Source organism: Mycobacterium montefiorense, assembly GCF_025823255.1.
Lineage (GTDB): Bacteria > Actinomycetota > Actinomycetes > Mycobacteriales > Mycobacteriaceae > Mycobacterium > Mycobacterium montefiorense.
In genome coordinates this window covers 227,523-282,925 of the sequence record NZ_JACKVL010000017.1, presented here as the reverse complement: position 1 = coordinate 282,925, position 55,403 = coordinate 227,523, and the positions used below count along the sequence as shown (strand labels likewise).

Genomic DNA, 55,403 nt, shown 5'->3' with positions numbered 1-55,403 from the left:
TGCTCGACGAGGCGTTGCCGGATCTGTTCGAAAACCGCGCGGCCATCGAGCAGGCCAAGGGCGTGATGATGGCCGTCTACCGGGTCAGCGCCGACCAGGCGTTCCGGGTGTTGCAGTGGCGTTCACAAGAGACCAACATCAAGCTGCGCACGCTGGCCAAGCAACTGATCCACGAGGTCAGCACCCTGCCACCGATGTCAGCGGCCGTCCAGAGCCAGGTCGACCACCTGTTGCTGACGATTCACGAGCGAATTCACGTCGACAACGGCCGTTAGCGGCGCTAGACATCTTCCATCGCTTCGCCGATCTCTTCAAGAAGCCGGTTGTGGTGATTGCTGGCCAGCACGTGTCCGGCCGCGATGACCAGGGCGACCGGCCAGTCGATGAGTTCCAGGGCGGCCAGGGCGGCTAGACCGCCGTAGTAAGCGAGCTGTTCGGGCCGCGGAATCTCGGTCTGGCCGACCAGGGGCAGATTTACCACGAAGGTTTCGCCTTCGCGAACTTTCTCCACCGCATCGCGCTGAGACGTTGCCCGGCGAGCTTTCTTTTCCGCCATCATTTGCCTTTCAGTAACGAAGCGTTTCCCAATTCGCCGAGTGACTTGGTCACCGTCAGACCTATGTCGACGACCGACTCCCTGGCCGATCCGATATTTTCGTCTGTTGCTTCGGTGCTCAGAGTGCCGCTGCTTGAACTCTATGCGCTTCTGTGGCGCGTCGGAATCGTGGAGATTGTCGAGCCCGATCGCAGGTATCCACGGTTTTCGTCCCGGGTAGCTCCGCGGCCGAAAGCAAGGCTCTGTCTCGACCCGTCCGCACACGGTTCAGGAAGGCCGCGCCGGCGGCCGCAGCGCGCGTCGGCGTGAGTCAGACCGCCGTCAGTTGGTGCTGCGCAACTCGGCGGTGCCCGCCCGACGTCCTGCCGTCTTCTTGGCGGGCGACTTGGCAGCGGATTTTCGCGGTGCGGCCTTTTGTGACGTCGGCTCGGTGGGCACCGGTTTGAGGCTGGCCTTCGCCGGCGCCGGTGGCTTCTGATTCAGCCGGCGCAACACCAACGCACCGCCACCGACGGCCAACAGTACCGGCCACTCGACCAGCCCGGCAAAGCCAAGCGCACCGATGGCCAGTGCGGCGGCCGGTGTCGAATGACTACCTGAGTTGATGCCGCGCTTGATGCCCTCGGCGGCTCCGGTTACGCCACCGACGATTCCGTTGACTGCGGCACCTCCGACGGCGCCGGCGGCAGCGGTAGCCGCATCTGCCGCGCGATTAACTGTTTTCCCTAGGTTGCGGACTGCCCCTCCGACGACACCCATGATGACTCCCGGTTCCTCGGTTGCTCTCGACGCAAACCGCGTAGCAACATGTATACCCGCCGAACGGGGAGTTAACAGCCGCAACGAATACTGTTCACGCACCTAACAGGGGAAAATGCTGCCACGTCGCAAACGCCCAGACAACGCAAAGGCGTCAGGAATTTCCGCGGATCACTCGGCAAACAGGTCGACCAAAACCGGCGCATGATCGCTGGGCGCCTTGCCTTTGCGTTCGTCTCGCACGATTTGCGCGGCGGCTACCCGGCCGGCCAGCGCCGGTGAGCCGAGGATGAAGTCGATGCGCATGCCTTGCTTTTTCGGAAACCGGAGCTGGGTGTAATCCCAATACGTGTAGACCCCGGGGCCTGGGGTGAAAGGCCTTACTACGTCGCTGAATTGCGCGTCGACGATGGCGTTGAACGCTTGGCGTTCCGGCTCGGACACATGCGTGGCGCCTTCGAAGAATTCGGTGCTCCACACGTCTTCGTCGGTCGGGGCGACGTTCCAGTCGCCGACCATCGCGATCTGTGCACTGGGGTCGTCGCGCAGCCAGCCTGCCGCCGTATCACGCAGGGCGGCAAGCCAATCCAGCTTGTAGGTGTAGTGCGGATCGGCCAGGGCGCGGCCGTTGGGCACGTACAGACTCCACACCCGGACGCCGCCGCAGGTGGCGCCCAGCGCGCGGGCTTCCGCCGTGGCGGCCACCTCCGGCTTGCTGCTCCAGGTGGGCTGGCCGTCGAATCCGATCTGCACGTTGTCCAGGCCCACGCGTGAGGCGATCGCCACGCCGTTCCACTGATTGAAGCCCACGTGCGCGACCTCGTAGCCGAGTTCGGCGAACGGCAGCGCGGGGAACTGGCCGTCGGAGCACTTGGTCTCTTGCATGGCCAGCACGTCGACCTCGGCGCGACCGAGCCAATCGACGACGCGGTCCAAGCGAGTGCGAATCGAGTTGACGTTCCAGGTCGCGAGTCGCATGCCCGGCGATCGCAAGCGCGGCGAAGCCGGGTGAAGCGGGTCGCCGCCATCAACAGTGCCGTCGGGCATGGCTAGAAGGTATCCCAGGCGTCCGGTCGGGCTTGCAAGTAGCGACGGCTGTGGTGCAGCCGGAAGCCCAGGCCTTCGGCAAGCCCGGCGTCATCATGCTCGGGCACCGCGATATAGCCGCGGGTGGCGCCGTGCTGTGCGCCCCAGGCCAGCAGCGCTTCGCACTGCCGGCTGTCGCAGACGCACGGAGCCGAAAGTCCCACCCACCGAATGCCGTCGGGCGCATCTGTCACCGCCGCACCCGCGGGTGGATTCGATCCGGCGATGGACGGGTCGGGCTGATGGGCGGCGAACTCACGCACGTCGCGCACCAGCACGCGCTCGGTGTGTTCGCTCGTCCAGCCTGGCGGCAGCGCCAACAAGCGGTCTGGGATGGCCAGCCACGGGTTCAGTCCACGACGGCCGTACCAGGCGACGATCGCCGGGACGGAGCTGATCTGAGCAGAAATATCCAGTGGCACAGCAGAATTGGCGGCATGGCCGGCTTCGGGCCCGGCCCGCAGCAGCCAGCCGTCGAGCCAGGCTTGTTCCGAGCCGGCCCCGGCCGCCGCGGCGGCGTGCTCGAGTGCACGGATTGCCGAGGTGCGCACCGGCGTGTCGGTCAGCACCCGCAACGCCACCACGTCGGCGGCCGCGAACTCGACGACTGCGCCGGTCTTTGTCCGCACCCGGACCATCGGATCGACCGCCAACAGGTGGCCAACCGCATCCGTCAGCGGCGGCACCGAACCGGGCCGGCGCCGGTAGCGAACCGTAACCCGGGTTCCGAGCTCGGGCCACGAGACCATCAGTGACCGAACGGATCCGGTCCTTCGCCCGGCGTCCAGGACAGCCCGGGTACGCCCCAGCCGTGGGATTTGACGGTACGTTTCGCGGCGCGGGCGTGCCGGCCGATCAGGCGGTCCACGTAGAGGAATCCATCGAGGTGCCCGGTCTCGTGTTGCAACATCCGGGCGAACAGCCCGGTGCCCTCGATGGTGACCGGTTTGCCATCGGCGTCCAGACCCGTGACCCGTGCCCAGGTCGCGCGCCCGGTGGGGAATGACTCGCCGGGAACCGACAGACAACCCTCGTCGTCGTCGCCCGGGTCGGGCATGGTCTCGGGTATCTCGGAGGTTTCCAGGATGGGGTTGATGATCACACCGCGGCGGCGTTCGGTCATTCCGCGATCGTCGGCACAGTCGTAGACGAACAGCCGCAGGCTGTGTCCGATCTGATTGGCGGCCAACCCGACGCCGTGGGCGGCGTCCATGGTGTCGTACATGTCGGAGATCAACCCGGCGAGGTCCGCCGGTAGCGAACCGTCGGCGTCGACGGGCACCGGTTGTGTCGAGGTGTGCAACACCGGATCGCCCACGATACGAATGGGTACGACTGCCATGGTCGGCTAGCTTAAGCCCGGCGACGATGCCCGGCGGGCGGGGTCGCCTAGTAAGCAATCAAGGCAATCGGCCGACTCGCGGGTCTGGATGAACGCTTGAGGGTTCGCGGCGTGATTCAATATTCGCCGAAACATGCCCCGATATAAGTCATGTCAGTAGAGCTACAGGGAATTCGGCGGAAGGGTCCAGGGGAAGCGATATGGACAGCGCCATGGCGCGGGCAAATCGATCGGGGGACGATGCTGAAATCGCCGATGGGCTGACCCGACGCGAACATGACATCCTGGCCTTCGAACGTCAGTGGTGGAAGTTCGCCGGTGTCAAGGAAGACGCGATCAAAGAGCTGTTCTCGATGTCGGCGACGCGTTACTACCAAGTGCTCAACGCTCTCGTGGATCGGCCGGAGGCCCTGGCCGCCGATCCGATGCTGGTGAAGCGGTTGCGACGGCTGCGTGCCAGCCGTCAGAAGGCGCGCGCAGCGCGCCGCCTCGGCTTCGAGGTGACCTGACTAGCTACAGTAGGGCTCGATGAAAGAGCGCGTTCCCGACTCCACGGGGCTCCCACTGCGGGCCATGGTGATGGTGTTGCTGTTCCTTGGCGTCATCTTCTTGCTGCTCGGGTGGCAGGCCCTGAGTTCCTCCGGGAAGTCCGACGACGATTCGGCCTCGGCGGCCTCGAGCGCGACCAGTTCCAGCGCTCCCGCATCGACCTCGACGAGCCCGAAGCCCGCGGCGACCGACGCAGATATCCATGTGTTCAACATCTCCGGCAAGGACGGCGTTGCCGGACGCGCCGCGGACCAACTGAAGGCCGGCGGCTTCAAGGTCGTCGACGTCGGGAACCTCTCGCTACCCGATGTGACGGTCACAACGGTCTACTTCACCGACGCCGACGGTGAGCACGCCACCGCGGACGCGGTGGGCAAGAACTTGAACGCGCCCGTCGAACCGCGTATCCCCGCGCTCAGCGGCGAACCGCCCGGCGTCATCGTCTTGGTTGCGGGCTGACTCCGCGTCGTGAGCCGGGTTAGGCTCTCGCTATGCCTACGCTCGCCGGTCACCGCAAGGTCGTTGTCACCATGTCCGCACTGTCCGCGGCCACCAGCGTCGCGTTGCTGAGTGCGTGCTCCTCGCCCCAGCACGCGTCGTCGGTCCCGGGCACCACGCCGGCCATCTGGACGGGATCTCCGGCGCCCTCGGGCACCGCGGGGGCCGAAGGCGAGGGCGCCGGACACCCGATCGTCACCACCCACCTCAGAGCGCCCGACGGAACCCAGGTCGCTACCGCCAAGTTCGACTTCAGCAATGGCTACGCCACCATCACGATCGCGACAACCGGTGCTGGCGAAATCGCGCCCGGCTTTCACGGGGTGCACATTCACAAAGTGGGCAAGTGCGAAGCCAATTCGGTTGGCCCCACCGGCGGTGCGCCCGGCGACTTCCTCTCGGCCGGTGGGCACTTCCAGGCGCCGGGCCACTCGACCGAGCCGGCCAGCGGGGACCTCACCTCGCTGCAGGTTCGTCGGGACGGTGTTGGCACGTTGGTGACATCCACGGATGCCTTCACCATGGAGGATCTGTTGACGGGTGAGAAGACCGCGATCATCATCCACGCGGGCGCGGACAACTTCGCCAACATCCCGCCGGAGCGCTACAGCCAGACCAACGGGACGCCAGGTCCGGATGCGACCACGATGAGCACTGGTGACTCCGGCAAGCGAGTTGCGTGCGGTGTCATTGGTGCCGGCTAAAAGGCCCCTCGCCCACATCGATTTCGCCCGGTCGCCGCGGCCGACACTCGGCGTCGAATGGGAGTTCGCACTCGTCGACGCACAAACCCGCGACCTGAGTAACGAGGCTACCTCAGTCATCGCCGAAATCGGCGAAAATCCGCGTGTGCACAAGGAATTGCTGCGCAACACCGTTGAGGTGGTCAGCGGCATCTGCGAGTGCACCGGGCAGGCGATCGAGGATCTCCGCGAAACCTTGGGCCCCGCACGCCAGATCGTTCGGGACCGCGGCATGGAGCTGTTCTGCGCCGGCGCCCACCCGTTCGCGCAGTGGAGCACCCAGAAGCTGACCGACGCTCCCCGCTATGCCGAGCTGATCAAGCGCACCCAGTGGTGGGGCCGGCAGATGCTGATCTGGGGCGTGCACGTGCACGTCGGGATCTCCTCGGCGCACAAGGTGATGCCGATCATGACGTCGCTGCTTCGGTACTACCCGCACCTGCTGGCGCTGTCGGCATCCTCCCCGTGGTGGACCGGCGTGGACACCGGATACGCCAGCAACCGGGCCATGATGTTCCAGCAGTTGCCGACCGCCGGGCTGCCGTTCCAGTTTCAGACTTGGCCGGAATTCGAAGGGTTCGTCTACGACCAGAAGAAGACCGGCATCATCGACCATGTCGACGAAGTCCGTTGGGATATCAGGCCTTCGCCGCGTCTGGGCACCATCGAGGTGCGAGTCTGCGACGGGGTCTCCAACCTGCGTGAGCTGAGCGCGCTGGTCGCGTTGACGCACTGCCTGGTGGTCGACCTGGATCGCAGGCTGGAAGCCGACGAGTCGTTGCCGACGATGCCGCCGTGGCACAACCAGGAGAACAAGTGGCGCGCGGCACGCTACGGGCTGGACGCGGTGATCATCCTGGACGCCGACAGCAACGAGCGCCTGGTCACCGATGATCTCGCCGATCTCCTTAACCGGTTGGAGCCGGTCGCCAAATTGCTGAACTGTTCCGACGAACTCACTGCGGTGGAGGAGATCTCGCGCCACGGCGGTTCCTACCAGCGGCAGCGGCGAGTGGCCGAAGAGCACGACGGCGATCTGCGCGCGGTCGTCGATGCATTGGTGGGCGAGCTGGAGATCTGATGGAGCTGGCGATGTTTCCGCTGGAGACGGCGTTTTTGCCGAACCAGGATCTGCCGCTGCGTATCTTCGAGCCTCGCTACGTCGCGCTGGTGCGGCACTGCGTCGACACCGGGGAACCGTTCGGCGTGGTGCTGATCTCACGCGGCCGCGAGGTCGGTGGCGGTGATACGCGATGCGATGTCGGTGTGCTGTCCCGAATCACCGAATGCGTCGACGAGGGCGCGGACCGGTACTCCATTGGCTGCCGGACCGGCGAGCGAATTCGGGTGTCCGAGTGGCTGCCCGACGATCCCTACCCGCGGGCTGTCGCGCGACCGTGGCCGGACGAGGCGGGTGACGAGGTAACGCAGGCGCAGCTGCTCGACGTCGAAGACCGGATCATGGCCTTGTTCGAGCGGATCGCCCAAGCGCGCGACGCCGTGCTGCCGGACCGGGAGGCGCTGCTGGGTTCGGGAGAAGCCGACCCGGGACAGCACCTGTTCACGTTGGCCAGCCGTATCCCGATCGGTGCGGCCGACCGCTACGCCGTCCTATCGGCACCGTCGGCGGCCGGCCGGCTCATGGCACTGAGCGAGGCGGTCGACGCGATCACCGAGGTGGTGGAGTTCGGTTTGTCGGAGTAGCGGTGTGCTTTCCTATAGGGAAACTGATTGCGCGACTGGATGGTTGAGTGAAAGTACATTTGCAGGTCAACGGCTCGCCGACCGGGGCGTCGGCGAGCGCGGCCGAGATCGCCGAGACGGGCGCCGACGGCGTGTTCACCTTCGAGGGTCAGCACGACGTGTTCTTCCCACTGATCATCGCCGCCAACGAGACCAGCCTGGACTTGATGACCAACGTCGCGATCGCCGCGCCACGCAGTCCATTGCACATGGCGCATGCCGCCTACGATTTGCAGGTCTTGGGCGGCGGCAGGTTCCGGCTCGGCTTGGGCTCGCAGATCAAAGTCCACATCGAAAAGCGCTACGGCAGCAAGTGGGATCGCCCGGCAGCGCGGATGGCCGAAACGATCGCGGCGATCAAGGCGATATTCGCGGCGTGGGAAGGTCAGTCCCGCTTGGACTTTCGCGGTGAGTTCTTCACCCACACCCTGATGGCGCCCAACTTCAACCCGGGCCCCAACCCGTTCGGACCGCCTCCGGTGTTGATGGGGGCACTCGGCCCGATCATGACGCGCACCGCGGCCGAAGTTGCCGACGGCCTGCTGGTGATGCCTTTCAACAGCACCCGTCACTTCGCCGAACGCACAATTCCCGCGATCAGCGAGGGCCTGCGCCGTTCGGAGCGGTCCGTTGACGAGTTTGAGGTGATCGCCCAGGCCATGGTCGCGGTCGGCAGCAACGATGCGGACCTGGCCACCGCCGTCAACGGTGTCGCCTCGCTGATCGCCTTCTACGGCTCGACACCGGCCTACCTGCCGGTGCTCGAGGTCGAGGGCTGGGCGGATGTCCAGCCGGAACTCAATGTGCTGTCCAAGCAGGGTCGCTTCGCCGAGATGCGCGCGCTGATCACCGATGACATGGTGGCCCGGATCGGGGTCGTCGGAACCCCCGAGCAGTGTGCCGAGCAGCTGGTCGTACGGTTCGGCGAGCACGTCGACGAAGTGTGTTGCTACTTCCCCGGTTACACGCCACCGGGCGCTGACATCGCGGAGCTGATCGGCGCCCTACACCGGAGCCCCGCACGACGATGAGCGGCGATGTGGTGGTTGACATCGATGCGGGCGTGGCGGTGCTCACGCTGAATCGGCCCGACCACCTCAACGCTTACACCGCCGAGATGGGTGCGCTGCTGAGCCGGGCGTACCGGGAGTGCGATGAGGACGACGACGTCCGGGCGATCGTCGTCACGGGCGCGGGCCGCGCCTTTTGCGCCGGCGTCGATTTCTCCGGTGGCACAACACCATTCGAGAGTCCGCAGGACGATGGCACGTTCTCGGCGTCACCGATCGACCCGGCAGCCTTCGAATTGCGCAAACCCGTGATCGCCGCCGTCAACGGACATGCCATCGGGATCGGCCTGACCATAGCGCTGCAGGCCGACATCCGCATCGTCGCCGACGACGCCAAATACGGTGTGGTGCAAGTACGACGGGGCGTGATACCTGATTGCATGTCGCACTGGACGCTGGCGCACCTGACCAACCTGGGCGTGGCCGCCGAGGTGTTGCTGACCGGGCGCACGTTCAGCGGGCTCGAGGCAGTCGAGTTCGGCATCGCGAATCGGGCGCTGCCCGCCGCTCAGGTGTTCGCTCACGCGCTGGAGATGGCGCGCGATATCGCGGTCAACGTGGCGCCGATGTCGGCGGCCTTGTCTAAGCGGTTGTTGTGGGACACCGCGATCCACAACTACACGCCGCGACAGGTCGCCTCCCTGGAAACACAGTTGCACCACCGCGTGATGGGCACGGCCGACGCGAGTGAAGGTGTCGCGGCGTTCTTCGAGCGACGGCCCCCGCGGTTCGCCTCCAAGGTGTCCCGCGACTGGAAAGCCCTGCCGGAGCCGTGAGTATCCGGGCGGCCCGGCTCAGTTGGCACACAGCTTCTCGGAGAGTGTCCACAACTGCGCGGCCCGCTGTTCGTCGCGCGCGTACGGGGCGACGTTCTCGCTGATGCCGCAGTCTTCCAGGTACAGCGCGCCTTGGTCGGCCAGTTCCGGGCTTACCGCGGCCCACACCTGGGTGGCCGCGCCCTGCTCGGGAGTGGAGAAGTCGAGGCGGCCGTCGGTCAATTCGCCGCGCAGCGCGCTGTTGTCCACGACGAGCTTGCGGAGGTCGGAGAAGTCCTCGCGGGACATGTGCCGCGCCAGCGAGGTGGCGACGGTGCCGGGATGGACGGCATACGCGCGAATTCCCAAGTCGCGCAGCCGCCGATCGGCCTCGATCGCGTGCAGGATGTTCGCCGTCTTGGACGCGCCGTATGCGAGGAACTTGTTGTAGTCGCGGTGCTCCCAATTGGGATCGTCGAAATCCACGTCGCCCATCACGTGGCCCCCGGAAGACAGGATCACCAGCCGGGCGCCCTGCGCGGCGGCCAGCTGCGGGACAAGCAGACGGGTGAGCTAGAAGTGACCGAAATGATTTGTCCCGATCTGCAATTCGAAGCCATCACGGGTCCGGCCGAACGACGTGAACATCACGCCGGCGTTGTTCATCAACACATGCACCGCCGGCGTGATATCGCGGATAGCCGCCGCCGCCGCGCGAACGCTGGGCAGTGCGGTCAGGTCGAGCTCGACGGTCGAGATCTGCGCACCCGGTACTTCGGTCCGCACCCGCTCGGTGGCCTCGGTGAGTGCATCCCGATTGCGAGCGGCCAGAATCACGTGGGCGCCCGCGGCGGCCAGCGCCCGCGCCGACTCAAGGCCGAGACCGGACGACGCACCGGTGATCACACAAGCCTTGCCGGACAGGTCGACTCCCTCGACAGCCTGCAGGGCGGTCCGGCGTTCGCTCACCGTGTCAGCGTAAACAACACCCGAGCCGTCGAGTGCGGGGGCTATGGGCGAATTCGGGGCAATTCTGCTATCTAGGCGCCAGACTCGGGGCGGCCTCGGCTGGTAGCGCCCGGGTGGCGCGCTGCATCAACCGCGGTGCCACCATCCGATGCAGCGGCCCGACCGCGGCCCAGACCGTCCGGGCGGCGACCTTGCGGTGATAGTGCACGCGAGTGGTGAGTGTGGCACGCCGACCATCCTCACGTCGCAGCGTCAGCTCGCCGCGCATCAGCGGGCCGTTCGTCGTCAGCACGATCGCATCCGGATCCGAATGCACGATTTGCCAGCCGATTACGTAATCGGGCGAGGACGGCGGACCGAGCCGAAATCTCAATACGTGCCCGTGAATCCACAACACGATGCCGGCACTTGGTTCATCTTTCAGCGCAGCGCGAAACATCTGTTCGGCACTGCGGGTGTCGCCATGTGGGATCGGGACTTCGAAGACATCCGTGTAGTCAGACGCGGTCTCGCCGGTTTCGGACTGCTCGGCCAGCACCGCCGCCGCAATGCGTTTCAGTGTCCATCGCACCGCGACCCGGTGTCCGCCAGTGCCGATGACCAGCGCGCGATAGATCTTTCCGTGCACACCGGGGAAGGCGGCCCAGGTCGCCGAGCGCACCCGGGTGCGCTCGGCCGCTTCGGCATCCAACTCGAACACCCAGCGGTAGACCGCGAACGGGTGGCGGCCTTTGCACGTGAACCGCTCGGGCTCGCGGGCTTCCTCGAGCACGAAACCGGTTGGCACGGTGGTCGGGTCGTGCGGGTCGCGACACATGACTCGTTGTAGCGCCGACCACGTTTCTGCGCGATTCGCGTCGATCGTTATGGCATGCTCATCGATATAGGGTAATCGTTCCATATAGAAGGAATGTACTAGATCATGGCCCCTCCGCGGAAGCATGAAACCGATGTGATCCTCGACGCTGCCCGGGCGCTGGTGCTCGAGGGTGGGCCGCGTGCGGCCAGTGTGGCGGCGATCGCGAAATTCAGCGGCGCACCGGCCGGCACGTTGTATCACCGCTTCGGCAGTCGCGACGGGATCCTGACGGCGGCGTGGCTGCGTGCGCTGGAACGCTTCCAGGCCCGCGCGATGGCGGCCTCAGAGACCAACACGGCCGCTACCCCGACCGAAACCGGGGTCGCGATGGCCGTCGCCGCGATCAGCTTCGCACGTGAACTCCCGGCCGATGCCCGGCTGTTATTGACCATTCGCCCTGCCGACTTGCTCGATGAGGAGCCCGACGCACAATTTCAGCAGACGGTGGCCGCCATGAACGCGCCGCTGACCGAGCGGGTCGGCGCCCTGGCCCGAAAACTGTACGGGCGCAAAGATGCCCGATCCGTCGACGCCGTCGCACGCGCGGTCGCCGACCTGCCCTATGCCGTGGTTCGGCGGCATGTCCACGACGACGCGATGCCGACCTGGCTGGAAGCCGACGTCGCGGCGTCGGTGCGGGCGCTGCTAGAGAGCTTTGGCGAACGCCCGTAGCGAATCGACCTGGTGGGGGTCCAGCGAGGGCCGCACGTTTTTGCGGGCCGCCGCCAAGTCGGCGGCGGTCACGTCGGCGGCGTCGATGGATCGCCGCATCGCGGTGAGCGCCGCCTCGCGCAGCAGGGCCACGCAGTCGGCCGCGCTATAGCCATCGAGTTCGGCGGCGATATCGTCGAGATCGACATCGGCGCTCAGCGGAATGGACTTGGCTGCGGTCCGCAGGATTTCGCGGCGGGCAGCGGCGTCGGGCGGTTCGACGAACACCAGTCGCTCCAGGCGGCCGGGCCGCAGCAGCGCGGGGTCGATCAGATCGGGGCGATTGGTGGCACCCAGCACCACGACATCGCGCAGCGGGTCGATGCCGTCGAGCTCGGTCAGCAGCGAAGCCACCACCCGGTCGGTCACACCGGAGTCGAAGCTCTGCCCGCGGCGGGGCGCCAGCGCGTCCACCTCGTCGAGGAACACCAGCGACGGCGCCGAATCCCGTGCGCGCCGGAATAACTCGCGGACCGCCTTCTCCGAGGCGCCCACCCATTTGTCCATCAGCTCGGAGCCTTTGACGGCGTGCACACTCAGCTGCCCGGTGCTGGCCAGTGCGCGGACCACAAAGGTCTTGCCGCAGCCGGGTGGCCCGTACAGCAGCACTCCGCGCGGCGGATCGACTCCGAGGCGCGCGAAGGTGTCGGGATGCTGCAGCGGCCACAGCACCGCTTCGGTCAGGGCCTGCTTGGCTTCGGTCATGTCGCCGACGTCGTCGAGCGTCACATTCCCGACGGTCAGCTCCTCGCTGGCCGAGCGGGACAGCGGCCGAATGACGCTCAGCGCGCCGACCAGATCGTCCTGGTTCAGCTTGGGTGGCTGGCCGTCGGCGCTGGCTCGAGACGCCGCCCGAAGCGCCGCCTCGCGCACCAGCGCAGCCAGGTCGGCGGCGACGAAACCTGGTGTACGACAGGCGATTTCATCAAGTTCCAGCTCGCCGGCGGGTACCGATTTCAGCAATGTCTCCAGCAGCGCTTTGCGGGTCGCGCCGTCGGGCAGCGGCAAGCCGAGTTCCCGGTCGCACAGCTCGGGGGAGCGCAGTCGGGGATCGAGCTGGTCGGGTCGCGCGGACGTGACGACCAACGCCACTGCGTCGGTGGCCACCGCGGTGCGCAGCTCGGCGAGCACAAGGGTGGCCACCGGTTCGGCGGTCTCCGGCAGCAGTGCGTCGGCATCGGTGATCAGCAGTACGCCGCCGCCGTCGCGGACCGCAGTCACCGCGGCGGCGGCCATGGTTTTGAGCCGGTCCTCGGCCGCCAGTGCGCCCACTTCCGGGCCGTCGAGCGCGACCAGCCTGCGGCCCGCGCACACCGCGCGCACCATCGTCGTCTTGCCGACACCGGCCGGACCCGACACCAGCACACCCAGATTCGTGGTGGCGCCAAGGGTTTTCAGCAGGTGCGGTTCATCGAGGGCCAGCTTGAGCCATTCGCTGAGCTTGCCGGCCTGAACCTGCGATCCTTTGAGATCGTCGACTCCGATGGCGGGATCGGCGATGGCGACCGATTCCGGCCGAGGTGCCAGACCGCCGATCGGCACGCCGTCGCCCCAGCTGACCAACGAGTTCGGCTGCACACTCACCGGGCCGTCGGGATCGACTCCGGTGACGGTGAGCAGCTCCGAGGTCCAGCTGATGCCGACTGCCGACGCCAGTGCCCGGCTGGCAACCGACGTCGACGTGCCGGGGCCCAGGTCGCGGGGCAGCAGTGACACCGCGTCCCCCACGGTCATCACCTTGCCGAGCAGGGCCTGGCGCAGGTGGGCAGATGTAATCGATTGGGTGGCAAGCGAAGAGCCGTTCAGCGTCACCGATCGTGCGCCGTACACCGTGACGGCGCTGACGATCACCGCGGTGCCCTCGCGCAGCCCGGCGTTGGACAGCGTCACGTCGTCGAGCAGCACCGTACCCACCGGGATCGCCCGATCGGCCAGCCCGGCCACCGCGGCGGTGGTTCGCAATCCGGTCAGCGATACCGCGTCCCACTCCCGGATGCCAAGCGCGGCAACAGCATTGGGGTGCATCCTGATGACGCCGCGGCGCGAGTCGACGGCTGAGTTGTTCAGCCGGGCGGTCAGCGTCAGCTGGCCCGAGCCCGCGCGGGTCATGGCAATCGTTCACCGGGCTTACGCAGCCCCAGTCGTGCCATCGATCGCCCGCCCGGTCTTCCCAGCCGGACTATCGGCCGCCGGCTGGGCTGTGCGCGGCGGCTGGCGCGCCGCACGGCACGCCGTTGCTCGGGTTTTTCGTCCCACACTTCCGGGTGCGCGGCCAGCCAGCGCTGGTGGCGCAGTGCGAATGGGACATGGCACAGGTAGGCGATGATGATCACCCAGATTAGAACGTAGGGCGCCAGCACCGCCGCCGCCGCGCAGATCGCCAGGATGGCCAGCAGCGGGGCCGCCCAGTTCGGTGGCACCGCTGCCGCATGCATCTTGCGCATCGGGAGTTTGCTGATCATCAGCATCGACGTCCCGGTGATCCAGATGCACAGAAACACCGGCGACGACCACCAGCCGGCACCGAACTGCAATTTGAGTCCGATCAGGCCGATCATCGAGATCGCGCCCGCCGGGGCGGGCATCCCGACGAAGAATTCGTGCGCGTAGGCCGGCTGGGTCCCGTCGTCCTGCAGCGCGTTGAACCGGGCCAGTCGCAGCACCACGCACACCGCGTACAGCAGCACCACGATCCAGCCGGCCGGCGAGGCCGACAGCAGCGTCACGTAGAGCACGATCGCGGGCGTCACCCCGAAGTTCACCGCGTCGGCCAGCGAGTCGATCTCCTCACCGAGCCGCGATTGCGCGTCCAGGATGCGGGCTACCCGGCCGTCCAGCCCGTCGAGAATCGCAGCGGCGGCGATCAGCGCCATAGCGGCCTTCGGCTGGTGCTCGAGGGCGAACTTGATGGAAGTCAGCCCCGCGCAGATGGACAGCACCGTCATCGCACTGGGCAGGATCTGCAGATTGACTGCCCGGCCCCGGATCTTGTTGGTCATGGCAGGTCGGCCAATACGGTTTCGCCGCCCACCGCGCGCTGCCCGACGGCGACGATCGGCGCGGTGCCCGGTGGCAGGTAGGTGTCCAGCCGTGAGCCGAACCGGATCAGGCCGTAGGTGTCACCGATGGCCAGCTTGTCTCCGACGTGCGCGTCGCACACGATGCGGCGCGCGATGAGTCCGGCGATCTGCACGGCGACTACCTCGGCGCCACTGTCGGTCCGGATCCGCACGCTGGTGCGCTCGTTGTCGTCGCTCGCCGACGGCAGGTCGGCCGACCCGAACCGGCCGGGCCGGTGCTGCACGGCGATCACTTCGCCGCCGACCGGGGCGCGCTGCACGTGGGCGTCCAGGATCGACAGGAAGATGCTGACCCGTGGTAGCGGCGCGTCGCCCATGCTGAGTTCGGCGGGCGGGACGGCGGAATCGACCAGGCAGATCAGGCCGTCGGCCGGGGCGACGACGACACCGGGTTTGGTGGGCGGCACTCGCGGCGGGTGCCGGAAGAACGCCGCGCAGGCAGCGGCGGTTAGCAGGCCGGCCCGCCGGGGCCACCGGTGGTTGTGTCCGAGGACTGCCAGCGCCAAGCCGGCCGAGATGAACGGCAGTCCCGCGGGATGCACCGGCGGAACGGTCTCGCGCACCAATTCGAGCATGTGCCGTGGGTTGACCGTCGGGCCCTGGTAGGACGGGCCTTCCTCAGTGGAAGGGCGGGGGCGTCGTGCCACCCCCGTCATCTTACGGAGCGTGGACGGCCTTCGGGTTCGCCCGGGCCACAGCGGTAAGGATTTAACTATCACGACGCAGGAGGTCCACCGATTTCGACGCAGGCGCAAACTCACAACATCTCGGTACGACAGCTGCGTCACGCAAAAATCACCGTCACCGTCGTCTTCACGGCGCATGCGGTGATGGCCGCGTCCTGGGTCGCCTATATCCCCCAAGTCAAAGCCCAGCTCGGTCTGTCCAACGCGGATCTGGGCACGGCGCTGTTCGGTGCGCCGCTGGGTTCCGTGGCGGCCATGATCTTTTGCCACTGGGCACTACCCCGGTGGGGCAGCCGCCGGTTGGTTCCCGTCACCCTCGTCGGTTATGCCGTCGCCACCACAACTATTGGGGTGGCCTCCTGCGAGCTGTCGCTGTTCCTGACACTGGCCGTGTGGGGCGTGTTTCAGGGTGCATTGGACGTCGCGATGAACACCCAGGCCGCCACCGTCGAGCGGCTCGCGCGGGCGCCGATCATGGCTCGCTTCCACGGCATGTGGAGTGTGGGCGCATTGCTCGGAGCAAGCACCGGTGCGGCCGCTGTGACCGCCGGAGTCGGCCTGAGCCCGCTGTTGACGGTCGTGGGGATCGTCGTCCTCGTTGTCGCGGGACCGTTCACCCGGTACCTGGTAGCCGAGCAGGCGGACGCCGGCGATTCGAGAGCGCGCTCGAGGAGGCGCTCGGGGTTGACGGCCACGGTGGGCGTGCTTGCCGCAGTGTCCTTCGCGTCCTTTCTGGCCGAGGGCGCAGCGTCGGACTGGTCGGCCACCTACTCACGCAACGTCGTCGGTGCCAGCCCCGGCGCGGCCGCGCTGAGCTACGCCGCGTACACCTTGCTGATGGTGGTCACCCGGTTGGGGGCCACCCGGCTGCAGGCACGCTTTTCCGCCCGTCGGCTACTGCCCGTGTTAGCCCTGTTCGCGGCGATCACGATGAGTGTGACGCTGGTGGTGGCCAACCCCGTCGTCAGCGTGATCGGCTTCGCCTGCCTGGGTGCCGGCGTGGCGCTGCTGGTTCCCACCGCGTTCAGCGCCGCCTACTCTGCGGGCAACGCAGGGTCGGCGATTGCGATCGTGGCTGCCGGCGGCTGGCTGGGCTATCTGTTGGGGCCGCCGTTGATCGGCCATCTCGCCGACCGGATTGGATTGCCGGGAGCGCTAGTGACCATTCCGGTGATGGTGAGCGTGGCCGCGATCGCAATCCGGTGTACCTCTGCGTTCGAGGCCGCCGACGACTTTCACCGGGCGCCTTAGCTCAGATCCCAGACCTGCAGCTCGGTTCCGGCGGACACCTCCTCGACATCCTCGGGGATGTCGAGGAGTCCGTTCGCCGAGGCGAGCCAGCGCAGATGGTGTGAGGCCGGCGGGCCGTAGCTGAGCACGCTGCCGCCGTCGGTGTCGAGGATCGCGCGGCGGAACTGACGCTTGCCCCGCGGTGAGGTCAACGACTCGGCGAGAACCGCGGGCCGGTGCGGGCGGTGCGGGTTCGGTAGGCCCATGGCCGTGCGCAGCGCCGGACGCATGAACACCTCGAAGGACACCAACGCGCTGACCGGGTTGCCGGGCAGGGTGACGATCGTCGTGCCGGCGACCCGCCCGATGCCCTGGGGCATCCCGGGTTGCATTGCCACCTTGACGAATTCGACTCCCTGATCACCCTCACGACCAAAGGCGTCTTTGACGACCTCGTAGGCGCCGGCGCTGACTCCGCCGCTGGTGATGATCAGGTCCGCGTTCCCCGCGTGCCGATCCAGGATCGAGCTGAACTGCTCGACGTCGTCTTCGGCGGTCGCGACGGCGCTCACGTCCGCGCCCGCTTCACGCACGGCCCCGGCCAGCATGATCGAGTTGGACTCGTAGATCTGTCCGGCCAGCAGCGGGGTGCCCGGCGTCACCAGCTCCGTTCCGGTCGAGATCACCAGCACCCGCTGCCGTGGGATCACGGATAGCCCCGGCAATCCCAGCGCCGCGGCCAGGCCCAGCACTGCCGGCGTGACGACCTGGCCCTTGCGCAGCACGGTGGTGCCCGGTGCCACGTCCTCGCCCGCGCGACGGATGTGCTTGCCGGGCGGTGAACCTGAGCGGATCGTGACCGAGTCGACGCCGCCATCGGTGTTCTCCACCGGCACAATGCCCGTTGCCCCGGCCGGCAGTGGCGCGCCGGTCATAATCCGGTGCGCGGTCCCGGGTTGCAGCGTCAACTGATCGATGCGCCCGGCCGGAATATCCTCGGCGACCGGCAGTACCACCGGATGCTCGGGCGTGGCGTCCGCCGTGTCCTCGGCGCGCACCGCGTATCCGTCCATCGCGGAGTTGTCGAAAACCGGCAGCGCCAGGTCGGCAACCACGTCGTCGGCCAGGACCAGGCCTTGCGCCTGCGCCAGCGGGACCGTGACGGCGGGGCGGGCACTGATCATTGCCGCTACGACGCGCTGATGCTCTTCGACTGACCGCACCCGGCCATTATCGGCCTGTCGGATTTCGAAGCCAGTACTACCCGCCCCGGGGGTCTCGCGCGACGTAGAGTCGAGAACGTGATTACCGGGTTGGCCCATACCGGGGTATGCGTCCCGGATTGTGAGGCCGCGGTGGCCTTCTACCGAGACGTATTGGGCCTGCGTGTGCTCTCGCCGCCGTATGTGATGGCCGGTAACGCCATTCGCAACGACATGGGCGAGCTGGTGGCCGACCCCACCATGAAAGCGGCCATTGTCGGCCTGGGCGACGACAGTGATCGCGTCCTGGAGGTGATCGAGTACCTCAACGTCGACGGTGACTCTCCCGCCGGCAGGGCCCTGACCGACCACGGGCTCTCGCACGTCGGGCTGATCTGTACGGACCTCGACGCCACTCGGGCCGAACTCGAGAGCAAGGGAGTTCGCTTGCTGGTCAGCGGAATTGCGGACGTCGCCCGCGTGCGCACCACGTGGTTCGTCGACCCCTGGGGCGTGGTGTTCATCCTGGTGGAGAAGAGCCGTCCCGAGCGACCCTACTTCGCGCAATGGGGCTGAAGCCGCGCGTCGGGGTGATCGGCGCGGGTGCCGGGGGCATCGCGATGGGAATTCAGCTCGCGCAGGGGGGCTACGGCTTCACCATCTTCGACCGCGCCGACGGATTCGGAGGCACCTGGCGGCACAACACTTTTCCGGGTGCGGCCTGCGATGTCCCGTCGCATCTGTACTCGTATTCGTTCGCGCTCAACCCGCGATGGAGCAAGACCTACGCGAACCAGCCCGAGATCCTGGCCTATCTCGAAAGGGTGGCCGACGAACACGGGCTGGGCCCACACCTGCGGCCGGGCACCGCGATCAGCACGGTGCGCTGGTCGGACGCGCACCGCCGCTGGACGCTGGTCACCGACGACGGGGATGAGCACGAGTTCGACGCCGTGGTGAGCGCGGTCGGGATGCTCGATGTGCCCCACGTCCCGGATATCCCTGGGGCGCTACGTTTTCGGGGAAGGCGATTCCACTCCGCGCGCTGGGATCACAGCAAGTCGACGGCGGGTGAGCGGGTCGCATCCATCGGTACTGGCGCCAGCGCGATCCAGTACGTTCCCGCGATCGCCCCAAAAGCCGGTCATCTCACCGTCTTTCAGCGAACCCCGATCTGGATCTCGCCCCGCTTCGATTTTCCGTTCAGCGCCGAGCAGCACGCGGAGTTCGAACGCGATCCCGCAGCGGTTCAGAAGCTGCGCGACGAGGCCTTCGACGCCTACGAGTCGTCCAGTTTCGACGTCGACGCCACGCAGACCCGCGAGGCGACCGAGCTGGCCCGCAGCTACCTGATGCGCAAGGTCGCCGATCCCGAGCTGCGCGCCAAGCTGACGCCGGACTACCCGGCGGGTTGCAAGCGGCCACTGATGTCGCGTGAGTGGTACCCGACGTTCGGATTGCCGAACGTCAGCCTGGAAACGACCGCGATCGCCGAGATCACCGAGCGGGGCGTGCGCACCACCGACGGCGCCGAGCATCTCGTCGACACCATCATCTACGGCACCGGCTTCAAAGCCGCCGACTATCTGGACAGCATCGACGTGTACGGAAGCGGCGGCCGTCAGCTGCGCGAGGACTGGAGCGACGGCGCGGAAGCCTACCTGGGCACGCTGATCGCCGGGTATCCGAACTTCTTTACGCTCTACGGCCCCAACACCAATGGCGTCAACTCGATCATCTACATCCACGAGGCGCAGACGACGTTCATTCGCCAGATACTCGACGTAATGGGCAGTCGCGGCGCGCGGACCATCGAGGTCACCCCCGACGCACAGCGCCGCTACAACGACGAGCTCCAGACCGCGATGGAGGGCAGGGTCTGGCTCGCCTGCACCAATTACTTTCGCCATCCTAGTGGCAAGGTCGTCACCCAATTGCCCTACAGCGGGCGGACATTCTTCGAGCGCACCCGCACGCTGGTCGACGACGACTACCGGCTGCGTGCATAACCTAGCCAAGCACCGGCAGCAGCAGCCGCGACGACGACCGGATGGTGTTGATGGTGCTAGTGCCGACGGGCGCATGACGGAAGTCCATGATGGCCGGAACGTCGGGGTTCTGGTCGTCGCTGGTGAGTGTCAACCGGATACGGTGCCCGCGGCGGAACCGGCGGGCGTTGGGGAGCAACGGGATTCGATACACGACGTCTTGACCGATCGGGACCCCGACCGCGGTCCGGCACGATAGCGCCGGGGCGCCGGGTCGGCTGGCGTCTTCGTCGATCTCGCGCAGGCTGGCCCGAAGCCATCCACTGGTGAGGTGGTCGACAAGCGAGCCGTCTTCGGTGATATCGGACACGGTGACGATCCAGCCGGTGTCCAACGCCGTCGCCGAAGCGACCAAGCGCAGTTCGATGTCTCCGGCCACATCGAGGTCATCATCCAGCGGCGCGGTGGTCCAGGTCAGCAGCGACGGCGGATCGATCTCGCTGGGCCTGGCGCGGTTGAGTCCTGTTCCCAGGGAACAATATTCGCGGCTGCCGGGTTCGCCCTCGTCGGCGGCGAGGGCCGCGTCGGCGCGCAGCGCAAGTTCGACGTGCGAGCTGCGCGCGGGCGGCCACGACTCCTCGGCCTTCCACTCGTCGGCTTCGGGCAGGAAGTAGCGGAACGCGGGCCCCTCGAGGATCCCGGTGTCGCGTCCCTTGAGCCAATGGTCGTACCACGCGAGCGCCTCGATGTGCATGCTCTCCCATGGCCAGGTCAGGCCGTACTTGCCGAGCATCGCGACCCGGACACAGGGGCTCTTGGTCAGGTTGCGCAGCGCCGTAAAGGTCGACGGCAGATGAAGCGGCGCATTCTCCCAATCGCAACCCAAATAGACTGGTATGTCGATGTTTTCGAGCAGAGGCGTAAGGTCGCGTTCGTCCCACCATGCGTCCCGTATCGGATGTCTGACGACGGCGTTCTGCCAGAGCTCGTCCCACGGCCGCGGCGGATGCGGGAGTTTCATCAGCAGGTTGAGCATGCCGTTGGCCGATTCGCCGTTCATCGTGGCGAATTTCTTGTGCACCGGCGGCAGATTCAAGATGCGCCGGGCAACGGTGAACGGCCCGCTGCGGTAGAACCTGTCGCTCTTTGGCGCCGTCAGCCCCAGTATCGACAGAAACGAACTGACAAATTTCGAACTGGGCAGGCCGTGATGGGTCGCGGCGTCGTAGAGATCGCTGGTGACGGCGAACGGAAAGATGGCCCTCAGATGTGGGGGCCGCTCGACGGCGGCCTCCAGTTGAGTCATGGCGAAGTAGCTGATGCCGAGCATCCCGACATTGCCGTCACACCACGGTTGTTCGGCGACCCACTCGATCACGTCGTGCATGTCCCGGCGCTCTTGACTATCGAAGAAGGCGAAAGTCCCACCGGAGCCGCCGGTTCCACGCAGGTTCACGATGATGTGGACATAGCCGTGCGGCACCCAGAAGTCGGTTGCGCCCGCCTCGATGAAGCCGGCCGGCGCGCCGAGGTCTTGTATCTGCCGGGCATAGGGCGATGCGGCCACCAGCGCCGGAAACGACCCGTCGGCATCCGGGCAATAGATGTCGGCCATCAACTCGATTCCGTCGCGCATCGCAATCTTGACGTTGAGGTGCCGGCGCGTGCCGTACCCCGGTTCGCTCAGGTTGCGGAACTCGCGGCCCGATGTCTGCGGTCCGTTCAGCCGGCGCTGGCCGCGGTCAAGTCCGGCGACGCGTTTCGAGGTGGTGATCACGGGGCTCTCCAAAGTTTCATGCTGCGTTGAGACAAGTCTCACGCTACGTTGAGATAAGTCTCAACGCAAGAGGAAATTCACGCTATGATGAGACTCGTGCCGAAGAAATCGTTAACTCCGGGTCCGCGCGATGAACGCGGCGTGCTGGCCGCGCGGATTGTTGCCGCCGCCCGCGACGAGTTCGCCGATCACGGCTGGGCCGGAACCACGATCCGGGCGGTCGCGCGGGCGGCCGATGTCGACCCCGCGCTGGTCTACCACTACTTCGGTTCGAAGGAAGGCCTGCTGGACGCCGCGACCAACCCGCCGCAGAAGTGGCTGGACAACGTCGCCAAGGCGTGGGCTACGCCGATCGATCAGCTAGGCGCCGCGCTGATCACGCTGTTGCTGGCCAGCTGGGCCGACGACGAGGTCGGCCCGACGCTGCGCGCCATCCTGCAGACCGCCGCGCACGAACCGGCCACCCGGGAGAAGCTGCGCCGCGTCGTCGCGGGCAGCCTGATGGGTGTTGCTGAACTCGGCAGCGATGAACGCGACCGCCTGGTCCGCAGCGGGCTCGTCTCCTCACAGATGATGGGTTTCGCCCTGATGCGCTACGTCTGGAGGATCGAGCCGCTGGCATCGATGACCGACGACGAGGTGATCGCCGCGATCACGCCCAACCTGCAGCACTACGTCAGCGGCGATCTGAGCGCTTGACTGCTCGCCAGGCCCAGCGCTCAGACCCAATAGTTGTCGTGCGAGACGAACCACTGAGTGCGTTCGTCGTCGGTCATGTCGGCCAGCGCGCCAAGGCCCTCGAAGTAGGCCTCGCGCGGCGCACCCGGCGCGAACAGAACCAGGACCGAAGTGGGTTCGTCGGCCTCGTTGCGGAAACCGTGGATGCCGCCCGGCGGGACGTAGAGGAAGTCACCTTGATGCCCGTCGGTCCACTCCGTGCCCTCGTAGAGCTTGATCGTCCCGGAGAGCACGAAGAAGGCCTCGGACATGGCGCGGTGAAAGTGGGCCGCGGGCCCGCCGCCGGCCGGGCCGATGTCGACCCGGTACAGGCCGTAGTCGCCGTCGGTCGCCTGCTGGTTCGCCAGGTAGTGGTATTTGACGCTGGCAGTCTCGTAGTCCGGTGGGGCGTCGGCTCGTCTAAGCCAGGCGCTGACCTCTGGCTCGTCGGCGGTGTAGCGGGGCGGCGGATACGGCGGCACGAGGAGGGACATGGTTTCCAGATTGCCAGTTAGCATCGCGAGGGTGGCGGAGCCGGAGGACGTGCGCGTGGAACGGCTGCTGGACGCCCAGGACAAGGCGGCGCAATTGTTCGACGAGATCGAACGGCGCGCGATGGTCCGGCCCGGCGTGGCAGAGCGGGCGTTATCCGACGAGATTCGCGACCTGGCCGCGGAGATGTTCGGCGTGACCCGGCACTGGCACCGGCGCATCGTGCGAGCCGGCGAGAACACCTTGCAGCCCTTCAAGGAGCATCCGCCGGACCGGGTGATCGCCGATGACGACATCGCGTTCCTCGACCTGGGGCCCGTCTTCGAGGAATGGGAGGCCGACTTCGGGCGGACGTTTGTGCTGGGCGACGATCCTGCCAAAATGGCTGTCCGCGACGCACTTCCGCGGGTCTGGGCGGCCGGGCGCCACTACTTCGACGAGCACGCTTGCGTCACCGGCACCGAGTTGTTCGACTATGTGGTCGGCGCGGCCGGGGCCGAGGGGTTCGACTGGGGCAGTCCGATCGCCGGCCATTTGGTGGGCGAGTTTCCGCACAAGAAGATCGCCGGCGACGGCGCGCAGTGGTACATCACACCCGGTGCGGACAAGCCGATGCGGCGCACCGACGGCCGCGGGCGGCCGTGCCACTGGATCCTCGAGATCCATCTGGTCGACCGCCCGCGCGGTTTCGGCGGCTTCTACGAGCAGCTGCTCGATCTGCCTTAGCTGCCCTAGTCGAAGGGGTAGACCACACCGGTGAGCTCCTCGGAGACCGCCCACAACCGGTGCTGCACCTCGAGGTCATGCGACTTCTCGCTGGACGACACGATCTTGGGGTGGCCGCGTTGCTCGCCGAGGCCGTCGGGGCCGTAGTACTGCCCGCCGAGCACGCCGGGGTCGGTCGCGGCACGCAGGGTCGGCAGCGCGCCCATATCGGCTCCCTGGAACAGCGGCTCGATCGCCGGCGCGATGCGCGCCAGCAGCGGAGGCAGGTGGCGGGTCAGCTCGGTGCGGGAGCCGCCGGGGTGCGCGGCCGCGGCGATCGTCGTCCCCTGGGGAGCCAGCCGTCGCTGCAGTTCATAGGTGAACAGCAGGTTGGCCAGCTTGGCCTGCCCGTAGGCGGCGACCCGGTTGTAGCTGCGCTCCCACTGCAGATCGTCGAAGTGAATGTCGCCGCGGATGCGGTGCCCGATGCTGCTGACCGTCACGACCCGGGACCCGGCGACCGGCAGCAGCCGATCCAGGAGCAGGCCGGTGAAGGCGAAATGGCCGAGGTGGTTGGTGCCGAACTGCAGCTCGAAGCCGTCTTTGGTGGTCGACTTCGGCGTCCACATCACGCCCGCGTTGTTGATCAGCAGGTCGATGCGGTCGTGCGCGGACCGCAGCTCGTCGGCCGCGGCCCGGATCGAGTCCAGCGACGTCAGGTCGAGCTCCTGCAGCGCGACATCGGCCTGCGAGCTGCTGGCCGCGATGCGTGCGGCGGCCTCCTTGCCTTTGTCGAGATTGCGCACCGCCAGCACGACTTGGGCGCCGTGGTCGGCTAGTGCGGCGGCGGTTTCGTAGCCCAGGCCGGTGTTGGCTCCGGTGATGACGGCGACGCGACCGGATTGGTCGGGAATGTCGGCGGCGGTCCATTTGGCCATGACGGGCTCCTTAAGAACTTGTAGAGTAAAACGGGGCGAGCGCTCCGGTTGTCTTCACTATACGGAACGATCGCCCCGCTTTGTCAACCGATGGGTGGTGAATAGATGGCGCAGCCCGAACGTCGGCTGCGTGCCGACGCGGCGCGCAATCGTGCGCGGGTGCTGGAGGTCGCCTATGACACTTTTGCGGCCGAGGGCTTGTCGGTGCCCATCGACGAGATCGCGCGTCGCGCCGGAGTCGGGGCCGGCACCGTCTACCGGCATTTCCCGACCAAGGAGGCGCTGTTTGCGGCGATCATCGAGGACCGCATGCAGCGATTGGTCGACGACGGGCGCGCCCTGCTGGAATCCGACGGACCTGGCGAGGCGCTCTTTGTCTACCTGCGCTCGATCGTGTTGCAGTGGGGCGCCGGGGACCGTGGCCTGGTCGACGCCCTGGCCGGGTTCGGCATCGACATCGCCACCGCGGCGCCGGACGCCGAGGAAGCCTTCCTGGCGATCCTCGACGAGCTGCTGCGCGCCGCGCAGCGGGCGGGCACCGCGCGGCCGGACATCGGGGTGCGCGAAGTGAAGGCGATCATGGTCGGATGCCAGGCGATGGAGGCCTACAACTCGGAGTTGGCCGAGCGGGTTACCGACGTCGTCGTCGACGGTTTACGCGCTAGGCGATAGCGGCTGCCCCGTGACACTGGCACTCGCAGTGGGTGAGTGCTAGGTCGGGACGGTGAGGCCCAGGCTGTCGTCGCTAGACGGCAACTTGAGCCGTCCGTCGCGGGCACTGCGCCCGGCCAGCGTAAGTAACCTGATGGCCCACCACGTGGCCATTGGGTGTCATCCCCAATCCGGAGGAATCACTTCGCAATGGCCAAGACAATTGCGTACGACGAAGAGGCCCGTCGCGGCCTCGAGCGGGGTCTGAACAGCCTCGCCGACGCGGTAAAGGTGACGTTGGGCCCCAAGGGTCGCAACGTCGTCCTGGAGAAGAAGTGGGGCGCTCCCACGATCACCAACGATGGTGTGTCCATCGCCAAGGAGATCGAGCTGGAGGACCCGTACGAGAAGATCGGCGCCGAGCTGGTCAAGGAAGTTGCCAAGAAGACCGACGACGTCGCCGGTGACGGCACGACGACGGCCACGGTGTTGGCTCAGGCGCTCGTCAAAGAGGGCCTGCGCAACGTCGCTGCCGGCGCCAACCCGCTGGGTCTCAAGCGCGGCATCGAGAAGGCCGTCGAGAAGATCACTGAGACCCTGCTGAAGTCGGCCAAGGACGTTGAGACCAAGGCGCAGATCGCTGCGACCGCGGGCATCTCCGCGGGCGACCAGTCGATCGGTGACCTGATCGCCGAGGCGATGGACAAGGTCGGCAACGAGGGCGTCATCACCGTCGAGGAGTCCAACACCTTCGGCCTGCAGCTCGAGCTCACCGAGGGCATGCGGTTCGACAAGGGCTACATCTCGGGCTACTTCGTCACCGACGCTGAGCGTCAGGAAGCGGTCCTGGAGGACCCCTACATCCTGCTGGTCAGCTCCAAGGTGTCGACCGTCAAGGACCTGCTTCCGCTGTTGGAGAAGGTCATCCAGGGCGGTAAGCCGCTGCTGATCATCGCCGAGGACGTCGAGGGCGAGGCACTGTCCACGCTGGTCGTCAACAAGATCCGCGGCACCTTCAAGTCGGTGGCGGTCAAGGCCCCCGGCTTCGGTGACCGTCGCAAGGCGATGCTGCAGGACATGGCCATCCTCACCGGTGGTCAGGTCGTCAGCGAAGAGGTCGGCCTCTCCCTGGAGACCGCCGACATCTCGCTGCTCGGTAAGGCCCGCAAGGTCGTGATCACCAAGGACGAGACCACCATCGTCGAGGGCGCCGGAGACTCCGACGCCATCGCCGGCCGGGTGGCCCAGATCCGCGCCGAGATCGAGAACAGCGACTCCGACTACGACCGTGAGAAGCTGCAGGAGCGCCTGGCCAAGCTGGCCGGCGGTGTTGCGGTGATCAAGGCCGGAGCTGCCACCGAGGTGGAGCTCAAGGAGCGCAAGCACCGTATCGAGGACGCGGTCCGCAACGCCAAGGCCGCCGTCGAGGAGGGCATCGTCGCCGGAGGTGGCGTGGCCCTGCTGCAGGCGGCACCGGCCCTAGAGGAGCTCAAGCTCAAGGGTGACGAGGCCACCGGTGCCAACATCGTCCGGGTGGCGCTCGAGGCTCCGCTGAAGCAGATCGCCTTCAACTCCGGGCTGGAGCCCGGCGTTGTCGCCGAGAAGGTCCGCAACTCGAAGGCCGGCACCGGCTTGAACGCCGCCACCGGTGAGTACGAGGACCTGCTGAAGGCCGGCGTTGCCGACCCGGTCAAGGTGACTCGTTCGGCGCTGCAGAACGCGGCGTCGATCGCGGGGCTGTTCCTGACCACCGAGGCTGTCGTTGCCGACAAGCCGGAGAAGTCGGCCGCGCCGGTCGGCGACCCGACCGGCGGCATGGGCGGTATGGACTTCTAAGAAGTCGACTAGCGAAAAGCCCGGTCCCCTGGAAACCCCAGCGGGCCGGGCTTTTTCCTTGTCCGACGGTCGGCCATTGTCCGGGCCTGGGTCGAGCGTCTTCGGCATTTTTGGGTAATTGATCTACTGAACATTCGAACAGTTGGGGACGAAGGGACCACGCAATGAGCAAATCGTTATGGCGCACACTTTTTGGAGCGATCCTCGGCTGCGTTCTGTGCGTCATGATCGCGCCGACCGCAGGTGCCGCGCCTGATCCCAGCTCCGCCAGCGGCGTCGCCGCCACCGCCAGCGGGGTACTCAACGCGGCAAGCGGATATCTCGACGGCCATCCCGACGCCAACAACGTCATCACTGCCGCGGTCAACCAATCGCCCGCCGACGCGAAGGCGTCCGTGCGTGGCTATTTCCTCAGTCATCCCGGTGAGGCATTGGAGCTGAAGGGTATCGCGCAACCGCTGCTTGACCTGCGCAGCCAATGCAACAATTCAATTTCTCCCGATCAGCTGGCGGCTTTGTTCAACGCGCTGTCCGGCTAGCCGCGACCGGTAGGTTAACCCCGTGGCTCTTCCGACTCCCGCACCTACCAGCACGGCCGTCGTCACCGGAGCATCGTCGGGCATCGGCGCCGCGATCGCCCGCGAGCTCGCCGATCGTGGACACGGCGTCACCCTCGTCGCGCGCCGCGAGGAGCGGCTGCGCGAGTTGGCAAACGAACTGGCGGGCTGCGGCTCGAAGGTAGAGGTGATCGGCTGCGACGTCGCGGATTCCGCCGCTCGCGCCGGCCTCTTCGACGAGATTGAGCGTCGCGGGCTGACGGCCGACATCCTGGTCAACAACGCCGGCATCGGCACCATCGGGTCGGTGGCGACCACGTCGGTCGACGACGAGATCGCCCAGGCGCGGGTCAACGTCGAGGCCGTCATCGACCTGACCACGCGCGCCGTCCAACAGATGGTGCCCCGCAAAAAAGGCGCGATCCTCAACGTCGGATCCACCGCGGGCTACCACCCGTTCCCCGGCCAAGTCGGCTACGCGGCCACCAAGGCGTTCGTGATCACCTACACCGAAGGCCTACGCGCCGAACTCGCCGGCAGCGGTGTCACCGTCGCGCTGCTCAACCCCGGGCCGGTGCGCACCGAGTTCCTGAAGAACGCCGGCATGGACGAGCGGAAATTCGCCGACGCGTTCCCGAAGTTCATGTGGCTACCGGCAAGCGATGTCGCGCGCACCGGAGTCGACGCCCTCGACCGCGATCGCGGAACCGTGATCCCCGGGCTGCCGAGCCAAATCAACACCAAGCTGTTTCAGTTGATGCCGCGGCGGCTGCTGCTGCCGCTACTGAAAAAGCAGCATCCGGGGCTTAAACGGCCCTAAGCAAAACTCAGCGAGCTGCGCCCGGCCAGCGCCGCATCCAGCCCTCCGCGGGAAGCGCCAGCGCGTTGCACAGCGTGCAGATCGTGCGATACCACCCGAGGGCCGTGAGCAATTCGATGCGCTGCTCGTCGTCGAGCTCGTCGCCCAGCGCCGCCCACGTCGCCTCCGACCACGAGCCGGTGCGCTCCAGCTCGTCCACCGCCTCGATCAGCGTCCGCTCGGCCGGGGCCCACCGCGGATCATCCGGGCCGCCGGTGACCAGTGCGTCGCACTCGTCGTCGCCGACACCGGCGATCGGCCCCCAGAACGCCGCCTGCCCGCCCCACTCGTACTCGCAACCCAGCAGCGCGCAGATGCGCAGAATCGCGATCGTTCGGGTCCTGGGCGGCAAAAGCGCTGCGATGTAGAGGGATTCACCGAGCTTGCGCAGCCGGCTGGCCAGCGCCGGATGGCGCTGCAGGCAGCGCACCAGAAGCAGCGGCTCATACGAGCGGTCCGGGTGGCCCCAGCTGTTGATGCTGGTGGCATCTTCTTCGCTCCACGGCGGGGCGAGCGGCGCGACGCGGCTCATCCGAACGACTGTACGGCGGCGGCCGCCCCGTTTCCTCAGGCGGGCAGCGAGAACACCACGCAGTCGTGCAGGCAGCCTTTGGCCGTGTCGGGGGAGTCGGGGTCGGCTTCGCGGTGCAGCAGGGCGCGGGTCGGCAGCACGCCCAACCGGACTGCTTCCGAGCCGGACTCGGTGGTTTCGGCTTCACCGTCGACGATCAGCGAATAGCCGCCGGGCTCGGGCGGCGGCCACAGCAGCGTGACATCGCTGCGGTGAGCCAGGTTTTCGCGTGTGCGGCCACCGATGAGTCCGACGTCGACGACGGTGCGGCGCCCGTCCGGGCCGTCGGAAAGGTCGCGCAGCCGGGGTTCGACCGTCACGGTGTGCACGCGGTACCCGTCGTCGACGGTGATCAGGTACGCGAACGGGTAGTCGGGCAGGGCGGCGGCCAGGCGGTCGAGGTCCACCCTCTTCTTCGTGCGCATGATCTCGAGGATAGGCGTCTTACGCCCGGTGTCAGTCCGCCGAACCCGTCGGCACAGCGCCGGAGCCGAGATCGCTGAGCAGGCCCGAGCTTGGGATGCCCGAGTGGAAGCCGGTGCCCGCGGTCGGCGAGTTGAGCAGGCCGGCCTGGAAGTCCGCTGAGCTCATGCTGCCGCTTGTGACGGTGTGTGCGAAGCCGGTGCCGGGAGTGTCGGTCAGCCAGGATCCGACATGGCCGCCGGTGTGATCGAGGTTGGACAGTGCGCTGATGTGGTGCGCCAAGCTGCCGGTGCCGGTGTGCGGCCCGAAGGTCAGGTCGCCGTTGGCGAACTGCACACCGAGGTTCTGCATGACGTTCTGCCAGGGCGCCATCTGCTCGGCGGCCGCCGACGCGTCGGCGTGATAACCGGTCATCGCAGCGACGTCGGTCGCCCACATCTGTTCGTAGGCGGACTCGATGTCCATGATTGTCGGGGCGTTCTGTCCCAGGTGGTTCGACGAAGCCAACATTCGCACCAGGGCGCGGTTGGCCGAAACCACCGCCGGCTGCACCGTCGCCGACAACGCCGTCTCGAAAGCGCCCGCGACCGCCGAGGCCTGGCTGGAGGTCGCCTCGGCCTGGGCCGCGGCCGCCTTGAGCCAGCTCACATACTGCGTCGCGACCGCGAGCATCGCTGTCGCCGAGGGGCCTTGCCACACCCCGCTGGCCAGGTCCGATGCCACGGAGAAAAACGAGGATGCTGACGTCGCCAGGTTCTCCGCAAGCCCATCCCAGGCTTCCGCGGCAGCATGCAGCGGCGCCGATCCAGGACCGGCGTAAAGGAGGGCCGAATTGATCTCTGGCGGCAACCACGCGTAATGCGGGCTCGTCACTGAACTAACTTAACCGGGACGGCCCCCTGTTCGTGGCGTTATGGGGTGGGTGCCGGCGCGGTTTGGCGCCCGCGGATCAGCTTGCCTGGACGCGCATCGGTCGGTTTGCCGTGTTCGGCGATCACTTCGCCGGACACAATTGTGGCCACATACCCGTCGGCGGTCTGGTCCAGTCGGCGTCCGCCAGCCGGCAAGTCATAGGTGATCACGGGCTTGTGCAGGCGCAGCCCGGCATGGTCGATGACGTTGAGATCGGCCTTGTATCCGACCGCGATACGGCCCCGATCGGCCAGCCCTGCGACGCGGGCCGGGACGGAGGTCAGCTCGCGGACGGCCTCGGGCACCGAGAAGCGTCCGGACGCCCGATCCCGGGCCCAGTGTGACAGGAAGAACGTCGAATAACTGGCGTCGCAGATCATCCCGTAGTGGGCACCGCCATCGCCAAGGCCAAGCACCACGTCGTCGCGGTGCAGCAGTTCGCCGACGGTGTTCAGCGAGTTGCGTTCCATGTTGCTGGTGGCGACCAGCAGCATGGCACGGCCTTCGTCGTCGAGCAGCCGGTCGTAGGCCTCCTCCATCGGGTTCACCCCGCGGGCCCTGGCCCGGGCACCGATGCTGTCCACCGGGTCGGGCTCGTAGTTGGGGTTGTCGCCCAGCGGGAAGATCCAGTCCCACATCTGAGCGACGTAGAGGATCGGGTGTCCCTGGCCCGGCTTGTCAGCCAGGATGCGGGCGCGAACCTCCGGCTTGCGCATCTCGGCGACCCGCTCGGCCAGCGGCAGATGCGCGATCTCCTGATAGCTGGGGTAGAGCACGAACGGGTTGGCGGTGAGCTGCAGCCCGATGATCAACCCGATCGGGCGCGGCAGCAGCTGCGCGGTGATATCGCCGCCGGCCGCGTTGGCCTTCTCGACCATGTTGATCGCGTCGGGCCAGGTCGGGTCGCCGACGTTGGCGACGACCAGGGTGAAGGTGACCGGCAGGCCGACCTCCTCGGCGACGTCGAACACCGTCTGCAGCACCGGTTGGTAGCCGCCGGCCGGAATGTCGGGCACGAACTGCAGCAGCCCGCCGCCGCCGTCGACGACGCCCTTGGCGATCTCCTCGATCTCCTCACGGGCGGCCTCGTAACTCGGGATCGGCGAACCGCTTTCGGTCTTGTGGATCGTCAGCCGCGACGACGCGAAGCCCAGCGCCCCGACCTCCATGGCCTCCTTGGCCAGCGCCCGCATCTTCGCGAGGTCGTCGGCGGTGGCCGGTTCGCGATTGGCGCCGCGCTGCCCCATCACGTAGACCCGCAGCGGCGAATGCGGAAGGTAGGCGGCCACGTCGATGTCACGCCTGCCGGCGTCCAGCGCATTCAGGTATTCGGGGAAGGTCTCCCAGCTCCATGGCAGGCCGTCGGTCATTACGACGCCCGGGATGTCCTCGACCCCGGCCATCACGTCGACGAGCACGTCGTGGTCTTCCTGCCGGCACGGCGCGAACCCGACGCCGCAGTTGCCCATCACCACGGTGGTCACCCCGTGCGCCGAGGACGGCGTCAGGCGCTCCGACCAGATGGACTGGCCGTCGTAGTGCGTGTGCAGGTCGACGAAACCCGGCGTGATCAACAGGCCGGTGGCGTCGATCTCGCGTTCGGCGGTGTCGCCGTTGATGGCGCCGACAGCGGTAATGACTCCGCCGTGTACCCCGACGTCGCCGACATAGGGGTCGCCCCCCAATCCGTCGACGATGGTGCCATTGCGAATGAGGAGGTCGTAGATCACCTAATCAATCTACGACCGTGCATCAAGTCGTGCCACGATGTTTTCGTGATCGACCACATAGGTATTAACTGCGCTGACTACCCGAAATCGCAGGCGTTCTACGACGCGGTGCTCGGTGTCCTGGGGTACTCCCGGCAGATGGATTTCGACGTGGCCATCGGGTACGGCCGTGACGGCAATCCGGATTTCTGGATTGCCGACGGTGTCGGTAACGGTGCCGGCACGGGGCCCAACCGGGAGAACCACATCGCGTTCCATGCCGCCGACGAAAACGCCGTGCGCGCGTTCCACGAGACGGCGCTGCAGCTGGGCGCGGAATCGCTGCATGAGCCCAGGTTGTGGCCGGAATATCACCCCGGCTACTTCGGTGCATTCGTGCGCGATCCGGACGGCAACAACGTCGAAGCGGTCTATCACGGGGCCGGCCCGTAATGTCGCCGGTATGTCAGATACCGACGCCGCCGTCCACGAGTTGCTTCGCGACGCGTTCACCCGGTTGATCGAACACGTCGATGAGCTCACCGATGGCCTGACTGACGAGCTGTCCAACTACCGGCCGGCCCCGGACGCCAACACCATCGCCTGGCTGATCTGGCACAGCGCCCGGGTGCAGGACATCCAGCTGGCCGACGTGGCCGGCGTCGAGGAGGTCTGGACCCGCGACGGCTGGGTGGACCGCTTCGCGCTGGACCTGCCGCGCCGCGACACCGGCTACGGCCATGGCGCCGCCGAAGTGGCGAAGGTGCACGCCCCCGCCGACCTGCTGGCCGGCTACTACCACGCGGTGCACGCGTTCACCTGTGAGTACGTCGCCGGCGTGACGGCCGACGAGCTGGCCCGCGTGGTGGACACCAATTGGGATCCGCCGGTGACGGCCAGCGCCCGGATTGTCAGCATCATCGACGATTGCGCCCAGCACCTCGGGCAAGCGGCATACGTGCGGGGGATCGCGCCGTAGCTTGGCCCGTAGATTGGCCAGGTGCGATTCCTCGCGATCCTGCAGCTGTGGCTGATCACCACGGCTGCGCTGGCGCTGGCGGTTCCCTCGATGTGGGCGCAGTGCAATCTCGTCGACGAGAACGGCTACGTCGCGCTGGCTCGCAAGGCGGCGGCCGATCCCGCCCTGCAGTCGGCAATGGCAGGTGAACTCACCACCCGGACCATGGCGCTGATCGCCGAGCATGGCGGCGGACACTATCCGCTCGACAGCTCGCAGGTGCACGACGCCGCCGCCGAGTTCACGGCCGGCCCCTCGTTCCCGCCGCTGTTCGCGACGGCCAACCGGGCGGCGCACCGCTGGCTGTTCGCCGACGTGGGGTCCGGCGATTCCTGGGCCATCGACGTGGCGCCGATGCTCAACGACAGCGCGTTTGCGCAGATCTTGAGCGAGCACAACGTAACGGTGCCGGCGACGCTGACCGTGCCGTTGACGGCTTCGGTGCCGCACGCGCTGCGGCAGGGGGAGCTGAGCCGAGTGGCCGCCTGGGGCAAGTGGGCGAGCCTGGGTGTGGCGGGCCTGTGCGGTGTGTGCGCGCTGCTGACGCTGCTCGCGGCCCGGCGCCGCGGTAAGGCGCTGACCAGTCTCGGTGTCTCGGCGCTGCTCGTCGGGGCGACCGGGTGGGTCGGCATCGAAGTCGCGGGCCGCTACCTCAACGAGGTGCTCAGTCGCACCACCGGCGACATTCGCCAGATCGCCGACGTCATGGTGCGTAGCGTCGAGTCCGGCCTGCGGGACTGGCTTACCCTGACCTTGGCCGCCGGCGCGGCGCTGGTGGTATGCGGCGTGATCGTCGCGGTGCTGGGCAGCCTGGTGAAGAAGGCCTGAAGGGCCTAGCTCAGCGGCAAGGTCGCCAATATCGGCGAAGTCGGCTGCGGTGAGCCGGCGCCGGGTTCGACGGTAAAGGCCAGGGCCGTCGACTTTCCGAGGTTGGTCAGCGTCGCCGTCGTAGAGGGCGAGACGGCCGTGGTGCCCATCGTCCCGGCCGAGGTCGGGCCGTTGGCATCGATCAACCACATCTGATAGACGGTGCCCGGAGTCGGCGGCGGCACGTTGTTCATCACAAGCACACCCGCGCCGCGGTCGCGCGAGAACACCACCGTGGCCGTCCCGCTGGCCAGTGGGCGCGAAACCGTCCGCACGTCGGGGGCCGCCATCACCTGCTCGGCAACCGACTGCGTCGGTGTCGGCCGCAACAGGGTCTGCACGCCGAATGCCGTCAGTCCCGCCACAATCGCCGCCGCTACCGATACCAATACCGTTGTGCGCCAACGTCGCTGGTGGTTCGGCTGGTTCGAAGCGGTGATAGCCAGGACGGCCGCCCGCAGATGCGCCGGTGGTTCGGTAATCGTCGACGCCGAGACGACGGCCATCGTTTCGCGCACGGCGCGAACTTCCTCGGTGAAGGCCGCCGCGACCGACGGCGGCGCGCCCGCGATCTGCCGGTCGATATCGGCGCGCTCTTCGTCGGACACCGCGTGCAAGGCATACGGCGTGGCCAGCTCGAGCAGTTCGAAGTCAGTGGGTTCGGTCACGGCACGTCCAGGCAATTACGCAGGCCGCGCAATCCGTCGCGGATGCGCGATTTGATCGTCGACAGATTGGCGGCCAGCCGCTGCGACACCTCGGAATAGGTCAGCCCGCCGTAGTAGGCCAGCTCGATGCACTGCCGTTGCGCGTCGGTCAGCGAGCCCAGGCAGTCGGCCACCCGGCGCCGCTCGTCACCGGCGATGGCCGAGTCGGCGACCACGTCGGTGGCGGTCTCGACGTTGGATGCGCCGTAGCGCGATTCGCGGCGGCTGCCGGCCTGCTCGGAGCGCACCCGGTCGATGGCCCGGCGGTGCGCCATGGTCAGCAGCCAGGACAACGTCGACCCGCGCGCGGGGTCGTACTCCGACGCCGAGCGCCACACCTCGAGATAGATCTCCTGGGTGGTTTCCTCGCTGTAGCCGGCATCCCGCAAAACCCGGATCACCAGCCCGAATACCCGGCTCTTGGTGAGGTCGTAGACCGCCGCGAAAGCCTGGGTGTCTCCGCGCGCGACTTCACGCAGCAACACATCCAGGTCGCTGCTCAGCTGCGGCAGTCCGGTCATTGTCAGGTAGCCTATCGCTCGCCACCGGGCCGCATCGGCGACGGTTATCGACGTGCCGGTCGCGGTGGTCGTGGAAAGAAACACGCGGTTCTTTGCTGATATTCCGCAAAGCCGGGCCGGCCGGCCATCATTCTCTCGGTCAGCCGGGCGCCGGTCACGTTGACCAGGAAGTAGGTCATCAGCAGCGGCGAGCCGACCGTGGCCAACGGCCACCAGCCGTTGATGGTGATCAGCCATAGCCCCCACCACACCGTGGCGTCGCCGAAGTAGTTGGGGTGACGCGTCCACGCCCACAAGCCGCGATCCATCACCACGCCGCGATTGGCCGGGTCCGACTTGAACACCCGCAGCTGCCGGTCGCCGACGGCTTCGAAGGTGATACCCACCAGCCAGCCGGCCACGCCCAGCACCCCGACCGCTATCAGCGGTTTCGGCGTCGGCCCGGTCACCGCGGACAGCTGCAGCGGGAAGGCGACGAACCAGGTGATCAGCCCCTGCAGCAAAAAGACCTTGCGCAGCACCTGGCCTGGTGTGGAATCCCGGAGCATGACGGCGTATCGGGGATCCTCACCCTTGCCGGCGGTCTTACGCTGGATGTGCCAACTCAGCCGCACACCCCAGATCGCCACCAGCATCAGCAGCAGCCAGCGTCGGGTCGGGTCGCCATGGCCGAGCGCCGCGCCGACCGCGGCGATGGCGACAAACCCGATGCCCCACGCCACGTCGACGACGTTGTAGCGGCCGATGCGCCTGCCGATGGCGAACGTGATCGAATGCACCACGGCGAGAACCACAACCGAGGCGCCGCACACCTGGGCCAAGTTCCAAGTGAAGCTCACGTTGCTCATCGGCACCCCTCGCGCGCGAACGTCCACTGGTAGACGTTCAGATAGCCCGACCGGAAGCCTGCCTCCGAATACGCCAGGTACAGCTCCCACATCCGCTGAAACACATCGTCGAAGCCCAACTGCGCCAATCGTTCTCGCTGCTTGATGAACTGCTCGCGCCAGAGCCGCAGCGTCTCGGCGTAGTGCGGGCGTAGCGACGCCATGTCCACCGTGCGTAAATCCGTGCGGAGTTCGGTGATTGCGGAGATGGCCTGGGTGGACGGCAGCAGTCCGCCCGGGAAGATGTACTTCTGGATCCAGGTGTGCGTATTGCGGCTGGCCATCATCCGGCCGTGGGGCATCGTGATCGCCTGGATCGCCACCCGGCCGCCCGGCCCCACCAGCCGCTCGAGCGTGGTGAAATACCGTTGCCAGGCATGGAATCCCACCGCCTCGATCATCTCGACCGACACCACCGCGTCATAACACCCGTCGACGTCGCGGTAATCGCAGAGGTCGATCGTCACCCTGTCGGACAGCCCCGCCGCGGCAACCCGAAGCCGCGCCAGCTGCTGCTGTTCCACCGACAAGGTCACCGAGCGGATATGGGCTCCGCGGGCGGCCGCGCGGATGCACAGCTCTCCCCAGCCGGTGCCGATTTCGAGAACCCGGCTGCCCTGACGCACTCCGGCGATGTCGAGCAGCCGATCGATCTTGCGCTCTTGCGCCGCAGCCAAATCCGATGACGACGCGGGCAGCCGGTCAAACACCGCGCAGGAATACGTCATGGTCTCGTCGAGAAATTCGGCGAACAGATCGTTGGACAGGTCGTAGTGCTCGGCGACGTTGCGCCGGGCGCGTTCTCGGCCTGCTCCCCACCAGCGCGGCCGGAAGGCCGGCGCGATCGGGCGCAGCCATTGCAACCGGCGCGGCACCAGATCGCTCACCGACGTGGCGAATACCGTCAACAAACCGGTGAGGTCGTCCGAGGACCATTCACCGGCCATGTAGGACTCGCCGAATCCGATCAGGCCGTAGCGTCCGACCCGGCGCGCCAGCGCTTCCGGTTGGTGGACAACAAGGGTCGGCACCGTCGGGTCGGCCGCCCCGACCACCGTGCCGTCGGGGTAAGTCACTCGCAGCGGTAGGCGAGCGGCCGCGCGGCGCAGTAGCCGGTCGGCGGCCACCGCCACCGTCGCGCTCAGCGGGCCGGACGGCACCTTGGCGATCGCCGGCCACCGCATGGAATCTATTGCGGCCGGAGGTATTCGGATTGTCGGTACGGTCATCGCGGCACCAACGGAACTCGACGTAACCACAGTTTGATCCCCTGAATTCGGATACGTACGGTCACCAGCAAGGGTGCCAGTGGCGAAATGATCTGCATGATCGCGACCTGCCGGTTGCTCGCCGGGTGCCGCTGTCCGCGCACGCTGGCCACGAACGCGGGCTGATGAGCTCGACGCAGCTCCACGGTGATGTTGATCTCGCCGTCGGGCCGTGGTGCCCGCACCAGGTAGTAGCCGTCCACCGCATTGAAAGGTGAGACATAGAGCTTCTTCTCGGTAACCACTGGCAGATCTGCCGGCGGCAACAGGTAGGCGTGGCGCTCGCCGTAGGTGTTGTGTACTTCGGCGATCACATACCGCAGCCGGCCGTCACGGTCGTGGCACCAAAAGACGCTCAGCGGGTTGAACACGTACCCGAGTACGCGAGCCTGCAGCAGGGCGGTGATGCGGCCCTCAGGAGCGGCCAGGCCGCGGTCGGCGAAGACGGCGCCAAGCCGGTCGCGCAGCGAGCCGTGCTGCGGGCTGGCCAAGTGATCCGAGGCGCGGAAGCGAGCGAAGGGCCGCAGCCACCAGGGCAGTCGCGGCAGGTCGTCGACGTCGACATACCAGCTGTAGCTTTGGTATTCGAACGAATGGCGCACCGGCGCCTGCCGTGCATGGCTGATCGTGGTGCGGTAGATCGCGGGCGTCTGTGTCGCTGTCAGCATCGGGCCACCGCCTCGGCCCGGATCGCCGTCGGCCAGTCGGCGCCCAGGCGTCGTGCCGCGGCCAGGCCCGAGGCGGCGCCGTCCTCGTGAAAGCCCCAGCCGTGGTAGGCACCCGCGAATGCCACTCGATCGTCGTCCAGCGTCGGTAATAATGCCTGGGCCGCAACAGATTCCGGTGTGTACAAGGGATGGCTATAGGTCATGTCGGCGATCACCGACGCCGGGTTGACGCGGTCGTGGCCCCCCAGGGTCACCAGGTACCGGGTGTGGGTGTGCAGCCGCATCAGCCTGCTGACGTCATAGCTGACCACCACATGGTCATTGCCGGGGGTAACCAGGTAATTCCATGATGCGCGGGCGCGGCGGCGCCGGGGCAGCACCGATTCGTCGGTGTGCAGCTGCGCCTGGTTGGTCGAGTACGGAATCGCTCCCAGCACCGCGCGCTCCCACGGGTTCGGATCGTCGAGCAGCAGCAGCGCCTGATCGGGATGTACGGCGACGACTGCCGCGTCGAAATACCGCGGCGCGTTGTCGCCCGCCCGCAACCACACGCCATCGGGTACCCGCCGCAAGGAATGCACCGGGGTCCCGGTCGACACCTCGGCGAGCCGAGCGGCGACGGCCTGCACGTACTGCGCCGAGCCTCCCGTCACGGTGCGCCAGGTGGGAGAGCCGAAAACCGACAGCATGCCGTGATGGTCGAGGAAAACGAACAGGTAGCGGGCCGGGTAGCGCAGCGCGTCGTCGCTGGCGCACGACCACACCGCCGCCACCAGGGGGGTGATGAAGAAGTCGATGAAATACGACGAGAAGCGGTGCCGGTTCAGAAAGGCTTCCAGCGTCTCCTGGTCGTCGTGCGCGGTGTCTGAGCGCAGCAGCCGCGCCGCGGCGCGGTGGAAGCGGACGATCTCACCGAGCATCCGCAGATACCGCGGCCGCAGCGCCTGCTTGCACGCGAATAAACCGCTAATGCCCAGAGCGCCGGCGTATTCGAGCCCGATGTCGTCGGCGCGCACCGACATCGACATCTCCGACGGCTGGGTGGCTACCCCGAGCTCGCGCAGCAGCCGGCACAGCGTCGGATAGGTGCGGTCGTTGTGCACCAGGAACGCCGAGTCGACGCCGATGAGATTCCCGTCCGGGCCGCCGTCGTGCACGAAATGGGTGTGGGCGTGGCCGCCGAGCCGCACCTCGGCTTCGTACAGGGTGACACGGTCACGGCCGGACAGCAGGTAAGCGGCGGTGAGGCCGGCCACCCCACTGCCGATGACCGCGACCGACCGCGCGTGTGACGAGTCCACAATCCCTATTCGGAACCACCGAGCTGGCGGATGGGAAGCGGCGTGCTTACCGAATGTCTAGCCGAAAGTGAACGAAAACACCTGCAAGCCCTTGCTGACTTGCATGTCGAGCTGATCGCGGTGCGCGCCGTTATCGGCCACGATCTGGTGCAGCGTGGGAGCACCGCCGATCTGCGTGGTGGTGGTTTGCCCATCGCGGGTCACGGTGATGGTTCCGGTGCCGCCGACGACGGCATACACGCTTTTACCGGTGTAGTTCAGCCGGATGGCGGCGTCGTCGCTGTCGGCGGTGACGCCCTGGTCGTCCAGGGTCCACCGGCCGCGTAGGGCGAATTTGTCTGCTGCGACCTGCGCCGGGAAGTTGAATCCGGCGGTGCCCGCCTGGTAGCTGCCGTCGCCGCCATAAGTGGTGGCCTTGTCGGGTGCCAGGTAGGTCTCCGGTGTGAGGTTGGTCTTCGGGGTGGTGTCGGCCCCGTTCACCGGCGCCGGCAGCGCGACGTTCGGGTTGGCATCGACCAGCAGTTGGCGAATCAGCTTTTCGGTGCCGTCGTAGTCGCCTTCGCCGAATTTGGTGTGCCGCAGGGTTCCGTTCGCGTCGATCAGGTACTCGGCCGGCCAGTACATGTTGTTGAAGGCGTTCCAGGTCGCGTAGTCGTTGTCCAGCGCGATCGGGTAGTCGATGTGCAACCCGGCGGCGCCGCTGGCCACATTGTCGGGGACCCGTTCAAAGGCGTACTCGGGGGTGTGCACCCCGATCACCACCAATCCGCTGTCGCGATAGCGGTTGTACCAATCGACGACGTGCGGAATGGCGCGCTGGCAGTTGATGCAGGAGTAGGCCCAGAAGTCGATCAGCACCACCTTGCCGCGCACCGACGCGGGGTCAAGCGGTTTGTTGTCCGGCGTGTTCAGCCAGCCGGTGATTCCGGTGATGCTTGGGGCCTGCCCGCACTGTTGCAGCTCGGTGGAACCGTCGGTGCAATTTGTCGCTAGACCGTTGCTGGTGTTGCCCTGATTCAGCTGCAGCACGCTGGCCGAGGCCGGCGGCTGCGTGTTGGCGGGGATCAGCGAATGCTGGATTTCCTTGGTGTCCAAGCGATTCTGCATTGCCGTGGTGTAGTCGGGCACGGCACGCTGCAACATTGCGGGCAGGTTGAACACCAGCGCCACCGCCAGCACGATCATCATGACTCCGCCGGCAATCTGAATTTGGCGCTGCCGACGGCGGAACGCGGCAACGCGTTCGGCGACGTGCCGACCGGCCAGCGCGAAAGCCAACAGTGGTATTGCGTTGCCGAGCGCGAACGTCGCGGTCAAAATCAGCACGGGGGCGCCGAGTGAGGCCGTGCCGCCGGCGACCACGATCGCGGCGAGCACCGGTCCCGCGCACGGCACGTACAACGCGCCCAGCGTAAGACCCAGCCCGAAACCATCTGTGTTGCTACCGATTTGGCGCTGTGGGATGAATGCGAACGGCCGCTCGATCAAGTGCTGCAGTGGCGGGAAGATCAATCCCAATCCGATCAGGGCCAGCACCACCAGGGCGGCCCAGCGGATGGCGTCCTGGGGCAGATGCAACGCCGACAGCAGCGCGGACCCGATCAGGGTGGCCAGGCTGAAGCTGCACACCAGGCCCCCGATCACCATGTAGGGGCGTGTCGTAGCGCGCATGCTGCGCCTGCTGCGGTTCGTACCGCTGTCCATGCTGGACAGAAAAATCACCGGAAGCACGGGCAGGATGCATGGCGAGATGCCGGTGATCAGGCCACCGAGAAAGCCGATGAGCGCAATTGTCTGCATACGTTTTATTCGGATCGACGGCGATTACGGACGGGACATCGGGGGCTGCGTTTCTCCACGGTAACTGCATCGCACAAATCACATGATGTGCGTTATACAAATCACGTCATGTGCGTTATCCTCCGGGGGTGGCGCAACTAACATTCCAACGCGCCCGCACTGAGGAAAAAAAGCGCCAACGTGCGGAGGCCCTCGTGGAAGCCGCGCGCTCGCTGGCGATGGAGACGGGCGTCGCGTCGGTCACCCTGACCGCGGTCGCCAGCCGCGCCGGAATCCACTACTCGGCGGTGCGCCGCTACTTCACCTCGCACAAAGAAGTCCTGTTGCACCTGTCCGCCGAGGGCTGGGTGCGGTGGTCGAATACGGTGTCGGAGAAGCTGGCCGAGCCGGGCGCGAAGTCGCCCTCGCGCATCGCCGAGACACTGGCCGAAGCTCTGGCCGACGACCCGTTGTTCTGTGACCTGCTGGCCAACCTGCACCTGCACCTCGAACACGAGGTGGACGCCGAACGGGTCATCGAGGTCAGGCGGATCAGCACCGCGGCCACACTCTCGCTGGCCGATGCGATCGGCAGCTCGCTGCCCGAACTCGGACGGTCGGGCTCGCTCGACATCCTGCTGGCGGCCTACTCGCTGGCGGCCACGCTGTGGCAGGTGGCCAACCCGCCGGAGCACCTGACCGATGTCTATGCCGAGGAGCCGGAAGTGGTTCCGCCGGAGTGGAATCTGGACTTCGCATCCGCGCTTATCCGCCTGCTGACGGCCACCTGCGTCGGCCTCATCTCGAAATCCTCATGAACTCAGAAAGGAGGCCGCAGCGCTGTGGCTTGGCGAACTGCAACCGGTGAAGGCGGTCCCGAACTCCAAGCTCCCGGGGCCGGATACCAAGCGCCGCAGCGACGCCCGGGTGAAGGAAGGCAGCCGAAGGGGGACTGCGTTGGCTAACGCGATCAAGAAACTGTGGGTCATCGCTAAGGTTCCACATAGGCAATTTAATATTGCGCCCGTGGTGAAGGACTTGAAGCGCCCATGACGACGACTGAGCCAAGGACCGAGCCGCTGAATAAGCAGGGCTCCGTCGACAGCGAGGGGAACGAGGTCGCCCCGCAGCGCGCTAAGAAAAAGGGGTTTCTGGGGCGTTTCTGGCTGGTGCTCACGATCGCAGCTGTCGTCGCGCTCTCAGGATTCGTGGTGTACCGGTTGCACGGCGTCTTTGGCGTTCACCGCGGTTCGTTCGGTGGCGGCACGTCGGGCGAGGTCCTCGACGAGTTCAACGCCAAGACGATCACGCTCGAGGTCTGGGGCCCACCGGGCAGCATGGCAACCATCAATTACCTCGACGAAAACTCCCATCCGCAGCAGGCCCTCAACGTGCCCTTGCCCTGGAGCAAAGTATTGAGTTCAACGAAGCCCGGCATTCCGGCAAACCTGGTGGCGCAAGGAGACGGCAGTTGGATTGCCTGCCAATTCGTCGTGAACAACCACGACGGGCACGGTGACGTCATCAAGACTCCGAATCGCTCAGATTCCAACCAAACCGTGAACGCCTTCGTCTACTGCCTGGACAAGTCCGCATGAGCGAACCAAGCGAGGCTCCGCCGCGCGTCGACCAGCCGCTGATCCCGCCGTTCCTGCCCCGGATGATCCACCGGCTGGCGCTGCCGATCGTCCTGGTGTGGTTGGGCATCGTATTCGTCACCAATACCGTGGCGCCGCAGCTGGAGGTTGTCGCCAAGACCCACTCGGTGTCGATGAGTCCGACTGACGCAGCATCCTTTCAGTCGATGATGCGGGTCGGATCGACGTTCAAAGAGTTCAATTCCGACAACTCGGCCATGATCTTGCTAGAGGGCGACAAGCCGCTCGGGGCCGAAGCGCACCGCTACTACGACGAGATCGTCAGGCGCATCGAGCAAGACAAGGTACATGTTCAGCACGTCCAGGATTTCTGGAGTGATCCGCTGACGGCGGCGGGTTCCCAGAGCCACGATCAAAAGGCCGCGTACGTCCAGGTTTACCTCGCTGGCAACATGGGCGGCGGGCTGGCGAACGAGTCTGCCGCGGCCCTCCGCAAGATCGTGGACTCGGTGCCCGCGCCGCCGGGAATCAAGGCATACGTCACCGGCGCGGGCCCGCTGTTCGCCGATCAATCCCACGCGGGAGAGAAGGGCGTAGCGAAGGTCACCATGGTCACGTTCGCAGTGATTGTGGTGATGCTGCTGTTCGTATACCGGTCGGTGATCACCATGCTGATCATGCTCGCCATGGTGTTCATCGAGCTGGCAGCGGCCCGCGGCGTCGTCGCGACGCTCGGAAACTACGGCATCATGGGGCTGTCGACCTTCGCCAACAACATGCTGGTGCTTATGGCGATCGCCGCCGGGACGGACTACGCGATCTTCGTCGTCGGCCGCTATCACGAGGCCCGTGGTCTGGGCGAGACCCGCGAAAAAGCGTTCTACACCATGTTCCACAGCACCGCGCATGTCGTGCTGGGATCGGGCCTGACCATCGCCGGCGCGATGTACTGCCTGAGCTTCTGCCGGCTGCCGTACTTCCAGTCGCTGGGGGTGCCTTGTGCGGTCGGCATGCTGGTCGCGGTGTTCGCGGCTTTGACGCTGGGTCCGGCGGTACTGACGGTGGCTTCGTTCTTCAAGCTGATGGATCCGAAGCGGACACTGCAGACCCGCGGCTGGCGTCGCATGGGCACCGCGGTCGTCCGCTGGCCCGCACCGGTTCTCGCGGTGACCATCGCGGTCGCGTTGGTTGGTCTGCTCGCCCTGCCCGGTTACCAGACGGACTACGACAACCGCCACTTCCTGCCGGCGGACACCCCGGCCAATGTCGGTTATGCCGCCGCGGACCGCCACTTCGACCAGGCTCGGCTCAATCCTGAGCTGTTGATGATCGAGACCGATCACGACTTGCGTAACTCGGCCGATTTCCTGATCTTGGACAAGGTCGCCAAAGCGGTCTTCCACATTCCCGGTATCGGCCGGGTGCAGACCATCACCCGGCCGTTGGGCACGCCGCTCGACCACAGCACCCTCGGTTTTCAGATGGGTGCACAAGCCGCCGGGCGGATCCAGACCCAGCACTACCAAGAGGAGCAGGCGAACAATCTGCTCAAGCAAGCCGCCGAGCTGCGCAAGACGATGGCGACGCTACATGAGCAAATGCAGGTCACCCAGGATCTCAGCAACACGACGCACGAAACCACCAAGCTCACCAGAGAAACCGTGCGGATCACCGAGGCGTTGCGCGACGACATCGCCAACTTCGACGACTTCCTCCGGCCGATCCGCAGCTATTTCTACTGGGAGAAGCACTGTTACGACATCCCGGTCTGCTGGGCAATCCGGTCGGTCTTCAACGCGCTCGACGGCATCGACCGGGTGGCGGAGAACATCGTGAACCTGAGCGCGAACCTCGACAAGCTGGATCAGATCCAGCCCAAGCTGGTGGCGCTGATACCGCCGCAGATCGAGAGCCAGCAGCACAACCTCGACACCATCATGTCGAACTATGCGATCACACAGGGTCTTAACGAACAGGCGAAAGCGCAGTCCGACAACGCCACCGCGCAGGGCGATGCCTTCGACAAAGCGAAGAACGACGACACGTTCTACCTTCCGCCGGAGGCGTTCCAAAGCCCGGATTTCGCGCGAGGTCTCAAACAGTTCATCTCGCCGAACGGGCACGCCGTCCGGCTGATCATCTCCCATGAAGGCGACCCGGCGACTCCTGAAGGCATCAAGCACATCGAACCGATCAAGCAGGCCGTGCACGAGGCGATCAAGGGCACTCCCTGGGAGGGCGCCAAGGTCTACCTGGGTGGCACCGCCGCGACGTACAAGGACATGCACGACGGCTCCAACATCGACCTGATGATCGCCGGGATCGCGGCAGCCACTTTGATTTTCGTCATCATGCTGGTGATCACCAGAAGCGTCGTGGCGGCAGTCGTGATCGTCGGTACGGTGTTGCTGTCGCTGGGCGCCTCATTCGGGCTGTCCGTGCTCTTGTGGCAGTACATCCTGGGAATGAAGTTGCACTGGATGGTGCTGGCGATGGCGGTCATCCTGCTGCTGGCGGTCGGCTCGGACTACAACTTGCTCCTGATATCGCGGTTCAAAGAGGAAATCCACGCCGGACTCAAAACCGGGACGATCCGCGCGATGGCCGGTTCGGGCTCGGTGGTTACCTCCGCCGGTCTGGTGTTCGCCGCCACCATGGCCACGTTCATGTTCAGCCCGCTGCTGGTGATGGCTCAGGTAGGTACGACGATCGCGCTGGGTTTGTTGTTCGACACCTTGATCGTGCGGTCGTTCATGACACCGTCGCTGGCCACCTTGCTCGGGCGCTGGTTCTGGTGGCCGCAGCACGTGCGTCCACGGCCGGCCAGCACCATGCTGCGACCGTACGGACCGCGTCCCGCCGTGCGCCGGCTGATCCTCAACGACGTCGAGGAGCACCCGGCGGGCGGAGTGGTACAACCGCGCTGATCGCCATGCTGCCCGAGGAACCCCGAATCGAACACGGTTCGCTGCCGCGCAACCGCACGACGGACGAGGGCAGTCACGCGCAAGACGTGACTCGATGATCGGCCGACCCCCACTAGGGGTCGAATACCTGAAGCGCTGGGCTAGCCCCAGTTCCAGACCGACATGTCGCCGGCTGGGTAGGTGCTGCAGGCGTCCGTGGCCTTGGCGACGACGCCCTTGTTGTTGAAGAAGACCTTCATGTGGTTGGGCCAGGCCACCCACAGCGGGTCGGAGACCGGCGCGTAGAAGTTCTCGGAGTAGCCCCGCCGGTCCTGCGGTGACAAGGAGTAGAACCAGTGGGCCTTGTCGATCGTCGCCTGCTGGACGTTCGGGTGGTTGTTGAAGTCGATCATGTACCGCTGGTAGTACACCGGGCTGGTGTCCCTGGTGGCGGCAAGAATCTGCTCGGCGTCACAGGTGGTGTTGATCATCCGGCGGGGGATAGGGAAATCCTCCGTGGAGTCCGCCACCGCGGTCGTCGGGACGGCCACAGCGGCCATACCCATTGCAAAGAAAACGGCGCCTGCACGCAGACACGAACTCACCCGAGACATAGTCGTAACGGTAGCACTTCCGATGGGATGCGGGCGAGTCTTGGTCGGCCTTCTAGTCCGTCTTACTAGCCGTCGCTATCAGGGACGATGATGTGCGAGGGATCGGGCCGCAGGTCAGCGGGAGCCTGGCTGTAGTCGCCGAACGGGCCGTCGCGTCGTTCCACCGCTGCCCGTACCCCCTGGGTTTGCGCGGTGTTGATGAAGTCCAGCGCATCGGGGGTATTGCGCATCAGACCATCCAGGATGCCGCCCAACGTCTGGGTGGAGGCCAGGCCCATGTTCTCGTAAGCCTGGTTGACGATCAGCTTCTGCGCCCGCAGCTGTGACAGCGGGATTTGCGCGAGCTCGCCGGCGATCTCGGCGACCCGCGCCTCGAGGCGTTCGAAGGGCACCGCCTCGTTGATCAGCTCGATCTCGGCGGCCTGGACGCCGGTCAGCGGCCGGCCGGTCAGCGAGTGCCACTTGGCCTTGGCCAGGCTGAGCCGGTACAGCCACATGCCGGTCAGGTAGGCCCCCCACATCCGGCTGTACGGCGTACCAATCACCGCGTCTTCGCTGGCCACGATGATGTCGGCGCACAGCGCGTAGTCGCTCGCCCCGCCGACACACCAGCCGTGCACCTGCGCAATCACCGGCTTGGACGCTCGCCAGATGGCCATGAACTTCTGCGTCGGCCCGGTCTCGCGGGCGCTGACCATCGCGAAGTCCTTACCCGGATCCCACTTGCCGTCGGTCATCATGGTCTCGCCCCAGTGCTGGAACCCGCCGCCGAAGTCGTAGCCCGCGCAGAAGGCGCGTCCCGCGCCGCGCAGCACGATGACCTTGATGTCCTGGTCTCGTTCGGCCAGGCCGATCGCCGCCTCGATCTCGTCGGGCATCGGCGGGACGATCGTGTTGAGGTGCTCGGGGCGATTCAGCGTGATGGTGGCGACCGGGCCGGCGGTTTTGTACAGCAGGGTCTCGAAGTCGGGCATACCCTCAGTGTGGGCTAGCGCTCCTCGACGGGCGGGTCCGGTACGCGATTCTCCGGAGTCGATGCGTAGATCTGGTCACCGATCTTCAAGTACGGCGTGGTGAAGTAGGCCGATCCCACGACGAGCGTGGTGAAGATCAACGTCGTGATGACGCCGTTCGGCCAGAGTTGCCCTGTCCCGAATGCAAAGAACACGATGCCCAGCGCCGAGGTTCCCCAGTAGAAGTACCGGGCTTTGCGGCGCTCGGAGATGAAGTGAAAGCGTGACTGCGCCCAGCCGGCCAGGATCAGGATTAACCCGGCTACCACCAACCCGAGTTCGATGATGTCGAGGATTTTCACGCTTGGCCTCCCAATGTCCGCCATAGGAACGAATAACTCAGTGCTGCCTTGAACGCGGCCTGCTCGTTGTCCGCCGCGCCGGCATGTCCGCCCTCGATGTTCTCGTACAACCAGACCTGATGGCCAGCGGCCTGCAGCGCCGCGACCATCTTGCGGGCGTGGCCGGGGTGCACCCGGTCGTCGCGGGTGGACGTGGTGAACAATACCTGCGGGTAGCGGCGCGTCGTCGAAATATTCTGGTAAGGCGAGTATTTGGAGATGAAGTCCCAGTCGTCGGGGTTGTCGGGATCGCCGTACTCGGCGACCCACGACGCGCCGGCCAGCAACAGGTGATAGCGCTTCATGTCCAGCAGTGGCACGTCGCAGACCAGTGCGCCGAACTTCTCGGGGTACTTGGTCGCCATGATGCCCATCAGCAGCCCGCCGTTGCTGCCGCCCTGTGCACCCAGCTGCCCGACGGTGGTGATGCCCCGGTTCACCAAATCGTCTGCCACCGCGGCGAAATCCTCGTCGACCTTGTGCCGGCCCTCGCGCATCGCCTGGGTGTGCCAACTCGGTCCATATTCGCCGCCGCCGCGAATGTTGGCCATCGCGTAGGTGCCGCCCCGGGCCAGCCACAGCCGGCCCAGCACCCCGCTGTACCCGGGTGTCTTGGAGGACTCGAACCCGCCGTAGCCGCCCAGCAGGGTCGGGCCAGGCCCTTTAGTTGATTGCGATCGCACCACAAAATACGGGATCTGGGTGCCGTCCTTCGACGGCACGAAATACTGCTTCACGTCCAGGTCTTCGGCATCGAAGAATGCCGGCGCCGACTTGATCTGCTCGAGCTGCCCGCAGCCCGTGCCGCGCAACAGCTGCGAGGGCATATCGAATCCGCTTGAATCCAAAAAGAATTCGTCGCCGGTGTCGTCGGCGGCAGCGATCACCGTATGGGTTGCCGGCGGGATGCCAGCGATTGCGGCGCGCTGCCAGCTGCCGGGCGTGACGATCTCGACCCGGCTGGCGACGTCGGCCAACGTGACGAGCAACAGCCGGTCGCGGATCCAGGCGCTCTGATGCAGGCAGGTGTGCTCGTCGGGTTCGAATACCACTCGCAAATCGGTTGTCCCGGAAAGAAATTCGTCATAGTCTGCAGCCAGCAGCGAGCCGGCGCGGTAGGTCGTGGTGCCTACTGTCCAATCGGTGCGCAGCTCGATCAGCAGCCACTCGCGGTGCACCGACACTCCCGCGTCGGTGGGCACGTCGATGCGAATCAATTCCGACCCGCGTACTTCGTAGGTCTCCGAATTCCAGAAGTCGAGGGACCGGCCCGCGAAGCTGCGCTCGAAGCCCGGCGTCCGGTCGACATTCGCCGACGCACTGACGTCGGTGCGCGTCCCTTCGAAGATCGTCTCGGCCTCGCTTCGTGGTGTGCCGCGCCGCCACCGCTTGACGATCCGCGGATATCCGGATTCGGTGAGCGAGTCGGTGCCGAAGTCGGTGCCCACCAGCACGGTATCCGGGTCGGCCCAGCCGATTTGCGACTTGGCTTCCGGGAGTGCGAACCCGTCGGGAATGAATTCGCGTGTCAGCATGTCGAATTCGCGCACTATCACCGCGTCCGAGCCGCCGCGGGAAAGATTGACCAGCGCGCGAGTGAACTCCGGTTCGATGACCGTGGCGCCGGCCCACACCCACTTCTCGTCATCGGCACGTCCCAGGGCGTCGACGTCGATCAACACGTCCCATTCGGGGGAGTCGCCGCGGTAGCTGTCCAGCGTGGTGCGCCGCCACAAACCGCGTGGGTTGGCGCCGTCGCGCCAGAAGTTGTACAGGTACTCACCGCGGCGACGCACGTACGGGATGCGAGCGTCGGTGTCGAGGATCTCTAGCGCCTCGGCCCGCATCACGTCGAAATCACCATCGCCGAATTTCGCGATGGTCGGCTCGTTACGTGCGCGCACCCAATCCAGCGCGTTGGCGGCGGTGACGTCCTCGAGCCACAGGTACGGGTCGTCGGGTGATTGGTTGTCTGGGTCGGCAACCTTTGCTGTCATGGAAGCCATTGTGGCCCCAGCGGTAATGTGAGCCGTACAACAGGTGAAGCAGAACGGGAGTCGAGCAAATGACCGTCTTCGCGCGCCCGGGTTCCAGCGGGGCCCTGATGTCTTATGAATCGCGGTACGACAACTTCATCGGCGGCCAGTGGGTCGCCCCTGCCAAGGGTCTCTACTTCGAGAACCCGACACCGGTCACGGGCCAAACGTTTTGTGAAGTGGCGCGATCCGACGAGGCCGACGTCGACAAGGCGCTCGACGCCGCGCATGCTGCCGCCCCGGCGTGGGGGAAAGCCTCCCCGGCTCAGCGGGCCGCGGTGCTGAACAAGATCGCCGATCGCATCGAGGCCAATCGGGATGCGTTGGCGGTGGCCGAGGTCTGGGACAACGGCAAGCCGATCCGCGAGACACTGGCCGCCGACATCCCGCTGGCCGCCGATCATTTCCGGTATTTCGCTGCGGCGATCCGCGCCCAGGAAGGGTCGCTGTCGCAGATCGACAAGGACACCGTCGCCTATCACTTCCACGAGCCGCTCGGGGTCGTCGGGCAGATCATCCCGTGGAACTTCCCGATCCTGATGGGCGCATGGAAGCTGGCGCCGGCGCTGGCCGCCGGCAACACCGTGGTGCTCAAGCCGGCCGAGCAGACGCCGGCGTCCATCCTCTATCTGATGTCGCTGATCGGCGACGTGATCCCGCCGGGCGTGGTCAACGTCGTCAACGGATTCGGCGTTGAGGCCGGCAAGCCGCTGGCCTCCAGCGACCGGATCAACAAGGTCTCCTTCACCGGGGAGACCAGCACGGGCCGGCTGATCATGCAGTACGCATCGCAGAATCTGATCCCGGTCACGCTGGAGCTCGGCGGCAAGAGCCCCAACATCTTCTTCTCCGACGTGATGGCTGCCAATGACAAGTTCCAGGACAAGGCCCTGGAGGGCTTCACGATGTTCGCCCTCAACCAGGGCGAGGTGTGCACCTGCCCGTCGCGCAGCCTGATCCAGTCCGACATCCATGACGAGTTCCTGGAGCTGGCCGCGATCCGGACCAAGGCGGTCCGGCAAGGCGACCCACTGGACACCGAGACCATGATCGGTTCGCAGGCCTCCAACGATCAGTTGGAAAAGATCTTGTCCTACATCGAGATCGGCAAGGGTGAGGGTGCCAAGGTCATCACCGGTGGTGAGCGGTCCGAGCTCGGTGGTGACCTGTCAGGCGGCTACTACGTGCAGCCGACGATCTTTTCCGGCAACAACAAGATGCGCGTCTTCCAGGAGGAGATCTTCGGGCCGGTCGTGACGGTGACGTCGTTCACCGACTTCAACGACGCGATGGGCATCGCCAACGACACCCTCTACGGCCTGGGCGCCGGGGTGTGGAGCCGCGACGGCAACACCGCCTACCGCGCCGGTCGCGAGATCAAGGCCGGACGGGTGTGGGTGAACTGTTACCACATGTACCCGCCGCACTCGGCGTTCGGCGGCTACAAGCAATCCGGGTTCGGCCGCGAAACCCACAAGATGGCGCTCGACCACTACCAGCAGACCAAGAACCTGTTGGTGTCCTACGCCGACAAGGCGCAGGGCTTCTTCTAATGAGTGGCCGGGCGGCCCTAGCAGGTGCGGTCATCACGGTTGCCGCCGCCGAACTGCTGGTTCGGCTGCAGGACCGCCACGGCCCGGTGATGTTCCACCAGTCCGGCGGCTGCTGCGACGGGTCGTCGCCGATGTGCTATCCATGCGGCGACTTCCTGGTCGGCGATCGTGACGTGCTGCTCGGACTTCTGGACGTGGGGGCCGAGGGTGTCGCGGTGTGGATCTCGGGCCCGCAGTACCAGGCCTGGAAACATACCCAGCTGATCATCGACGTGGTTCCCGGCCGCGGTGGCGGATTCAGCCTGGAAGCGCCCGAAGGCGTGCGGTTTCTCAGTCGCGGCCGCGTCTTCACCGATGAGGAAAAGCGCAGCTAGAGGCCGCGGCGGTGATTACCGGCGCCGCCTACGAAGCTGGCGAGCGCCCGTCGATTCGGGGCCCGGTCCTTGACCAGGCCGCGCCGGAAACGTGCCCGCCCAGCGCGGGATAACCGCAGTAATGTCGATGAGGTGATCCCGCTACCCCGGCCCTGGCTACTGGCCAGCGCGATGCTGATCGGCACCGCGGTCGGGTTGTTGGCGGGGGTGGCGCTGACCGTGGTGGTGCACACCCGGGTCCGCCCTGACATCGTCATCGCACTGGTTGTCGGGCTGCCCAGCGTGATCGGGCTGCTGACGATTCTGTTCTCCGGTCGTCGTTGGGTCACGATGCTGGGCGCGTTCATTCTCGCCATGTCGCCCGGATGGTTCGGCGTACTCGTCGGCATCGAGGTGACCGCGGGTGGCTGACGACCGTGCGTCGAACCCGGGAACCGAGCCGTTCGTTCCGGACTTCAAGGACACCGGCACGCAAGGATTCGTCCCGGACTTCGGCGACACCGGTGAGCACTCGGTGCCGTTCGTGCCGAACTTCGACGACACCGGCTCGCAGCCGATACCCGCCGCTGCGCAGAAGCCGGGGACGTCGGTGGCCAAGGTTGCGACCGAGACTCCTTCTGCCGCTTCCGAACCGGATTCCCACGCCGAGCCGGCCGGACCGGTGCAGTCGGTCACGGTGCCCGGCCGCTACCAGTACCTGAAGTGGTGGAAGTTGGTGCTGGTGATCTTCGGCGTGTGGGCCGCGACTGCCGAGGTCGGGCTGAGCCTCTTCTACTGGTGGTACCACACGATCGACAAGGCCCCGGCCGTGTTCATGGTGCTGGTCTACGTCGTCGCGTGCACCGTCGGCGGTGTGATGCTGGCGATGGTGCAGGGCAGGCCGCTCATCGCGGCGCTATCCATCGCGGTGATGTCGGGACCGTTTGCCTCCGTCGTCGCCGCGGCACCCCTGTACGGCTATTACTACTGCGCCCGCACCAGCCATTGTCTGATCGGCGTCATCCCGTATTGACCCATTAGGGTGGGTGCCGTGACTTCTCACTATGACGTCGTTGTCCTTGGAGCTGGTCCCGGCGGATATGTGGCAGCGATTCGCGCCGCGCAGCTGGGCCTGAACACCGCAGTCGTCGAGCCGAAGTACTGGGGTGGAGTCTGCCTCAACGTCGGCTGCATCCCGTCCAAGGCGCTGCTGCGCAACGCAGAACTCGTGCACATCTTCACCAAAGAGGCCAAGACGTTTGGTATCAGCGGCGAGGCGTCGTTCGATTACGGGGTCGCGTTCGACCGCAGCCGCAAAGTAGCCGAGGGCCGCGTCGCCGGCGTGCACTTCCTGATGAAGAAGAACAAGATCACCGAGATCCACGGGTACGGCCGATTCACCGACCCGCACACGCTCGCGGTCGAGCTCAATGACGGTGGCAGCGAAACGGTCACGTTCGACAACGTCATCATCGCCACCGGCAGCAGCACCCGCCTGGTTCCCGGTACCTCGCTGTCGGAGAACGTGGTCACCTACGAGGAACTGATCCTGTCCCGGGAACTGCCCGAGTCGATCATCATCGCCGGTTGCGGGGCGATCGGCATGGAGTTCGGCTACGTGCTGAAGAACTACGGCGTCGACGTGACTGTCGTCGAGTTCCTGGCGCGTGCGCTGCCCAACGAGGACGCCGAGGTATCCAAGGAGGTCGAGAAGCAGTTCAAGAAACTCGGCGTCAAGATCCTCACCGGAACGAAGGTCGAGTCCATCACCGACGATGGGTCCGTGGTCCGGGTGGCGATCAGCAAGGACGGTAAGTCAGAGGAGCTCAAGGCCGAGAAAGTCTTGCAGGCCATCGGTTTTGCGCCCAACATCGACGGGTTCGGATTGGACAAGGCCGGGGTCGCGCTGACCGACCGCGGGGCCATCGGGATCACCGACTACATGCGCACCAACGTCGAGCACATCTACGCGATCGGCGACGTCACCGGAAAGCTGCAGCTGGCCCACGTCGCGGAGGCGCAAGGTGTGGTGGCGGCCGAAACCATTGCCGGCGCAGAGACTTTGGCGCTCGGCGACTACCGGATGCTGCCGCGTGCGACGTTCTGCCAGCCGAACGTCGCCAGCTTCGGGTTGACCGAGGAGCAGGCCCGGGAGGAAGGCTACGACGTCGTGGTGGCCAAATTCCCGTTCACGGCCAACGCGAAAGCACATGGTGTGGGTGACCCCAGCGGCTTCGTGAAACTGATCGCCGACGCTAAATACGGCGAATTGATCGGCGGACACCTGGTCGGTCATGACGTGTCCGAGCTGCTGCCCGAGCTCACCCTGGCGCAGAAATGGGACCTGACGGCGAACGAGCTGGCCCGCAACGTGCACACCCACCCGACCATGTCCGAGGCGCTGCAGGAGTGCTTCCACGGCCTGACCGGCCACATGATCAACTTCTGAGTCGGGCGATGATTCGCGGCGAAAGCATAATCGGTGCCATCGGCGGGGCGGCCGCTGGTTATGTGCTGTGGCTGATCGCCATTTCGTTCGCGGGCGACAATGCGACGGTGGGCAACTGGGGTCCACTGGTGTTGCTGGGGTCGGCGGTGCTGGGAGTCGTCGCCGCGCTCTGGGGTTGGCGAATGCGCCGGCGCCGCAAGTATCTGTGGGCCGCGTTTGCGTTCGACCTACCGATATTGCCGGTGCTTCTGACGCTGGCCGTGCTCGCCGACGTCTACGCCTGAGGCGTTACCTCGGGTTGTCTAACTCGATGTTCAGCGCGGTTATCGTCGCGGCTAGCCCGTCGTATTGCGTTGCGAGCAAGCAAAATTCGATGAGCCGACGGCGGTCGAGGTGCAACGCCAGTTGCTGCCAGGTGTCTTCGCTGATGGACCGGTTCTTGATCAGCTCGTCGGTCGCGTTCAGCAGCGCCTGTTGGCGGGCGCTGAGTATCACTTTGGGGCCGTCGCCGTCCGGAACTTCGGGCCAGGCGAATATCGTCTCCTGCACGTGAGCGTCCAGACCGTATTGGCGTCCCATCCGCCGATGGTGTTGCAGCTCGTATTCGCTCGAGCGCAGATGCGCGACGCGCAGGATCACCAATTCGGTGTCCACACGCGGTAATCGGCCGCGCAGCAGCCGCCCGCCGTAAACCGACCACGCCCAGAACAGCCCTTGGCGCTGGCCGAGCGTGGTGAACAGATGCATCTCCGGCGCGGAGACCGTGCGTGCGGCCGCCTTCGCGAGCACCCAGTTGATCGGCCCGAGCCGGCGCAGTTTGGTGGTGGACGGGATGCGGGCGATGTGGCCGTCCTGTGTGTCACTCATGGCTGCTTCACCAAGTATGGAGAAACCGTGCTGCGGTGCTCGTCGAGATCGAGTGCGCGGCCCAGAGCGGGGAAGGCTCGCTGTGGACAGTTATCGCGTTCGCAGACACGGCAACCCGCGCCGATGGGTGTGGCAACGTCTCCCGACAAGTCGAGTCCTTCCGAGTAGACCAGCCGGTGCGCGTGCCGCAGCTCGCAGCCCAGCCCGATCGCGAAGGTTTTACCTGGCTGACCATACCGGGCAGCGCGGCGCTCAACGGTGCGGGCCACCCACATGTAGTTGCGTCCGTCGGGCATCTGGGCAATCTGCACCAAGATATTGCCCGGGTTGGCAAACGTCTCGTACACGTTCCACAGCGGGCAGGTCCCGCCGCTAGAGGAGAAGTGAAAACCTGTGGCGGACTGACGTTTCGACATATTGCCGGCGCGATCCACCCGGACGAACGAGAACGGCACACCGCGCATCGACGGTCGCTGCATCGTCGAGAGTCGGTGTGCGATGGTTTCGTAGCTCACCGAGTAGAACGCCGACAGCCGCTCGACGTCGTAGCGGAAGTTCTCGGTGACGTCGTGGAATTGGCGGTAGGGCAGCACCGCCGCGGCGGCGAAGTAATTGGCCAGTCCGAGCCGGGCCAGCGTGTGGGATTCCTCGCTGGTGAATTTGCCCTCGGACACCATGCTGTCG

At 66.3% G+C, this 55,403-nt stretch carries 60 protein-coding genes and 2 pseudogenes (2 of these 62 cut by a window edge); 31 read left to right on the top strand and 31 right to left on the bottom strand.

Annotated elements, in window-relative coordinates:
• Positions 1–275 carry the final stretch of a PAS and ANTAR domain-containing protein gene (locus H7K34_RS21305; RefSeq protein WP_264064822.1) on the top strand. Its footprint begins 382 nt before the window's first position, so only the last 275 of its 657 coding nucleotides appear in the window; the start codon falls outside the window, past its left edge; it ends in the stop codon at positions 273–275.
• Between the two features lie 5 nt (positions 276–280).
• On the opposite strand, the gene H7K34_RS21300 is transcribed toward H7K34_RS21305, so the two are convergent.
• Positions 281–556 (bottom strand): hypothetical protein, encoded by a 276-nt coding sequence (locus tag H7K34_RS21300; RefSeq protein WP_264064821.1) that lies wholly within the window; start codon positions 554–556, stop codon positions 281–283.
• 63 nt (positions 557–619) lie between these two features.
• On the opposite strand from H7K34_RS21300, the gene H7K34_RS21295 reads away from it, so the two are divergent.
• Positions 620–865: an Rv1535 domain-containing protein gene (locus H7K34_RS21295; protein WP_264064021.1), complete on the top strand. Its 246-nt coding sequence runs from the start codon at positions 620–622 to the stop codon at positions 863–865.
• Between the two features lie 12 nt (positions 866–877).
• On the opposite strand, the gene H7K34_RS21290 is transcribed toward H7K34_RS21295, so the two are convergent.
• From H7K34_RS21290 to H7K34_RS21275, 4 genes are all read right to left on the bottom strand, one after another.
• Positions 878–1,315 carry a hypothetical protein gene (locus H7K34_RS21290; protein ID WP_264064020.1) on the bottom strand — a complete coding sequence of 146 codons (438 nt, stop codon included), beginning with the start codon at positions 1,313–1,315 and terminating at the stop codon, positions 878–880.
• Positions 1,316–1,486: 171 nt separating this feature from the next.
• Entirely contained in the window at positions 1,487–2,293 is an 807-nt protein-coding gene (locus H7K34_RS21285) for an exodeoxyribonuclease III (protein ID WP_264064820.1), read from the bottom strand.
• A 71-nt stretch (positions 2,294–2,364) separates the two neighbouring features.
• Positions 2,365–3,150 (bottom strand): GNAT family N-acetyltransferase, cg3035/Rv0428c family, encoded by a 786-nt coding sequence (locus H7K34_RS21280; RefSeq protein WP_264064019.1) that lies wholly within the window; start codon positions 3,148–3,150, stop codon positions 2,365–2,367.
• A complete protein-coding gene (locus tag H7K34_RS21275; RefSeq protein WP_108926017.1) occupies positions 3,150–3,743 on the bottom strand; it encodes a peptide deformylase in 594 nt (197 codons plus the stop codon). The genes H7K34_RS21280 and H7K34_RS21275 overlap by 1 nt, the downstream gene beginning before the upstream one ends.
• A 200-nt stretch (positions 3,744–3,943) precedes the next feature.
• Here H7K34_RS21275 and H7K34_RS21270 point away from each other — a divergent pair, with 200 nt between their 5' ends.
• Genes H7K34_RS21270 through H7K34_RS21240 form a run of 7 tightly spaced genes read left to right on the top strand, consistent with a single transcriptional unit; the run spans position 3,944 to position 9,122 of the window.
• Positions 3,944–4,252, top strand: a complete 309-nt coding sequence (locus H7K34_RS21270) for a DUF3263 domain-containing protein (protein WP_003873790.1) — start codon at positions 3,944–3,946, stop codon at positions 4,250–4,252.
• A 19-nt stretch (positions 4,253–4,271) separates the two neighbouring features.
• Positions 4,272–4,751 (top strand): LytR C-terminal domain-containing protein, encoded by a 480-nt coding sequence (locus H7K34_RS21265; protein WP_108926018.1) that lies wholly within the window; start codon positions 4,272–4,274, stop codon positions 4,749–4,751.
• 32 nt (positions 4,752–4,783) lie between these two features.
• Positions 4,784–5,494 (top strand): superoxide dismutase[Cu-Zn], encoded by a 711-nt coding sequence (gene sodC / locus H7K34_RS21260; protein ID WP_264064018.1) that lies wholly within the window; start codon positions 4,784–4,786, stop codon positions 5,492–5,494.
• The gene (locus H7K34_RS21255) at positions 5,484–6,614 is read left to right on the top strand and encodes a glutamate--cysteine ligase (protein WP_108926020.1); all 1,131 of its coding nucleotides are present in this window, start codon (positions 5,484–5,486) and stop codon (positions 6,612–6,614) included. The genes sodC and H7K34_RS21255 overlap by 11 nt, the downstream gene beginning before the upstream one ends.
• Positions 6,614–7,237: an LON peptidase substrate-binding domain-containing protein gene (locus tag H7K34_RS21250; RefSeq protein ID WP_264064017.1), complete on the top strand. Its 624-nt coding sequence runs from the start codon at positions 6,614–6,616 to the stop codon at positions 7,235–7,237. Before H7K34_RS21255 ends, H7K34_RS21250 begins: the two co-directional genes overlap by 1 nt.
• Before the next feature lie 47 nt (positions 7,238–7,284).
• Positions 7,285–8,307 (top strand): TIGR03617 family F420-dependent LLM class oxidoreductase, encoded by a 1,023-nt coding sequence (locus tag H7K34_RS21245; RefSeq protein WP_264064016.1) that lies wholly within the window; start codon positions 7,285–7,287, stop codon positions 8,305–8,307.
• Positions 8,304–9,122: an enoyl-CoA hydratase-related protein gene (locus tag H7K34_RS21240; protein WP_264064015.1), complete on the top strand. Its 819-nt coding sequence runs from the start codon at positions 8,304–8,306 to the stop codon at positions 9,120–9,122. The genes H7K34_RS21245 and H7K34_RS21240 overlap by 4 nt, the downstream gene beginning before the upstream one ends.
• 18 nt (positions 9,123–9,140) lie before the next feature.
• On the opposite strand, the pseudogene H7K34_RS21235 reads toward H7K34_RS21240, so the two are convergent.
• Positions 9,141–10,070: pseudogene (locus H7K34_RS21235) on the bottom strand (SDR family NAD(P)-dependent oxidoreductase).
• Between the two features lie 67 nt (positions 10,071–10,137).
• The gene (locus H7K34_RS21230) at positions 10,138–10,971 is read right to left on the bottom strand and encodes a DUF2867 domain-containing protein (RefSeq protein WP_264064014.1); all 834 of its coding nucleotides are present in this window, start codon (positions 10,969–10,971) and stop codon (positions 10,138–10,140) included.
• Positions 10,972–10,992: 21 nt separating this feature from the next.
• On the opposite strand from H7K34_RS21230, the gene H7K34_RS21225 reads away from it, so the two are divergent.
• Positions 10,993–11,601 carry a TetR/AcrR family transcriptional regulator gene (locus H7K34_RS21225; RefSeq protein WP_264064013.1) on the top strand — a complete coding sequence of 203 codons (609 nt, stop codon included), beginning with the start codon at positions 10,993–10,995 and terminating at the stop codon, positions 11,599–11,601.
• On the opposite strand, the gene H7K34_RS21220 is transcribed toward H7K34_RS21225, so the two are convergent.
• The 3 genes from H7K34_RS21220 to H7K34_RS21210 are packed head-to-tail and all read right to left on the bottom strand — an operon-like array spanning position 11,575 to position 15,367.
• Positions 11,575–13,749 (bottom strand): AAA family ATPase, encoded by a 2,175-nt coding sequence (locus tag H7K34_RS21220; protein ID WP_264064012.1) that lies wholly within the window; start codon positions 13,747–13,749, stop codon positions 11,575–11,577. The two genes, H7K34_RS21225 and H7K34_RS21220, sit on opposite strands and share 27 nt — an antisense overlap.
• Positions 13,746–14,639: a CDP-diacylglycerol--serine O-phosphatidyltransferase gene (gene pssA, locus H7K34_RS21215; RefSeq protein ID WP_264064011.1), complete on the bottom strand. Its 894-nt coding sequence runs from the start codon at positions 14,637–14,639 to the stop codon at positions 13,746–13,748. The genes H7K34_RS21220 and pssA overlap by 4 nt, the downstream gene beginning before the upstream one ends.
• Positions 14,636–15,367, bottom strand: a complete 732-nt coding sequence (locus H7K34_RS21210; RefSeq protein ID WP_264064010.1) for a phosphatidylserine decarboxylase — start codon at positions 15,365–15,367, stop codon at positions 14,636–14,638. Before H7K34_RS21210 ends, pssA begins: the two co-directional genes overlap by 4 nt.
• 132 nt (positions 15,368–15,499) lie before the next feature.
• On the opposite strand from H7K34_RS21210, the gene H7K34_RS21205 reads away from it, so the two are divergent.
• Positions 15,500–16,657 (top strand): MFS transporter, encoded by a 1,158-nt coding sequence (locus tag H7K34_RS21205; RefSeq protein WP_264064819.1) that lies wholly within the window; start codon positions 15,500–15,502, stop codon positions 16,655–16,657.
• On the opposite strand, the gene moeA is transcribed toward H7K34_RS21205, so the two are convergent.
• A complete protein-coding gene (gene moeA / locus H7K34_RS21200; RefSeq protein WP_264064009.1) occupies positions 16,654–17,859 on the bottom strand; it encodes a molybdopterin molybdotransferase MoeA in 1,206 nt (401 codons plus the stop codon). The two genes, H7K34_RS21205 and moeA, sit on opposite strands and share 4 nt — an antisense overlap.
• Before the next feature lie 78 nt (positions 17,860–17,937).
• On the opposite strand from moeA, the gene H7K34_RS21195 reads away from it, so the two are divergent.
• A complete protein-coding gene (locus tag H7K34_RS21195) occupies positions 17,938–18,414 on the top strand; it encodes a VOC family protein (protein WP_264064008.1) in 477 nt (158 codons plus the stop codon).
• Positions 18,405–19,847, top strand: coding sequence for a flavin-containing monooxygenase (locus H7K34_RS21190; protein ID WP_264064007.1), 1,443 nt, complete (start codon positions 18,405–18,407; stop codon positions 19,845–19,847). The genes H7K34_RS21195 and H7K34_RS21190 overlap by 10 nt, the downstream gene beginning before the upstream one ends.
• Before the next feature lies 1 nt (position 19,848).
• Here the strand turns inward: H7K34_RS21190 and H7K34_RS21185 are convergent, their stop codons facing one another.
• Entirely contained in the window at positions 19,849–21,603 is a 1,755-nt protein-coding gene (locus tag H7K34_RS21185; protein ID WP_264064006.1) for a CocE/NonD family hydrolase, read from the bottom strand.
• An 87-nt stretch (positions 21,604–21,690) separates the two neighbouring features.
• Between H7K34_RS21185 and H7K34_RS21180 the strand changes: the two genes are divergently transcribed.
• Positions 21,691–22,302 carry a TetR/AcrR family transcriptional regulator gene (locus H7K34_RS21180; protein ID WP_264064818.1) on the top strand — a complete coding sequence of 204 codons (612 nt, stop codon included), beginning with the start codon at positions 21,691–21,693 and terminating at the stop codon, positions 22,300–22,302.
• A gap of 20 nt (positions 22,303–22,322) precedes the next feature.
• Here H7K34_RS21180 and H7K34_RS21175 read toward each other — a convergent pair whose 3' ends face one another.
• Positions 22,323–22,814, bottom strand: coding sequence for a cupin domain-containing protein (locus tag H7K34_RS21175; protein ID WP_264064005.1), 492 nt, complete (start codon positions 22,812–22,814; stop codon positions 22,323–22,325).
• 31 nt (positions 22,815–22,845) lie between these two features.
• On the opposite strand from H7K34_RS21175, the gene H7K34_RS21170 reads away from it, so the two are divergent.
• A complete protein-coding gene (locus H7K34_RS21170; protein WP_264064004.1) occupies positions 22,846–23,538 on the top strand; it encodes a M24 family metallopeptidase in 693 nt (230 codons plus the stop codon).
• A 5-nt stretch (positions 23,539–23,543) separates the two neighbouring features.
• On the opposite strand, the gene H7K34_RS21165 is transcribed toward H7K34_RS21170, so the two are convergent.
• On the bottom strand, positions 23,544–24,455 hold the full coding sequence (locus H7K34_RS21165) for an SDR family NAD(P)-dependent oxidoreductase (protein ID WP_264064003.1): 912 nt from the start codon (positions 24,453–24,455) through the stop codon (positions 23,544–23,546).
• 105 nt (positions 24,456–24,560) lie between these two features.
• Here H7K34_RS21165 and H7K34_RS21160 point away from each other — a divergent pair, with 105 nt between their 5' ends.
• From H7K34_RS21160 to H7K34_RS21145, 4 genes are all read left to right on the top strand, one after another.
• Complete coding sequence (locus tag H7K34_RS21160) at positions 24,561–25,127, top strand: TetR/AcrR family transcriptional regulator (protein WP_264064002.1); 567 nt, start codon at positions 24,561–24,563, stop codon at positions 25,125–25,127.
• A 189-nt stretch (positions 25,128–25,316) separates the two neighbouring features.
• On the top strand, positions 25,317–26,942 hold the full coding sequence (gene groL / locus H7K34_RS21155; protein ID WP_108926040.1) for a chaperonin GroEL: 1,626 nt from the start codon (positions 25,317–25,319) through the stop codon (positions 26,940–26,942).
• A 164-nt stretch (positions 26,943–27,106) separates the two neighbouring features.
• A complete protein-coding gene (locus tag H7K34_RS21150) occupies positions 27,107–27,481 on the top strand; it encodes a heme-binding protein (protein WP_264064001.1) in 375 nt (124 codons plus the stop codon).
• A 22-nt stretch (positions 27,482–27,503) separates the two neighbouring features.
• Positions 27,504–28,319, top strand: a complete 816-nt coding sequence (locus tag H7K34_RS21145; RefSeq protein ID WP_264064000.1) for an SDR family NAD(P)-dependent oxidoreductase — start codon at positions 27,504–27,506, stop codon at positions 28,317–28,319.
• A gap of 7 nt (positions 28,320–28,326) precedes the next feature.
• Here H7K34_RS21145 and H7K34_RS21140 read toward each other — a convergent pair whose 3' ends face one another.
• From H7K34_RS21140 to H7K34_RS21125, 4 genes are read right to left on the bottom strand one after another with little or no spacing between them, the layout of a single operon-like run.
• Complete coding sequence (locus tag H7K34_RS21140) at positions 28,327–28,890, bottom strand: carboxymuconolactone decarboxylase family protein (protein WP_264063999.1); 564 nt, start codon at positions 28,888–28,890, stop codon at positions 28,327–28,329.
• Positions 28,891–28,925: 35 nt separating this feature from the next.
• Positions 28,926–29,354 (bottom strand): pyridoxamine 5'-phosphate oxidase family protein, encoded by a 429-nt coding sequence (locus H7K34_RS21135; RefSeq protein ID WP_264063998.1) that lies wholly within the window; start codon positions 29,352–29,354, stop codon positions 28,926–28,928.
• Positions 29,355–29,385: 31 nt separating this feature from the next.
• The gene (locus tag H7K34_RS21130; protein WP_264063997.1) at positions 29,386–30,225 is read right to left on the bottom strand and encodes a PPE family protein; all 840 of its coding nucleotides are present in this window, start codon (positions 30,223–30,225) and stop codon (positions 29,386–29,388) included.
• A 38-nt stretch (positions 30,226–30,263) separates the two neighbouring features.
• On the bottom strand, positions 30,264–31,994 hold the full coding sequence (locus tag H7K34_RS21125) for an N-acyl-D-amino-acid deacylase family protein (RefSeq protein WP_264063996.1): 1,731 nt from the start codon (positions 31,992–31,994) through the stop codon (positions 30,264–30,266).
• A gap of 45 nt (positions 31,995–32,039) precedes the next feature.
• On the opposite strand from H7K34_RS21125, the gene H7K34_RS21120 reads away from it, so the two are divergent.
• Genes H7K34_RS21120 through H7K34_RS21110 form a run of 3 tightly spaced genes read left to right on the top strand, consistent with a single transcriptional unit; the run spans position 32,040 to position 33,819 of the window.
• On the top strand, positions 32,040–32,426 hold the full coding sequence (locus H7K34_RS21120; RefSeq protein WP_264063995.1) for a VOC family protein: 387 nt from the start codon (positions 32,040–32,042) through the stop codon (positions 32,424–32,426).
• 10 nt (positions 32,427–32,436) lie between these two features.
• The gene (locus tag H7K34_RS21115; RefSeq protein WP_108926048.1) at positions 32,437–32,952 is read left to right on the top strand and encodes a mycothiol transferase; all 516 of its coding nucleotides are present in this window, start codon (positions 32,437–32,439) and stop codon (positions 32,950–32,952) included.
• A gap of 21 nt (positions 32,953–32,973) precedes the next feature.
• On the top strand, positions 32,974–33,819 hold the full coding sequence (locus tag H7K34_RS21110) for a hypothetical protein (RefSeq protein WP_264063994.1): 846 nt from the start codon (positions 32,974–32,976) through the stop codon (positions 33,817–33,819).
• A gap of 5 nt (positions 33,820–33,824) precedes the next feature.
• On the opposite strand, the gene H7K34_RS21105 is transcribed toward H7K34_RS21110, so the two are convergent.
• Genes H7K34_RS21105 through H7K34_RS21075 form a run of 7 tightly spaced genes read right to left on the bottom strand, consistent with a single transcriptional unit; the run spans position 33,825 to position 41,010 of the window.
• Positions 33,825–34,526 (bottom strand): anti-sigma factor, encoded by a 702-nt coding sequence (locus H7K34_RS21105; RefSeq protein WP_264063993.1) that lies wholly within the window; start codon positions 34,524–34,526, stop codon positions 33,825–33,827.
• Positions 34,523–35,086, bottom strand: a complete 564-nt coding sequence (locus H7K34_RS21100) for a sigma-70 family RNA polymerase sigma factor (RefSeq protein ID WP_264063992.1) — start codon at positions 35,084–35,086, stop codon at positions 34,523–34,525. Before H7K34_RS21100 ends, H7K34_RS21105 begins: the two co-directional genes overlap by 4 nt.
• Positions 35,087–35,130: 44 nt before the next feature.
• Entirely contained in the window at positions 35,131–35,934 is an 804-nt protein-coding gene (locus H7K34_RS21095; RefSeq protein WP_264063991.1) for a DUF1295 domain-containing protein, read from the bottom strand.
• A complete protein-coding gene (locus tag H7K34_RS21090; protein WP_264063990.1) occupies positions 35,931–37,202 on the bottom strand; it encodes a class I SAM-dependent methyltransferase in 1,272 nt (423 codons plus the stop codon). Before H7K34_RS21090 ends, H7K34_RS21095 begins: the two co-directional genes overlap by 4 nt.
• Positions 37,199–37,909, bottom strand: a complete 711-nt coding sequence (locus tag H7K34_RS21085; RefSeq protein WP_264063989.1) for a DUF1365 domain-containing protein — start codon at positions 37,907–37,909, stop codon at positions 37,199–37,201. Before H7K34_RS21085 ends, H7K34_RS21090 begins: the two co-directional genes overlap by 4 nt.
• Positions 37,903–39,210, bottom strand: a complete 1,308-nt coding sequence (locus H7K34_RS21080) for an NAD(P)/FAD-dependent oxidoreductase (RefSeq protein ID WP_264063988.1) — start codon at positions 39,208–39,210, stop codon at positions 37,903–37,905. The genes H7K34_RS21085 and H7K34_RS21080 overlap by 7 nt, the downstream gene beginning before the upstream one ends.
• 57 nt (positions 39,211–39,267) lie before the next feature.
• On the bottom strand, positions 39,268–41,010 hold the full coding sequence (locus H7K34_RS21075; protein ID WP_264063987.1) for a cytochrome c biogenesis protein DipZ: 1,743 nt from the start codon (positions 41,008–41,010) through the stop codon (positions 39,268–39,270).
• Positions 41,011–41,120: 110 nt separating this feature from the next.
• Here H7K34_RS21075 and H7K34_RS21070 point away from each other — a divergent pair, with 110 nt between their 5' ends.
• From H7K34_RS21070 to H7K34_RS21060, 3 genes are all read left to right on the top strand, one after another.
• Complete coding sequence (locus tag H7K34_RS21070) at positions 41,121–41,807, top strand: TetR family transcriptional regulator (protein ID WP_108926056.1); 687 nt, start codon at positions 41,121–41,123, stop codon at positions 41,805–41,807.
• 231 nt (positions 41,808–42,038) lie between these two features.
• A complete protein-coding gene (locus H7K34_RS21065; protein ID WP_264063986.1) occupies positions 42,039–42,587 on the top strand; it encodes an MmpS family protein in 549 nt (182 codons plus the stop codon).
• Positions 42,584–45,514: an MMPL/RND family transporter gene (locus H7K34_RS21060; RefSeq protein WP_264063985.1), complete on the top strand. Its 2,931-nt coding sequence runs from the start codon at positions 42,584–42,586 to the stop codon at positions 45,512–45,514. The genes H7K34_RS21065 and H7K34_RS21060 overlap by 4 nt, the downstream gene beginning before the upstream one ends.
• Positions 45,515–45,654: 140 nt before the next feature.
• On the opposite strand, the gene H7K34_RS21055 is transcribed toward H7K34_RS21060, so the two are convergent.
• The 4 genes from H7K34_RS21055 to H7K34_RS21040 form a co-directional block, all read right to left on the bottom strand.
• Positions 45,655–46,107, bottom strand: coding sequence for a DUF5078 domain-containing protein (locus H7K34_RS21055; RefSeq protein WP_108926059.1), 453 nt, complete (start codon positions 46,105–46,107; stop codon positions 45,655–45,657).
• Positions 46,108–46,172: 65 nt separating this feature from the next.
• On the bottom strand, positions 46,173–47,081 hold the full coding sequence (locus tag H7K34_RS21050) for a crotonase/enoyl-CoA hydratase family protein (protein ID WP_264063984.1): 909 nt from the start codon (positions 47,079–47,081) through the stop codon (positions 46,173–46,175).
• A 14-nt stretch (positions 47,082–47,095) separates the two neighbouring features.
• Positions 47,096–47,422 carry a hypothetical protein gene (locus tag H7K34_RS21045; protein ID WP_235616930.1) on the bottom strand — a complete coding sequence of 109 codons (327 nt, stop codon included), beginning with the start codon at positions 47,420–47,422 and terminating at the stop codon, positions 47,096–47,098.
• Complete coding sequence (locus tag H7K34_RS21040; RefSeq protein ID WP_372510831.1) at positions 47,419–49,467, bottom strand: prolyl oligopeptidase family serine peptidase; 2,049 nt, start codon at positions 49,465–49,467, stop codon at positions 47,419–47,421. Before H7K34_RS21040 ends, H7K34_RS21045 begins: the two co-directional genes overlap by 4 nt.
• 59 nt (positions 49,468–49,526) lie before the next feature.
• Here H7K34_RS21040 and exaC point away from each other — a divergent pair, with 59 nt between their 5' ends.
• The 6 genes and pseudogenes from exaC (at position 49,527) to H7K34_RS21010 (ending at position 54,136) form a co-directional block, all read left to right on the top strand.
• The gene (gene exaC / locus H7K34_RS21035) at positions 49,527–51,050 is read left to right on the top strand and encodes an acetaldehyde dehydrogenase ExaC (protein WP_108926063.1); all 1,524 of its coding nucleotides are present in this window, start codon (positions 49,527–49,529) and stop codon (positions 51,048–51,050) included.
• Positions 51,050–51,537, top strand: a pseudogene (locus H7K34_RS21030) (DUF779 domain-containing protein). The gene exaC and the pseudogene H7K34_RS21030 overlap by 1 nt, the downstream one beginning before the upstream one ends.
• A gap of 19 nt (positions 51,538–51,556) precedes the next feature.
• A complete protein-coding gene (locus tag H7K34_RS21025) occupies positions 51,557–51,835 on the top strand; it encodes a putative holin (protein ID WP_201263609.1) in 279 nt (92 codons plus the stop codon).
• A complete protein-coding gene (locus H7K34_RS21020) occupies positions 51,828–52,436 on the top strand; it encodes a hypothetical protein (protein ID WP_264063982.1) in 609 nt (202 codons plus the stop codon). The genes H7K34_RS21025 and H7K34_RS21020 overlap by 8 nt, the downstream gene beginning before the upstream one ends.
• A gap of 18 nt (positions 52,437–52,454) precedes the next feature.
• Positions 52,455–53,852: a dihydrolipoyl dehydrogenase gene (gene lpdA, locus H7K34_RS21015; protein WP_264063981.1), complete on the top strand. Its 1,398-nt coding sequence runs from the start codon at positions 52,455–52,457 to the stop codon at positions 53,850–53,852.
• An 8-nt stretch (positions 53,853–53,860) separates the two neighbouring features.
• Positions 53,861–54,136 (top strand): hypothetical protein, encoded by a 276-nt coding sequence (locus tag H7K34_RS21010; RefSeq protein WP_108926066.1) that lies wholly within the window; start codon positions 53,861–53,863, stop codon positions 54,134–54,136.
• Positions 54,137–54,140: 4 nt separating this feature from the next.
• Here the strand turns inward: H7K34_RS21010 and H7K34_RS21005 are convergent, their stop codons facing one another.
• Complete coding sequence (locus H7K34_RS21005; protein ID WP_108926067.1) at positions 54,141–54,719, bottom strand: carboxymuconolactone decarboxylase family protein; 579 nt, start codon at positions 54,717–54,719, stop codon at positions 54,141–54,143.
• On the bottom strand, positions 54,716–55,403 hold the end of the coding sequence (ramB, locus tag H7K34_RS21000) for an acetate metabolism transcriptional regulator RamB (protein WP_108926068.1). 728 nt of this gene lie beyond the right edge of the window; the window shows 688 of its 1,416 coding nt (coding positions 729–1,416); its start codon lies off the right edge, out of view; it ends in the stop codon at positions 54,716–54,718. Before ramB ends, H7K34_RS21005 begins: the two co-directional genes overlap by 4 nt.

Bases quoted from the DNA above. Each gene is read 5' to 3' on its own strand.
- H7K34_RS21115 (WP_108926048.1), top strand. From the start codon at position 32,437: ATGTCAGATACCGACGCCGCCGTCCACGAGTTGCTTCGCGACGCGTTC.
- H7K34_RS21135 (WP_264063998.1), bottom strand. From the start codon at position 29,354: ATGCGCACGAAGAAGAGGGTGGACCTCGACCGCCTGGCCGCCGCCCTG.
- H7K34_RS21280 (WP_264064019.1), bottom strand. From the start codon at position 3,150: ATGGTCTCGTGGCCCGAGCTCGGAACCCGGGTTACGGTTCGCTACCGG.
- H7K34_RS21295 (WP_264064021.1), top strand. From the start codon at position 620: ATGTCGACGACCGACTCCCTGGCCGATCCGATATTTTCGTCTGTTGCT.
- exaC (WP_108926063.1), top strand. From the start codon at position 49,527: ATGACCGTCTTCGCGCGCCCGGGTTCCAGCGGGGCCCTGATGTCTTAT.
- H7K34_RS21095 (WP_264063991.1), bottom strand. From the start codon at position 35,934: ATGAGCAACGTGAGCTTCACTTGGAACTTGGCCCAGGTGTGCGGCGCC.
- H7K34_RS21225 (WP_264064013.1), top strand. From the start codon at position 10,993: ATGGCCCCTCCGCGGAAGCATGAAACCGATGTGATCCTCGACGCTGCC.
- H7K34_RS21090 (WP_264063990.1), bottom strand. From the start codon at position 37,202: ATGACCGTACCGACAATCCGAATACCTCCGGCCGCAATAGATTCCATG.
- H7K34_RS21160 (WP_264064002.1), top strand. From the start codon at position 24,561: ATGGCGCAGCCCGAACGTCGGCTGCGTGCCGACGCGGCGCGCAATCGT.
- H7K34_RS21190 (WP_264064007.1), top strand. From the start codon at position 18,405: ATGGGGCTGAAGCCGCGCGTCGGGGTGATCGGCGCGGGTGCCGGGGGC.
- H7K34_RS21265 (WP_108926018.1), top strand. From the start codon at position 4,272: ATGAAAGAGCGCGTTCCCGACTCCACGGGGCTCCCACTGCGGGCCATG.
- H7K34_RS21005 (WP_108926067.1), bottom strand. From the start codon at position 54,719: ATGAGTGACACACAGGACGGCCACATCGCCCGCATCCCGTCCACCACC.
- H7K34_RS21010 (WP_108926066.1), top strand. From the start codon at position 53,861: ATGATTCGCGGCGAAAGCATAATCGGTGCCATCGGCGGGGCGGCCGCT.
- pssA (WP_264064011.1), bottom strand. From the start codon at position 14,639: ATGACCAACAAGATCCGGGGCCGGGCAGTCAATCTGCAGATCCTGCCC.
- H7K34_RS21220 (WP_264064012.1), bottom strand. From the start codon at position 13,749: ATGACCCGCGCGGGCTCGGGCCAGCTGACGCTGACCGCCCGGCTGAAC.
- H7K34_RS21300 (WP_264064821.1), bottom strand. From the start codon at position 556: ATGGCGGAAAAGAAAGCTCGCCGGGCAACGTCTCAGCGCGATGCGGTG.
- H7K34_RS21290 (WP_264064020.1), bottom strand. From the start codon at position 1,315: ATGGGTGTCGTCGGAGGGGCAGTCCGCAACCTAGGGAAAACAGTTAAT.
- H7K34_RS21270 (WP_003873790.1), top strand. From the start codon at position 3,944: ATGGACAGCGCCATGGCGCGGGCAAATCGATCGGGGGACGATGCTGAA.
- H7K34_RS21230 (WP_264064014.1), bottom strand. From the start codon at position 10,971: ATGGAACGATTACCCTATATCGATGAGCATGCCATAACGATCGACGCG.
- H7K34_RS21250 (WP_264064017.1), top strand. From the start codon at position 6,614: ATGGAGCTGGCGATGTTTCCGCTGGAGACGGCGTTTTTGCCGAACCAG.
- H7K34_RS21040 (WP_372510831.1), bottom strand. From the start codon at position 49,467: ATGGCTTCCATGACAGCAAAGGTTGCCGACCCAGACAACCAATCACCC.
- H7K34_RS21050 (WP_264063984.1), bottom strand. From the start codon at position 47,081: ATGCCCGACTTCGAGACCCTGCTGTACAAAACCGCCGGCCCGGTCGCC.
- H7K34_RS21165 (WP_264064003.1), bottom strand. From the start codon at position 24,455: ATGGCCAAATGGACCGCCGCCGACATTCCCGACCAATCCGGTCGCGTC.
- H7K34_RS21075 (WP_264063987.1), bottom strand. From the start codon at position 41,010: ATGCAGACAATTGCGCTCATCGGCTTTCTCGGTGGCCTGATCACCGGC.
- H7K34_RS21085 (WP_264063989.1), bottom strand. From the start codon at position 37,909: ATGCTGACAGCGACACAGACGCCCGCGATCTACCGCACCACGATCAGC.
- H7K34_RS21180 (WP_264064818.1), top strand. From the start codon at position 21,691: ATGAGACTCGTGCCGAAGAAATCGTTAACTCCGGGTCCGCGCGATGAA.
- H7K34_RS21275 (WP_108926017.1), bottom strand. From the start codon at position 3,743: ATGGCAGTCGTACCCATTCGTATCGTGGGCGATCCGGTGTTGCACACC.
- H7K34_RS21100 (WP_264063992.1), bottom strand. From the start codon at position 35,086: ATGACCGGACTGCCGCAGCTGAGCAGCGACCTGGATGTGTTGCTGCGT.
- H7K34_RS21055 (WP_108926059.1), bottom strand. From the start codon at position 46,107: ATGTCTCGGGTGAGTTCGTGTCTGCGTGCAGGCGCCGTTTTCTTTGCA.
- H7K34_RS21240 (WP_264064015.1), top strand. From the start codon at position 8,304: ATGAGCGGCGATGTGGTGGTTGACATCGATGCGGGCGTGGCGGTGCTC.
- H7K34_RS21065 (WP_264063986.1), top strand. From the start codon at position 42,039: ATGACGACGACTGAGCCAAGGACCGAGCCGCTGAATAAGCAGGGCTCC.
- H7K34_RS21175 (WP_264064005.1), bottom strand. From the start codon at position 22,814: ATGTCCCTCCTCGTGCCGCCGTATCCGCCGCCCCGCTACACCGCCGAC.
- groL (WP_108926040.1), top strand. From the start codon at position 25,317: ATGGCCAAGACAATTGCGTACGACGAAGAGGCCCGTCGCGGCCTCGAG.
- H7K34_RS21140 (WP_264063999.1), bottom strand. From the start codon at position 28,890: ATGAGCCGCGTCGCGCCGCTCGCCCCGCCGTGGAGCGAAGAAGATGCC.
- H7K34_RS21150 (WP_264064001.1), top strand. From the start codon at position 27,107: ATGAGCAAATCGTTATGGCGCACACTTTTTGGAGCGATCCTCGGCTGC.
- H7K34_RS21285 (WP_264064820.1), bottom strand. From the start codon at position 2,293: ATGCGACTCGCGACCTGGAACGTCAACTCGATTCGCACTCGCTTGGAC.
- H7K34_RS21060 (WP_264063985.1), top strand. From the start codon at position 42,584: ATGAGCGAACCAAGCGAGGCTCCGCCGCGCGTCGACCAGCCGCTGATC.
- sodC (WP_264064018.1), top strand. From the start codon at position 4,784: ATGCCTACGCTCGCCGGTCACCGCAAGGTCGTTGTCACCATGTCCGCA.